This window comes from Mycobacterium sp. ZZG, from assembly GCF_054786995.1.
This window is the reverse complement of the sequence record NZ_JBTBFV010000041.1, coordinates 1-47,380: the sequence shown is the minus strand read 5'-3', so window position 1 is coordinate 47,380 and position 47,380 is coordinate 1. Positions and strand designations below refer to the sequence as shown.

Genomic DNA, 47,380 nt, shown 5'->3' with positions numbered 1-47,380 from the left:
GGCTCAATCTCGTCGAGCGCTGGTTTGCCGAGCTGACCACCAAGAAACTGCGCCGCTCCACTCACACCTCGGTGCGGCAACTCAACGCCGATATCCGTGCCTGGATCGACACCTGGAACGACAACCCCAAGCCTTACGTCTGGACTAAGACCGCCGACCAGATCCTGGCAAGCATCGCCAACTACTGCAACCGAATTAATGACTCAGGACACTAGATTCGCGGCTCGGCCGCGGCAGCTAGATTCGCGGCTCGGCCGCGGCAGCTAGATACCCGCCGGTCAGTACTGTGGTGCCCATGCGTCGTCTGGTGCCGGCTGTCGTGCTGTCGATGGCCGTCGTGCTCCCGCTGGCGGCCTGCTCCCCCGGCCTGGCCGCCAACCCCCGCTTCGCGACCGACTCCGGCGCCGGCCCCCAGGGTGAGCCGCAAACCAGCGACCAACCCGCCGGACCGCCCGCCGTCGAGGCTCCGAAGAACGACCTCTCCTGGCGGGACTGCACCTCGCGGGTGTTCGCCGCCGCGGCCGTGGAAGCGCTGCCGGGGGTGAAGCTCGACTGCGCCAGCTACGACGCGGACCTGGATCCGATCAACGGCGCCACCGGCACCGTGAGCATCGGCGTGGTGCGCGCGACGTCCGTGCAGACCCCCGCCGACGCCGGCCCGCTCGTGATGACCACAGGCTCGGACGTGCCGTCATCGGTGCAGCTGCCGGTATGGCTGTCCCGGGCGGGCGCCGACGTCCTCGCGAGCCACCCGATCGTGGCGGTGGACCGCCGCGGCATCGGCATGTCCGGGGCGCTGGACTGCCGCGACCTGTTCGACCGGCAGGAGATGTTCGAGCAGGCCCAGTTCCAGGCCGGCGACGATCCCGTCGCCAACCTGGCAGCGATCACCATGACCGCGACGACCAGCTGCACCGACACCATCGCCCCGGGTGACTCGGCCTACGACAACGCGCATGCCGCCGAGGACATCGAACGGCTGCGCACCACCTGGGACGTGCCCGCACTGGCCCTGCTCGGCATCGGCAACGGCGCCCAGGTGGCGCTGGCCTACGCGGGGTCGCATCCGAACAAGGTCGCCCGCCTGCTGCTGGACTCGCCGCTGCCGCTGGGAATCTCGGCTGAAGCCGCGACCGAACAGCGGGTCAAGGGCGAACAGGCCGCGCTCGACGCGTGGGCCACCCAGTGCCTGGCCACCAACTGTCCGGCCGGGCCCGATCCGTTGGGTGCGGTCGACGCGCTGCTCGCCGACGCGCGCGCGGGCCGCGGACCCGGCGGGGCGTCGGTGGCCGCGGTCGCCCACGCCATCTCGACCGCGCTGGGCTACCCGCGCGCCGGCCGCGTCGACGCGGGCAACGAGCTCGCACTGGCCGTCGCCGACGCCCGCAACGGCGACACCAACCGATTCAACAACCTCATCAACCAGGCCGAGACCCTGCGCCAGACCGACGGACAGTTCGTCAACACCTGCAGCGACGCACTGAACCGGCCCACCCCCGATCGGGTCCGGGAACTCGTGGTCGCGTGGGGCAAGATGTATCCGCAGTTCGGCACCGTGGGTGCGTTGGACATGGTCAAGTGCCTCAACTGGCCCAGCGGCAGCGCCCCGAAAGAGCCCAGCGGCCTGGAGATCCCGACCCTGCTGCTGGGCGTGCAGAACGACCCGATCGTCGGCAACGAAGGCGTCGCGGCCGTGGCCGCCACCGCCATCAACGCCGGCTCGGCGAACCGGCGGGTGATGTGGCAGGGCATCGGACACGGCGCGACGATCTACTCGCCCTGCGCCCTGCCCCCCGCGATCGAATACCTCAAGACCGGTCAGCTTCCGTCCACCGACACGTACTGCCCGGCCTGACGGTTCCCTGGGAACCCTGCGGTACGGTGCGGGGCGTGCGCGATCTTGTTCTGACGGTTTTCCGGCCTCGCACGACACCTCCCACCACGGCGTCGGTGCTGCGATCCATCCTGTGGCCGTTGGCCATCATGGCGGTGATCCACCGCAGCTACGTGCTCGTCTTCAACCGCTACATCACCGACGACTTCGCGCCCGTCTACCGGGCTGTCATCAACTTCAAGTTCGGCTGGGACATCTACAACGAGCACTTCGACCACGTCGACCCGCACTACCTCTATCCCCCGGGCGGCACGCTGATCATCGCGCCGTTCGGCTATTTGCCCGAGGTCGCGTCGCGCAACTGGTTCATCTTCTTCAATACCGTCGCGATCATCCTGGCCGGCTATTTCCTTCTGCGGCTGTTCAACTACACGCTGTCCTCGGTGGCGGCGCCGGCGCTGCTGCTGGCGATGTTCTGCACCGAAAGCGTCACCAACACACTGGTGTTCGGCAACATCAACGGCGTCATCCTGCTGCTGGAGGTGCTGTTCTTCCGGTGGCTGCTGGACGGCAACCGCAGCCACGAATGGTGGGCCGGGGTAGCCATCGGCCTGACCCTGGTGGTCAAACCGCTGATCGCGCCGCTGCTGCTGCTGCCGCTGCTGAACCGGCAGTGGCGGGCGCTGGTGACCGCGTTCCTGGTGCCGGTCGCGTTCAACCTCGCGGCCTGGCCGCTGATCAGCGACCCGATGAACTTCGTTACCCGCACGGTGCCGTACATCCTGTCCACCCGCGACTACTTCAACAGCTCCATCCTGGGCAACGGCATCTACTACGGCCTGCCGATGTGGCTGATCATGGCGCTGCGGGTCACGTTTGTGGTGCTCGGCGTGATCGCGCTGTGGCTGCTGTACCGCTACTACCGAACCCGCGATCCGTTCTTCTGGATGCTGACCTCGTCCGGAGTGCTGCTGGTGACCTCCTGGCTGGTGCTGTCGCTGGGGCAGGGCTACTACTCGATCGTGCTGTTCCCGTTCCTGATGACCGTGGTGCTGCCCAATTCGGTGATCCGCAACTGGGTGGCCTGGCTGGCTGCGTACGGGTTCCTGACCATGGACCGCTGGCTGCTGTGGCAGCTTCCGTCGACCGGGCGCGCACTGGAATACCTGAAGATCACCTTCGGCTGGTCGCTGATGGCGGTGGTCATCTTCTCCGTGCTGTTGTTCCGCTACCTCGACGCCAAACGGGACGGCCGCCTCGACGAGGGCATCGATCCGCCGTGGATGAAGCAGCTGGCCCCGGCGGTCAAGTCGTCCGAGTAGCCTGAAACCCATGACAGGTCCCAAGCTCGAACTCACCGACGACCAATGGCGCGAACGGCTGACGCCGCAGGAGTTCGCGGTGCTGCGGCGGGCCGGTACCGAGCGTCCGTTCACCGGTGAGTACACCGACACCAAGACCGAGGGTGTATACCAGTGCCGCGCCTGCGGCGCCGAATTGTTCCGCAGCACCGAGAAGTTCGAGTCGCACTGCGGCTGGCCGTCGTTCTTCGACCCGGCCGATTCTGACGCGGTGATCCTGCGGCGCGACGACTCGCTGGGCATGCGCCGGGTCGAGGTGCTGTGCGCCAACTGCCACAGTCACCTGGGCCACGTCTTCGAGGGTGAGGGCTACCCGACCCCGACCGATCAGCGCTACTGCATCAACTCGATCTCGCTGCGGCTGGTGCCGACGGAGTCACAGCAGTCCTGACACCTGGGCCGTCGTGACGGCGATGGCCGGCTGCCGCATCAGGGCAGCGCGGCCACCAGCTGCTCGACCGACACCCGCGGGCCGGTGAAGAACGGCGTCTCCTCGCGCACGTGACGGCGCGCGTCCGTGGCCCGCAGATCCCGCATCAGGTCGACGATGCGGTGCAGTTCCGGCGCCTCGAACGCCAGCAGCCATTCGTAGTCGCCGAGCGCGAACGCCGGCACCGTGTTTGCGCGCACGTCCTTGTAGCCGCGCGCGGCCATCCCGTGCTCGGCGAGCATGCGGCGACGCTCGTCGTCGGGAAGCAGGTACCACTCCAGGGACCGCACGAACGGGTAGACGCAGATGTAGGCGCCGGGCTCCTCGCCGGCCAGAAACGCCGGGATGTGGCTCTTGTTGAACTCGGCCGGCCGGTGCAGCGCCACGTTGCTCCACACCGGGGCGGACGCCCGGCCCAGCGCGGTGGTGCGCCGCAAATCCGAGTAGGTCTTCTGCAGAGCCTCGACGGTCGGCGCGTGGGTCCACATCATGAAATCGGCGTCCGCGCGCATCCCGGCGACGTCGTAGAGGCCGCGCACGACCACTCCCGAATCCTCCTGCCGTTTCAGGAAGGTCGCGGTCTCGTCGACGACGGCTGCCCGGGCGTCATCCGCGGTGTCGAGCACACCCGGTTTCACCGCGAACACCGAGAACATCAGGTAGCGGATCGTCGAGTTCAGTTCGTCGTAATCGAGCTTGGCCATGCGCCTATCGTGCCACGCACACGGCTGTGATCCAGCACGTCATCGGGCGGCGGGCGCTGGGCCGACCATCAGCGCGGCCACCGCCCGGGTCGCCGCCGCGACACACGCGGGCACACCGATGCCGTCCAGGTAGGCGCCGGCGACCGCGAGCCCCCTGGGCAGCCCGGCGCGCAGCTCGGCGACCAGCGCGGCGTGCCCCGGACCGTACTGCGGCATCGCGTCGATCCAGCGGACCACGCGCGCGTCGACGGGTTCCACCGTGATGCCGAACAACGTCGTCAGATCCTGCGCCGCCCAGGTCAGCAGGTCCTCGTCGCCAGTGCTGCCCGCGAGATCATCGCCGAAGCGGCCGTAGGACAGCCGCACCATCTCCACGTTGGCCCGTCGTCCCCACTTGCGCGACGACAGCGTGACCGCCTTGGTGCGCAACCGGCCGGGGCCGGCGACGAGCACCCCGGACTGGTCGGGCAGTGGGGTGCCGCCCGGCAGCGCCAGCGCCACGACCGCCGCCGACGCCACCGGGATCCGGCGGGCCGCCGCCGCGGTCTGCGGGGCGAGGTCGGCGATCAGCGCCGGCAGCCGCGGTGCGGGCACCGCGAGCACCACGGCGTCGGCCGGCCAGCGGACGCCCTCGTCGTCGACCACCTCCCAACCGCTGCCCGCCGGGCGCACGGTGTGCGCCGCGACCTGCGCCCAGTCCAGATCCGCCTGCCGCACCAGTTCGTCGACCAGCACCTGGTAGCCGCCGTCGATGGCGCCGAACACCGAGCCGGGCTGGGGCGGCGGCAGCGCCAGCGACACCGCCTCGGTCAGATTGCGCGCCCCGCCGTCGAGGGCCGCGGCGACCGTCGGTGCGCCCGCGCGGATGCCGATGGTCGCCGCGGAGCCGGCGTACACCCCGCCCAGCAGCGGGTCGACCGAGCGGATCACGACCTGCTCGCCGAACCGGTCACCGACGAGCTCCGCCACCGACGGGTCGGCGCCCTGCCGCCAGGTGAAGGGTCGCCGCGGCTCGTCGAGCATCCACCGGATGGTGGCGTCGTCGACCAAACCGGTCAACGCGGTCGGCCGCGACGGAATGCCCTGCACGGTGTCCGCGGGCAGCTGGTGCAGCCTGCCCCCGCTGTAGATCAGCGGCCGTGCACCCGAGGTGGCGATCTGTCGGCCGGCCAGCCCGAGCTCGTTGAGCAGAGCCGGCACTTCCGGTCGACGGGCGACGAACGCCTCCGCGCCGACGTCGAGGAGTTGCCCGCCGACACGTTCGGTGCGCAGCACCCCACCCAGCCGGTCGGCGGGGTCGAGCACCGTGATCGACGCATCGGGGCCTGCGGCGACGCGCAACCGGTACGCCGCGGCCAGACCCGAGATACCGCCGCCGACGACGCAGTACCGCAGCGGAGCCGCCGCGCTCACAGCTCGTGCACCAGCGCCACGGCGTCGGTGATCACGGCGGGATCGGTGGCCGGCAGCACGCCGTGCCCGAGGTTGAACACATGCCCGACCGCGCCGGCGTCGATCGCCCGCCTGCCGTCCTCCACCACCGCGCGCACCGCACGGTCGACCACGGGCCAGCCGGCCAGCAGCACCACCGGGTCCAAGTTGCCCTGCAGCGCAGTTCCGGGCCGCACCCGCGTCGCGGCGTCGTGCAGCGCCGTGCGCCAGTCGACGCCCACCACGGCGGGCACCCCATGACCGGTGACAGCCTCGGACATGGCGCCCAGCAGCTCGGCGGTGCCGACCCCGAAGTGCGTCATCGGCACCCCGTACCCGGCCAGCGACGCGAACACTCGCGCGCTGTGCGGCAGCACGTACGCCCGGTAGTCCGCCAGCGACAGCGTGCCCGCCCACGAATCGAACACCTGGATGGCATCCACCCCGGCCTCGACCTGGGTGCGCAGGAACGCGATCGTGACGTCGGTCAGCGCGGCCATCAACGCGTGCCATGTGTCGGTCTCGCCGAACATCATCGCCTTGGTGCGTTCGTGGTTGCGGCTCGGCCCGCCCTCGACCAGGTAGGACGCCAGAGTGAACGGCGCGCCGGCGAACCCGATCAACGGGACGTCGCCCAGCTCGGCGACCAGCTGGCCCACCGCGGTGGCCACCGGAGCCACCTGGCCCGGTTCCAGCGGGCGGATCCCGGCGACGTCGCCGGCCGTGCGGATCGGATGCGCGATCACCGGTCCGACGTCGGGGACGATGTCGAGGTCGATCCCGGCGGCCCGCAGCGGAACCACGATGTCGGAGAACAGAATGGCCGCATCGACGCCATGCCTGCGCACCGGCTGCAGCGTGATCTCAGTGATCAGGTCGGCGTCGAAACAGGCCTGCATCATGGTGTTCTTGGCCCGCAGTTCCCGGTACTCGGGCAGCGACCGGCCCGCCTGTCGCATCAGCCACACCGGCACCCGGAGCGGCTTGCGACCGGCGACGGCGGCCAGGTACGGGGATTCGGGCAGCTCACGGCGCGTGTTCATCGCCCACCATGCTGCCATGCCCGCTAATGCCCGAATCGGCGCGCCATGAGCACAGACCTGGCCGAATCCGCTAGCGTCAAACGACGTGACCACCGCCGAACCGGCTCCATTCCGTGAAGCGGTGGCGGCGATGAATGCCACCACCGTACGGCCGGAGATCGAGCTGGGCCCGATCCGGCCGCCGCAACGCCTGGCGCCGTTCAGTTATGCGCTGGGCGCCGAGGTCAAGCACGCCGAGACGGCGATCATCCCCGAACGTTCCGAGGGTGACGCATTCGGCCGGCTGATCCTGCTGCACGACCCCGAGGGCGCCGACGCCTGGGACGGCACGATGCGCCTCGTTGCCTACATCCAGGCCGACCTGGACTCCTCGGAAGCCGTTGATCCGCTGCTGCCCGAGGTGGCATGGAGTTGGCTCGTCGACGCGCTCGCCGCGCGCGGCGACCACGTCACCGCGCTGGGCGGCACCGTCACCGCGACCACGTCGGTGCGCTACGGGGACATCTCGGGCCCGCCGCGTGCCCACCAGTTGGAGCTGCGCGCCTCCTGGACTGCCACCGACCTCGAACTCGGTCCCCATGTGGAGGCGTTCTGCGAGGTGCTCGAACACGCCGCGGGACTGCCGCCCACCGGGGTGACCGACCTGAGTTCCCGCACCCGCGCCTGAACCATATGTCCGATTCCGACACGCCAGGCTCGTCGCTGGACGCCGACGACGCCCACCACACCGACGGCGCCGACGAGCAGGTCCCCGATGCCGAACCGCTGCTGACCCCCCGCGAGGGCGTGCCCGGGGTGTCCGTCAGCCGCTACGAGATCGCCGAGGCCGCGGATCGGCTGGCCGCCGGGCACGGACCCTTCGCGATCGACGCCGAGCGGGCCTCGGGCTTCCGGTACTCCAACCGCGCCTACCTGGTTCAGATCCGGCGGGCGGGGGCGGGCACGGTACTGATCGACCCGGTCAGCCACGGCGGCGACACCCTCGAGGTGCTCGCGCCCGTGGCGGAAGTGCTCGCCGACGCCGAATGGGTGCTGCACGCCGCCGACCAGGATCTGCCGTGCCTGTCCGAGATCGGCATGCGGCCCCCGTCGCTCTACGACACCGAACTGGCCGGACGGCTGGCCAACTACGAACGCGTGAACCTCGCGGCGATGGTGCAGCGCCTGCTGGGTCTGCAGCTGACCAAGGGCCACGGCGCGGCGGACTGGTCGAAGCGCCCGTTGCCCGACGAGTGGCTGAATTACGCGGCGCTGGATGTCGAAGTTCTCGTCGAACTGCGCCACGCGATCGACGAGGTGCTGCAGCAGCAGGGCAAGTCCGAGTGGGCGGCCCAGGAATTCGAGTTCCTGCGCACGGTCGAGCCCACTCCGACGCGCCGCGATCGCTGGCGGCGGACCTCGGGCATCCACAAGGTGCGCGATCCGCGCGCGTTGGCCGCGGTGCGGGAACTGTGGACCACCCGCGACCAGATCGCGCGGCGGCGCGACATCGCCCCCGGCCGCATCCTGCCCGACAGCGCGATCGTCAACGCCGCCACAGTGAACCCGGACAGCGTCGAAAAGCTCACGGCGCTACCGATTTTCGGTGGATCCAAGCAGCGGCGCAATGCTCAGGTGTGGCTGGACGCGTTGGCCCGGGCCCGGACCGGCGACCTGCCCGATCTCCAGGAGCCGTCCAACGGTCCCCCGCCGGCGTCCCGGTGGGCACGTCGTAAGCCCGAGGCCGCGGCCCGGCTGGAGGCCGCGCGCACCGAACTGTCCGCACTCGCGCAACAGATCTCGGTGCCGGTCGAGAACCTGCTGGCACCAGAGCTCGTGCGCCGGTTGTGTTGGGACTGGCAGCCTGTCGACGGGACCGAGGCCACCACCGCCGCGGTGGACGCTTTTCTGCGCGGATCGGCTGCGCGTCAGTGGCAGCGTGAACTGACCGTGCCCGTGCTGGCGAAGGCGCTCACGGCTGCCGGCTGACGACCGTGTCGACGTCGTCGACGAAGTGCCACCACCCCTCGTCCGGTGCTTCCAGGTGCGGTCAGCGGCCGGTCGACACCAGCTTGATCGCGGCCGCTTCCACGGTCTCCTCGGACAGCAGCACCTCCAACGCAGCGTCGCCGAGCGGAATGTAGCTGTCGTGGCTGGCCACCCGCGCCAGCGCGCCGGTGTAGCCGTGGTCGATCAATGCCGTCAGGATGCCCTCGCTGACGCCGCCGCTCTCGCGGGTCTCGTCGACCACGAGCACCCGACCGGTCAACTCGGCCTCGGCGAGCATGTCGGCCAGCGGAAGCGGTGCCAGCCAGCGCAGGTCCACCACCCGCACGTCGATGTCGCGTGCGGCGAGTCTGCGCGCGACCCGCAGGCTCATCCGCAGCCCGTTGCCGAAGGTGAGGATGGTCAGATCGCGGCCGGCGCCGTAGCCCCGCGCCCGTCCGATCGGCACCGCGCCGCCACTGTCGGGAGCAAGCCATCGATCGTCGCCGTCGTCGTGCAGGTCGCGGGTGTGGTACAGCGCGATCGGTTCGAGGAACAAGCACACCACGCCGGCCGCCCGCGCGGCCGCCACACACGTGCGCATCATCGCCGCGGCATCGTCGGGCCGGGCAGGTGACGCGACGATCACGCCGGGCAGGTCGCGGATCGCGGTGATCGAGTTGTCGTTGTGGAAGTGTCCGCCGAACCCTTTCTGGTAGCCGTAGCCGGCGATGCGCACCACCATCGGGTTGCGGTATTGCCGGTCGGAGAAGAACTGCAGCGTCGCGCCCTCACCGCGGATCTGGTCGGCCGCGTTGTGCAGGTACGCCAGGTACTGGATCTCGGGAATCGGCAGCAGCCCCGAGATGCCCGCGCCCAGCGCGAGCCCAAGAATCGACTGCTCGTCGAGCAGGGTGTCGAACACGCGGGCGGTACCGGCCCTGGCCTGCAGCCCGCGCGTCACGCCGTAGACGCCGCCTTTGCGGCCCACGTCCTCGCCGAAGATCATCGCCTCCGGGTACCGGGCCAGCACATCGGCCAGCGCCCGGTTGATGCCCTGGGCCACCGTCAGCGGCGCCGACTCCGTGCCGACGGGTTCGGCCTCCGCGGCGGCGCGCCCGGCCCGCACCGCCTCGTCGAAAGCGTCGGTCAACGGCGCCATCACCGCCCGCGGACTGTCCAGTTGCGGCAGGTCGGCGACCTCCTCGGCCACAGCGAGCACTTCGGCGCGCTTGGCCTCGTAGCGGTCCAGCACCTGCGCGGGGGTGAGCACGCCCGCCTCGACGAGGAGGCGCGCGGTGCACAACACCGGGTCGCGTTCGTAGTCGGCAGTGATTTCGTCGTTCTTGCGGTAGCCGGGCTCGTAATCCGAGCCGGCATGTCCCATCAGTCGCACGGTGCGCAGATGCAGGAATGCCGGACGGCGTTTGGCCCGAACGTATTCGGCGGCCTGCCCGGCGGCGGTCAGCACCTCGGGCAGGTTCGTCCCGTCGGCGGTGAAGTACCTCAGGTCCTCGCGGCCGCGATAGGTGCGCGCGATCCAGCCCCGCGGGGTCTTGACGCTGATGCCGATGCCGTTGTCCTCGCAGACGAACAGCAGCGGCAACGGCATGCCCTGGTAGGCGGTGTGCATCGCGGTGTTGATCGCGCCGACGGCGGTCGAGTGGTTGGCCGACGCATCACCGAAGCTGCACACCGCCAGCGCGTCGGCAGGCCATGCGCTGTCCGCCTGCAGCTTGCGCGCCCGCACGATCGCGAACGCCACGCCGACCGCTCGTGGCAGGTGCGAGGAGATGGTCGACGTCTGGGGGATCACGGCGAGGTCGTGTCGGCCGAACACCTTGTGCCGTCCGCCCGAGATCGGCTCGTCGGTGGACGCGACCATACCGAGCAGCACGTCGCGCAGCGGATCGCTGCCTGGCACCTGCTGTGCGCGGGCCAGGAAGAACCCGCCGGAACGGTAGTGCAGCAGCGCCGGGTCGGTGGGGCGCAGCGCGGCCGCGACGGCGGCGTTGCTCTCGTGACCGGAGGAACCGATCGTGTAGAAACCCTTGCCCTGGGCGCGCAACCAGCGGGCGGCCAGGTCCAGATGCCGGCTACCCAGCTGCGCGTCGAACACGTCGATGCAGTCCTGGGCGCAAACCCCCTGCAACGCATCGTATTTCCCGGCGTCCGGCGCGGTCAGCGACGAGACGACCGTGGTGAAGTACTCGTCGATCGGTTCTGCCACAGCGACTCCTGGCGATCAGCGGAACGCGGCGACGCCGGTGAGGGCCTGCCCGATCATCAGCGTATGCATCTCGCTGGTGCCCTCGTAGGTCAGCACCGACTCCAGATTGTTGGCGTGGCGCATGACCGGGTATTCGCCGGTGATGCCGCTGGCTCCCAGAATGGTGCGCGAGGTCCGGGCGATCTCGATGGCCTCGCGGACGTTGTTGAGCTTGCCCAGGCTCACCTCTTCGGGGCGCAGACCGGTGGCGTCCTTGGCCCGGCCCAGATGCAGGGCCAACAGCAACGCCTTGCCATACTCCAGCGTCATGTCGGCGAGCTTCTGCTGGGTCAGCTGGAAGCCGCCGATGGGCCGGTCGAACTGCTCACGCGACTGCGCGTAGTTCAGCGCGCTCTCCAGGCAGTCCCTGGCCGCGCCGACGGCCCCGAAGATGATGCCGAACCGGGCTTCGTTGAGGCAGCTCAGCGGCGCCCGGAGGCTGGTCGCGCCGGGCAGCCGAGCGCTGTCGGGAAGGCGGACTCCGTCGAGCACCAGCTCGCTCGTGACCGACGCACGCAGCGACATCTTCGCCTTGATGGTGCGGGCGGTGAACCCCGGGGTGTCGGTCGGGACGGCGAATCCGCGGATCCCGTCCTCGGTGCGCGCCCACACGATCGCGACGTCGGCCACCGAACCATTGGTGATCCACATCTTGGTGCCGTCGAGGATCCAGTCGTCTCCCGAGCGGGTGGCGCGGGTGCGCATGCCCGACGGGTTGGATCCGAAGTCGGGTTCGGTCAGTCCGAAGCAGCCGATCTTATGCCCGGTGGCCATCTCGGGCAGCCACTGCTGCTTCTGCTCCTCGCTGCCGAACGCGTGCAGCGCGAACATCGCCAGCGAGCCCTGCACGCTGACCAGCGACCGGATTCCGGAGTCGCCTGCCTCAAGTTCGAGGCAGGCCAGGCCGTAGGCCACCGCAGAGGTACCCGCGCAGCCGTAGCCCTGCAGATGCATGCCGAGCAGTCCGAGGTCGCCGAGTTCTACGGCCAGTTCACGCACGGGCAGTTCGCCACGCTCGTACCAGGTCGCGATGTCCGGGCTGATGCGCGCTTTCACCAGCGCGCGCACGGTGTCTCGGATCTGGCGCTCCTCGTCGTCGAGCAGGCTGTCGACGCGTAGCAGCACATCGGGGGTGGTCGGACCGGTGTGCGGCGAAAGCTGGCCGGACATGGTGTCTCCTTACATCGTGGTGGGGTGGTCAGCAGCAGCCGGAGCTATGCGCTCCGACGGGCACGGGGCGCCCGGACTCTGGTCGTGGCCGAGTGCCTCGCCAGGTCACGGAGCGGCTCGGCGGCGGGGTCTGCTCGCTGCGGGTGGCGACCAGCGGGACGCCGTCGACCAGCACCGTCGCGATACCGGGAAGGTCGCCGAGGGCGAAGGACTCCAGCGCGTCGGTGGCCATCGAACCCGTGATCGGGCCCAGCACCAGCAGATCGGCCGGTCGGCCCTCGGCGATCACCCCGGTGTCCAAGCCGTGGGCGGCCGCGGTCTGCCCGGTCGCCGCGGCGACGGCCGCCACCGGGTCGACCCCGCACACCGACGCGAGATAGCAGACCGCGCGCAACATCCCGCGCGGGATGACGCCGGTGCCGCCGGGGGTGTCGGTGCCGAGGGTGAGCCGGTCCAGCCTGCCGAGCCGCGTGAGTTCGTCGACGACGATCCCGGTGGCCCGGTAGTTGTTCGAACTGCAGACCTCGACGTGGGTGTCGGGCAGACGATCGATGATCGCCAGGATATCGGCGTCCGGTGGCGGGATGGGGCCGCCGGAGATGTGCCCGACAACGTCGGGACCCACGGCCGTCACCACGTCGGCGCCGGCGACCCGGCTCGACCCCGACCGAGACACGCCACCGGAGTGCAGCTTCACGGTCATTCCGCGCTCGTGCGCCCAGCGGACGTAGCGCTGGGCCTCGCCGTCGCCCAACCTGCTCCAGTCGTAGAAGATGAACTTGAGCTGGTCGATGCCCTCACGGTGGGCCCGGTCGAAGTGCTCTTCGGTCATCCCCGGCACCAGCAGCACCGTGCCCGCGTTCACCTTGACCCCGGACGGCCGCATCCTTCCGGTGGTGTGCTTGGACGTGATCGCGATCGACAGCACGAGTTCGGGGGTGAGGGCGTCGAACGCCAGCCCGGGGATGTGCAGTTCGCCGGCCGAGACCATCGAGGTGGTCCCGCCGTGCAGATAGTTGTGGATCCAGCCGATCGCATCCTGGGCCGGCGTCCACTCCCCGAAAGTGGGGTGGACGTGCCCGTCGACCAGACCGGGCATCACCGTCAGCCCGCCCGCCGAGAGCACCTGGTCGGGTGCTGCGGCGCTGACCCCGATCCCGGCCACCACCCCGTCCTCGACGAGCAGGGTGGTGTCGCGCACCGGGGCGACCCGCGGGTCGCCGTGCACCAGGAGGCCGATGTCCTCCACGAGCAGGGTCGTCACCTAGCGCCTCCTTGATTGGATTTTGTATACACTATCGTCCTGCCCCGTCTTCTGGGAAGTCATCGTCGTCGCCCCCGTGCGGAATGTCCTGCGCGTCAACGCCGGAACGGCGAAGACCACCACCAGCACGATCACCGCGCCGGCCAGGTTCATCGCGAGCCGCACGCCTCCCTCGTACCAGGGGAAGAGCTCCGGGTACTCGCTGATCACCAGGAGCACCGGCGGACCCGTCACCGCCCACCAGGTGTAGTTCACCGGCCGCAGGGCCATCGCCAGCGTGAACAACACCACGCTGACGACCGCGACCATCGGTATCGACGGATGCGTCCCGAGCAGCACCGCCGCGATCAGGGCCCCCACGGCATTACCCGAAAGTCGCTGCGCCAGGCGCATTCCCGTGTCCCCAGCCGCGGGCTGCACGGTGAGCACCACGCTGGTGACAAGCCAGTGTCCGCCGACCAGGTCCTCGGGCAGCAGACCGGCGACGCTCACCGCCACCGCGACGGCCACCCCCACCCGCACCGCGTGCGGCCATGACTCACGCCAGCCCCGCTCGGCCGCGGGCGCCGTGGGGGCCGCCGTCCCGCGCCGCCGGCGCAGCGCCTCGGCACACACGAACCACGCCGTCCACGCGACGGCCACCACCAGCGCGCCGGCCGCATAGGGCAACAGCCGTTCCGCGCCACCGTCGTCAGGCACGTCGACCGCGACCAGCACCACCGCCAGCGCGGCCGTCGGGCCGACCCGGGCCAGCAGGCCACCGCACACCGCGGCCGCGACGGTCACGCCCGCCAGCGCCGTCGGGTGACCGACCGTCAGCACGGCCAGCGCCGCGCCGGTCAGCACCGCCAGCGCGCGGATCGCGATGGTCGCGAACGCCGCCCGCCACGTCGGCGGCAGCGACGGCACCGCGGTCAACACGAATCCCAGCCCCATCGCCGACCCGAGCTCGGCGTGTCCGACCGCCGCGGTGGCCACGAGGATCGCGCCGAGCCCGGCCGCCAGCCAGGCCGCCATCCCCCACCGGCTCGCGCCGACCGGCCTCAGCAGCTCGGCGGGTCGTCGACGCCGCAGGGCGGGCGGCACCGCCGAGGTGGGCTCACCGTCAGGACTCGGCACTGTCCGCGCCATCGGCGGGCGCCGCCGCGGCGTCCAGTACCGCCGCCACGATGCCCTGATAGCCGGTGCATCGGCACACGTTGCCCGACAACGCTTCCCGCACCGACTCGGCGGTCAGCGGTTTCTCCGCATCCGGGTCGCGGAGCAACTCGACGGCGCTGACCAGAAATCCCGGGGTGCAGAACCCGCACTGCAGCCCGCCGCAGCGGGTGAACGCCTGCTTGAGGCGCGCGGCCTCCTCGAACTGGTCGAGTCCCTCCACGGTGTCGACCCGCAGTCCGTCGGCCTGCACCGCGAGCATCAGGCACGCCCGTCCGGAACGACCGTCGATGAACACCGTGCACGCCCCGCAGACCCCGTGTTCGCAACCCAGATGCGTTCCGGTGAGCCCGAGTTCGTCGCGGAGGAAGTCGGCGAGTGTGAGCCGCGGCGCCACGGCGCGGGAGATCTGCCTGCCGTTCACGATCAACGAGATGGCCACCTGCGCGGGTGTGTCAGCGTGCATCGTGCTCCCTTCCGGCCGTGCAGGCGCGCCGGTGCGCAGCGGTCATCGCCTCGGTCAGTGCGGACGCGCAAAGCCGCCGCGCATAGTCGGTGTCGTCGGCGACCGGTTCGGTGCCGCCGGCCCACCGCCGGCCCAGCTGCTGCCACAACCGCTCGGACGGCAGCTCGCCGACGACGTCGTCGCCGCCGAACAGCAGCGGCCGGTCGGCCACGCTCAGCACGCCGGCACGCAGCGCCGAGACCCGCCCGTCCGGTCCGAGGGTGAGCATGCAGCCCGCGCCGGCCAGGCCGTAATCACCGTGCTGGTGGGCATATTCGATAAAACCCCAGCCCTGGTCCGGTCGGATCGCGGGCACCGAGATCCAGGTGATCATCTCGTCGGGCGCCAGCGCGCTGGTGTAGAACGACACGAACATCTCGTCCGCGCCGACCGTGCGCCGCCCGGACGACGACGACTCGACATGGAAGGTCGCGTCGAGAACCAGTGTGGCCAAGGGCATTTCCGCGGCAGGGTCGGCGTGCGCGACCGAACCGCCGATGGTACCGCGGTTGCGGATGCCGACGTGCCCGATGTGCCGCGCCGCCTCGGCCAGCAACGGGGCGCGCGCCGCGATCAGTGGGTCCACCTCGACGGTGCGGTGCGTCACCAGCGCGCCCAGGATCAGGTCGTCGGTGTCGTCGAAGACCCGGTTCAGCTCGGTCAGCCGGCCGATGTCGATCACCGCCGAGGGCCGGGCCAGGCGCAGGTTCATCAGCGTCAACAGCGACTGGCCACCCGCCAGCAGTTTGGCGTCGGGATCGGCGGCCAGCAGATCCAGTGTTCCGGCGACGGTTTCGGGCCGGTGGTAGTCGAAGGGCGCCGGCTTCACGACGCCACCCTCTGCATCGCCCGGCACAGCTCACCGGTCTGGATCGGCGTGCTGGTGACGTGCAGGCCACCGCCGACGGCGTCATCGACGGCCCCGGCCACCGCCGAGTACACGGCGATGGTGCCGCTCTCCCCCGCACCGCGCACGCCGAGCGGATTGACCGGGGTGGCGACGGGCAGGTGGTTCACGATCACGTCCGGCACATCGGTGGTCAGCGGAAGGTGGTAGGCCGCGAAGGTGGTCGACGTCGGCTCCCCGGTGGGCGAATACCGCCACGCCTCGAAGAGCGCACCGCCGATCCCCTGGGCCACGCCGCCGATGATCTGGCCCTCGACGATGCGCGGGTTGATCTCCCGGCCTCCTTCATGGGAAACCGCGTAGCGCAGCACCTTCACGATCCCGGTGCGGCGGTGCACACCCACGATCACCGCGTGCACCCCCATGGTCCAGGTGACCGTCTCGACCCGGTACACCGATGTCACGTCGAGCGCCGCACCGCCCTCGCCGGCACCCCCGACACGGCTCGCCGCGGCCAGCTCGTCCCAGCCCAGCACCTCGCGGCCCGCGGTGAAGCGGCCGTCCGCATAGTCGGCGTGCCCGACGCCCATCAGGTCCGCGGCCCGCGCCGCGCCGAGCGCGACCAGCTCACGGCACGCCTGGTGTACCGCCGAGCCCGCCAGGACTGCCGACCGGCTGGCGAACGTGCCCACCCCTTCGGGGAGGCGCTCGGTGTCCGAGGCCACGTAGCGCACCCGTTCCAGCGGGACCTCAAGCGCATCCGCGGCCACCTGCGCGAAGACCGTCTCGTGTCCCTGGCCCGCCGAGGCCGCCCCCGCCGTGACCTCGAACCGGCCGTCGGGCAGCAGCCGCACCCGCCCGGTCTCGTGCGGCCCGCGCCCGGTGGCCTCCAGGTAGGACGACAGCCCGTAACCGATGCGGTGGTCCGGATTTTGGAGGGCGCACACGTCGGCCTCCGACGGCGGCAGCGCTGCCAGGACCGACTCCAGGCACGCGAGGTAGTCGCCACCGTCGTAGACGATCGGGACCCCGTCGCGGTACGGGATGGGCCGCGGATAGGGCATGTCGGCGGCGGTCAGCAGGTTGCGCCTGCGGATCTCGGCGCCCGAGATGCCCAGCGCGGCGGCGGCCGCGTCGAGGCTGCGCTCCAGCGAGAACGTCGCCTCGGGCCGGCCCGCGCCGCGGTACTGCGCCACCAGCGTCTTGTTGGTCAGCGCGGCCCGGCCGCGCACGTGCATCGCCGGGACACGGTAGGGGCCCATCAGGTGCACCGCGGTGTTGGCCACGATGCCTGCGACCCAAAGACTTCCGGCGCCGAGGTCGACGACGAAGTCGACGTCCCAGCCCAGGATCCGCCCGGTCGCGTCGACGGCCAGCCGGACGCGGTGCGTCTGGTCCCGGGCCTGCGCGCTGGAGACCAGATGTTCCTGCCGGTCCTCGACCCAGATCAGGCGGCGCCGAACATGTTCGGCGAGCACCGCGAGGACGACCTCCTCGGCGTACACGTTGGCCTTGGTGCCGAAGCCGCCGCCGACATCGGGCACGCTGACCTTCACCTGGTCGCGCGTCCAGCCCGTCACCGAGCAGATCGCGTTGCGCACCATGTGCGGGATCTGGGTGGACGTGGACACCTCCACACGCCCCGGTGTCGCGGCGTATTCAGCCAGCACACCGCGACATTCCAGCGGCACCGCACCGTGGCGCTCCATCCGGTAGGTGTCCTCGACCACGTGGGCGGCCGCCTCGAACGCCCGCCCGGGATCACCGAACCCGTACTCCAGCCGGGCCGCCTCGTTGTGGCCCAGGTGATCGAACAGCACGGGAGCGGCGGGGTCCAGCGCCGCCTCGGCGGCGACGACCGGCTCCAGACTCTGATAGGACACCACGACGTGCTCGGCGGCATCCTCGGCCAGATACCGGTCGTCGGCGACCACGACGGCGATCGGCTGGCCGACGAAGTGGACGTGGTCCGAGGCGAGGATCGCCAGCCGCTGCTGCGCGAGCACGAGGGAGGTGGCCGCGGCGAAGTCCGGATCCGGAGTGGTCAGCGACGGGATCGGCGTGTGCTCCAGGCCGAGGTCGGCGGCGGTGAAAACGCCGTGCACACCGGGCATCTGCTCGGCGACGGCGGTGTCGATGCCGGTGATCCGGGCGTGCGGTTGGGTGGACCTGATGAAAACGACATGCTTGGCGCCCGCCGCGTGATCGGCCAGGAACCGTCCGTTCCCGGCCAGCATACGGTCGTCTTCCCGGCGCCGTACCGAGCTCCCCACCGATCGGCTCAATGTAGCCGTTTCTCCCACTGCCACAAGGCGATCGAGATGCCGAACGAGATGGTGATCAGCAGCATGATGGTGGCCACCATCGACGGGTAATCACCGTGGCTGTAAGCCTGCAGCACCACCCTGCCCAGACCGCGCCGGGTGGCGAAGAACTCCGACAGCACGACGCCGACCACCGCGAGGCTGACGGCGAGCCGGATCCCGGTCAGCATCGGACGCCGGATGGCCGGGAAGATGATGTGGGTCAACATCTGCCAGGCATTCGCGCGGACCGAGCGTGCCAGTTTCCAGTAGACCTTCGGGATCTCCTGCACGCCGGTGGACACGTTGATCAGCACCGGGAACAGGGCGAACAGCACGCCCATCACGACCTTGGAACCCGACAGGCTGAAGATCGGCAGCAGCACCGGGTAGAGCACGATCTTGGGAATCCCGTTGAGCACGATGATGAGCGGTTCGAAGATCGTCCGCAGCCGGCTCGACAGGCCCAGCATCAGGCCCAACCCGCCGCCGGCGGCGGTACCGACCACGAACGCCATCAGCACTGACTGCGCGGTGACCCGCAGGTCGAACAGGTAGGCGGGGTCGGACAGATTCTCGAACAGCACCACGATCGTCTGCACCGGTGACGGGATCACGAACGTCAGACCGGACATCACCTGCCAGGCGAGCACCACCACCACCGCCAACAGGCCGGCCCCGACCGCCTGGCTGGCCAGCAGGGACCGCCACGAGAAACGGAGTGGCGCAACGGTTTCGGATGCGGTGTCCGTCGAGGTCGGTTTCGGGGCCGGCATGGTGGCGGTCACGCGTTCCTCCCTCGCAACAACACCCGCTCGACGGTGGCCAGCGCGACCGTGAGCAGGCACGAGAGCACCAGCACGACCACGATGTAGGCGAACATGCCGACGTTGTCGAAGATTTCGTAGAGATACCGGATGCGGTACCCCAATCCGGCCTGGGCCGTCGTGAACTCCATCGCGATGGTGCCGATCAGCGCGTACACCACCGCCAGCCGCAGACCGGCGACGATGAACGGCCCGGCAGCCGGGATGGCGATGGCGAACAGCGTCTGCCGCGGCGAGGCTCTCAGTGAGCGCGCCAACTTCATGTACACCGGCGGCATCTGATTCAGGCCCACGGCGGTGTTCAACGCCATCGGGATGGCCGCCATGATGGTGGCCAGGATGATCACCGACATCGAGTTGATACCGACGAGCACAATCATCACCGGATAGAACAGCACCAGCGGTACGGCATAGAACGAGACCAGGTAGGGCTCGAACACCCGGCCCAGCAACGGCACCTTCCAGAACAGCAGGCCCGCGGCGAACCCCAACAAACAGCCGAACAGGATCGACAGCGCCACCTCGATGCCGGTGCGCTGCGCATCAAGCCAAAACTGCGATTCGGTGAGCAGCACACCCAGCTCGGCGACGATCACCGACGGCGCCGGCATCACATGGTCGTTCCACCAGCCCGCGGCGGAACCGATCTCGGCGAACGCGGTGAACGCCAGCAGCAGCAGCACTGTCGACCCCGCGCTGTAGGCCAGCTTTCCGAACCGTCGCCCGCGGCGCTGCGGTCCAGCCGGCGTGCCGGGCGGCGTGGCCTCGGTGGGCAGGTCGTCGGTGGCTGCGAACGAGGTGCTCACGTGGCCGCCGTCTCCTGCTGCTGGAAGCCGCGCATCGACTCGGCCTGCAGGGATCCCCAGATCCGGTTGTGCAGCTCGTTGAACCGCGGCGTTGAGACCACCCCGGCGTCGCGCTCCCCCGGCAGGTCGATGTCGACGACGTCGATGATGGTGCCGGGACGGTAGGACATCACCCAGACCTGTTGCGAGAGCAGGATCGCCTCGGAGATGTCGTGGGTGACGAACATGATCGTCTGCTTGGTCCTGGCCCAGATCTGGCGCACCTCGGCACCCAGGAACAGCCGGGTCTGCTGGTCCAGGGCTGCGAACGGCTCGTCCATCAGCACCACCTCCGGCTGCACGGCCAGCGTGCGCGCCAGCGCGACGCGCTGCCGCATACCCCCGGAAAGCTGTGAGGGATAGGACTTCTCGAATCCGCTCAAGCCCACCAGGTCGATGGCCTCCTTGGCCCGCCTGCGCCGCGCCTCCTTCGCAACCCCGATCATCTCCATAGCGAAGCTGACGTTTTCCTCGACGGTGCGCCAGGGAAGTGTCGAGTCCTCCTGGAACACCACGCCGATCTTGGGGTCGGGGCCGGTCACCGGCTTGCCGGCGACGCTGACGGTGCCGGTGGTCGCCTTCTGCAGCCCCGCAACCACCGCGAGCAGCGTCGACTTCCCGCATCCGCTCGGTCCGACGATGGACACAAAGCTCGCATGCGGAACACTCTGGTCGATACCGGTGACCGCCGTGACCCGGCGGGCGGGAGTGTCGAATACGACTGACACTCCGGTCATCTCGATGCCTGGTGAGTTCAAGTCGCTACCTTTTCGCTCGGTCGTGGGCTGGAGTCGACGGTCGGTCAGAAGGTGGCGCGGTCGTCCTCGGGCAGGTACTGCTGGTCGAGCACGGTGGCCCAGTCCACGGGCTGGTCGATCTGACCGGCGGCCAGCATCAAGTCGGAGAGGTTGTTCAGGCCTTCGGGATCGACCTTGAGCGAGTAAGCCTTGGCCAGATCGGGGCTGTTGCGCAGGGCGGCCTGCATGACCTCCGGGGAGACCCCCACCAGCGGTCCGATCTCGGCGCCGGCCTCGTCGGGGTTGGACACGACCCACTCGTTGAGCCGGTCGGCGACCTTGAAGAACTTCTTCAGGTTCTCGGGGTTGGCCTCGGCGTAGTCGGTGTTGACTGCGACCAGGTCGGCCGGCAGGTCGCCCAGCACGTCGCGGGAGTTGATCAGGACCTCGGCGTTCTCGCTGGCCTGCTTCTCGGCGATGAACGGCTGCATCGCCCAGCCCGCGGTGATCTGATTGGCCTTGGCGGCGGTCCAGTTGTCACCCATCTGGCCGACGGCCTGGGCCCGGACGCCCTGGCCGAGTTCGCGTTCCAGGCCCTTGACCAGAAGCTCGGTCGACGAACCGGCCGAGCTGAAGCCCAGCACGGCGCCCTCGATCGAACGCCCGGGTGGGCTGATCCACGAGAAGTCATTGACCTGGAACCACGGCGCGACGACCTTGAGGTTCGAATTCGGTTGCTGCGCAGCCAGAAGTACCGAGCTGTTGCCCGCGATCGCCATGTCGGCGTCACCGCTGGTCACCACGCGCAGCGTATTGCCGCCGCCACCCCCGGAGAACAGGTCAACCTTGAGCCCCTCCTCCTCGAACCACTTCTTGTTGATTCCCGCGGTCAGGATCGCCATGAAGGGCAGGCTGTCGACGCCGGTCGCCGAGATGCTCAGCGTGTCGGTCGTGGCTCCCGCGCTGCCACCGGCGTCGGCCGGTCCGGCAGATTCGTCAGCGCACGCGGTGGCGCCGACGAGCAGTGCGGACGTTGCGACGATTGCACCGATGACCTTGGGAAACCGTGACATGTGGGACGCCTCCAGAAGGGGTTTGAATATTGGATACACTATACGAAGAAGTGTGATGTAGAGCAATATTTAGGGGCGATGTCGCCTGGGTAACATTGCCGCCAATTCCAGCCCGGCCGCGACACCCAACAGCACCGAGGCAGCACGCAGACCGGATCCGTGCGCCGATTCCGCCGTCTGCTGCTCGCGCCGCACGTCAGCATATTGGGAGACGACCGGCGGTGCAGGCCGAGAGTGCACGACGCCATCGGCCGGGGTGAGCGCGCGCTTCAAAGCCGGCGGAGCCCCGGGCACGGCACTGCCAGGCGCCGGGTACGGGCGCAGATCCGCGGCGTCGGAGCGGCTCACCCCTGGCGGCCGCTGACGATGTCGGCGAAGGCGCGGATCGTGCCCTCGCGACTTTGCCCGGGCCGCACGAACGGCACGATCGACACCTGGTCGACTCCGAGCGACTCGATCTCCTTGAGTCGCTGGGCGCACTCTGCCCGCGTGCCGGCCAGCGCGAAGAGATCGACGAGTTCGTCGGGCACCAGATCGGCGTGCGCGGCCTCGGGGTTCATGTGCTCGTAGTAGTTGTACTGTTCCCTGATCCGGTCGATGGCCTTTTCCAGCGAGGGGTCCACCTTGGCCGGCAACGGGCGGATCGCGACCCGGGAGACGTGTGCGCGCACCAGATCTCGCGCCTCGGTGCTGTCTTCGCCGATCGCCGTCGGGGTCCACAGCACGATGTGGAGGTCATCGAGCGTGCGCCCACTCTGCCGCGCGCCCCGCTCGATGGTCCGCAGCGCACCCTCGATGAACTCGGGTGCCGTGCCTACCAGCACGATGACGCCGTCGGCGATGCGGCCGGACATCTCCAGGATCTTGGGCGCGGACGCGGCGATGTAGATCGGGATGTCCACCGGGCCGCTGAGGTAGTTGAGGTGGTACTCGGCCCCGCTGGTGGGTTCGGCGACCTTCTCGCCGCGGAACAGCGCGCGCAGGTCCGTGATGGACTTCTCCAGTTCGGCGAGCTTGAGCGGCTTGAGGCCCATCGTCCGCAACGACGAATCCCCGGTGCCGATACCGAGAGCGACTCGGCCGCCGGTGAACTCGGCCAACGTGGCCCACGTGGAGGCCAGTAGCGAGGGGTGTCGGGTGACCGCGTTGGTCACCCCCGTGCCGAACACGATCCGCTCGGTGCCGACCGCGGCGGCGCCCATCACCGTCGAGGACTCCCGCCAAATGTTCTGGGAATCGCCGAACCAGACATGGTCGTACCCGAGGTCCTCACAGAGCCGGACATAGGAACACATCGCCCCCGCCGGTTCGGTCGGGAACAGTCCTGCACCCATGCTCAGCATTCGGAAAGCCTCCTCGGGGCGAGTGTGCGATTGCTGTATATCGTATCCAATCGTAGGGTTAGGTAGTCGGAATCACAACCGGAGGCAGTGAATGAAACTCATGAACGAGTTCACGGTCGACGCGCCACTGGACGACGCATGGGCGGTGCTCACCGACATACCGACCGTCGTGCGGTGCGTCCCGGGTGCCGAGCTGGACCGTCACGAGGGCGCCGACTACCACGCCCGCGTCACCGTCAAGGTCGGACCGATCGGAATGACGTTGGCGGGCAAGGCGACTCTGGTCTCACAGGACGACGCGGCCAGGGAGATGGTGGTCTCGGGCACCGCCGCCGACCGCAAGGGCAACGGGTCGACCGAGGCCACGGTGCGCCTGGTGGCCCGCGAACAGGCGGGCCGTACGGTCGTCACCGTCACCACCGACGTCGAGCTCAGCGGCCGCATCGCGCAGTTCGGCAAGAGCGCAATCGTCCCGGTGAGCAACCGCATCATCGGCCAGTTCGTCGAGCGACTCGACGCGGTGATCGCCGGCGGTCCCGCGCCCGCGCCCGGCAGGACCGGCGAACGTCCGTCGCACCCGGCCCCGGTGCCGCTTCCGGAATGGATCACCTTGGCGGTCAACGGATTCGCTGGGCTCGCGCTGGGCCTGGCGATAGGGCGCTGGCTGGAGCGCCTCAGGCCGGTGCGACGCTGACCACGAGATCGAGCTCCACGCACGCCCCACCGGGCAACGATGCGACACCGATCGCGGTCCGCGCGTGCGCACCGACGTCGGCGCCGAACACATCGATCAACACCTTCGATGCTCCGTCGATGACCGCCGGGTGAGCGTCGAACTCGCCGACCGCGCGCACATAGCCGCGCAGGTGGATCACTGTACTCACCGCGTCCAGCCCCACGGCGGCCTCGATCGCGCCGAGAAGATTCAGCGCGGCCAGCGCCGCCTGCTCCCCGGCGGTCTCGACGGTCACGTCGTCGCCCACGACCCCGCGCAACGCGGGCACGCCGGCGCGGCGGGCCGTCGCTCCGGAGACCCAGAGCTGGTCGCCGCACCGCCGGCTCGGGGAATAGGCACCCTTCGGGGGCGGCGCTGCAGGAAGTGACAAGCCCAGCTCGCGCAGCCGGTCGGCGACCGTCACGCCGGCGTGTCGGGTTCGGAATCGAAGATCCGGTGGATCGGCTCGATCGCGTGGGCGCGGTGCTCGTGGTTGAGCGCCACCATCCGTTCGACGTCGCGGGCGGCCATCGCCTCGATCATCGCCACATGCTCGTGGCAGACCTTCGGCATGTCGAGCAGCGGCGAGTACATCGGCCGGTAGGCGTCAGCGGTGTTCCACAACTGGGTGACGATGCGCTTGGTGCGGGCCATCCCACTGGCGTGGAAGGTCAGGAAATGGAACTGCCGGTTGAACACGCCCACCGAGATCAGATCGCCGTCGGCGAGCGCTTTGTCCATTTCGGCGTTACAGCTGCGCATCTCGTCGACGATCTGGTCGGTGACCCCGGGCATCGCATCCCGGATCAGCGCCTCCTCCAGGATGGCGCGTAGGGTGAACACCTCGACCAGGTCGCCCAGGCTGAGTTTGGTGACGCGGTAGCCGCTGTGCGGCACATAGGTGATGTACTCCTCGGCCTCCAGCGTCTTGAGTGCTTCGCGGATCGGGATGCGCGACATGCCGAACTGTTCGGCCACGGCCTCCTGCACGATCCAGCTGCCGGGTGCCAGCTTGCCCGTCGTGATGTCGTGCCGCAGCGCCTCCACGACAGCCTGCTGGGCGGTTTTGGGGCGGACGAAGTCCGACCGGCGTCCGCGGTCGGCACCCGCGGCCGAGGCCGTCGACGCGTCGCGCTCGTCGTTGTTCCGCGATGCAGAACGTTTGGTTGCGGTGCGCGGTGACATCGGCTCTCGCTTTCAGGTGATTGGATACACTATGCGATCACCTGGGCCGACGAGTCAAACCCCGGCCGGCATACCGCGGTTCGGCCACTGACCGGCGGCGCTCAGGCCAGCGCCCGTGCCAGGAACGGCGTCGAGTCGGGAATCGAGGCCAGCACGGTGCCGCTGTGGTCGGAATCCGGATACACCTTCAGCGTCACGCCCTGGCCGTTGTCGGTCAGCAGTTCGGAAAACCGCAGCGTCAGGTTCGGCGGGACGTCACGGTCCTGCATCCCGACGCCGAGGAACACCGGGCGGTCGTATCCCGTTGCGGGGACGCCCATGTACGCGTCGATCGCCTCAGGGGCGCCGGGGATCGACGCGATCGGCGCGGTGAAGAACTCCGGCACTTTCAGCCCTTTGAGTGCACTGGGAAGCTCTGCGGCGCAGAGAGTTTCGGCCTTGTCCGCGGCGGCCCGGCCTTCCGGGGTCAGCACCTGGTCCAGATCGAGGTCGGGACCGGCCTCTCGCAGCGCGGCGACGATGTAAGCGGTGTAGGCGCTGCCCATCGGGCCCAGTTCGGGCGGGACGGCCATGTCGGGGCCGGCCTGTTTGACGATGTTCTCGACGTTGGCCGGGGTGCCGGTCGCGACGACGCCGCGGTAGTCCAGCCCGCGACCGGCGCTGAACTCGGTGGCCCACCGGGCTGTCGCGACGGCGGCTCCCCCGCCCTGCGACTGTCCGACGACGGCCCACTTCGGCGACAGATCGAGATCCATCCGGCGGGCCGCGATCACCGAGTCCACCACGGCGCGTGCAGTGCTCCGGCTGTTCAGATAACTCATCAACCCCGGTGTGCCCAGACCGGTGTAGTCGCTGCCCACCACCGCGTAGCCCTGGTCGAGCCAGTGCGACAGATACTCCTTGTCGCGGCCGCTGCGTGGCAGCGCCGACGGGGTGCAGTCGTCACCGAGCCCGACGGTGCCGTGTGCCCACGCGATCACCGGCCACCCACCCTGCGGGGCAGCGATGCTGGGGGTGAACACCACCGCGGTGCTGACCGCGGGGCGGTCGTGCTGGTCGATGGTGGAGTACAGGATGCGGTAGGCGGCGCCGGCCCCCGGCACCGACAGCGCCGGGTCCAGCGGCACGGTGTCCAGCAGGGTGCCGGGTGACGCGGCGGGCACCTCCAGCGCCCGGGCGTCCAGGCCGGACCACATGGGTGTGGCGGCATCCGCGGTCGGAGCACAGCCCACCAGCGCAGCGATCGTCAGCACGGCGCCCGCCGTGAGGCGGGCGGAGTGGGTTTTCGCCATCGTCAGTCGACGCGCTCGCTGACCTCGCTGTCACCGGCGGCGGCGCCGAGCGCGGCCACCCAGCCGGTGATCTGGCGGGCGATGCTCTGTTCGGTCAGCCCGACCTCGGCGAGCACCTCACCCCGCGAGGCGTGGGCGAAGAACTCCTGCGGCAGCGCGGCGTCCCGGCACGGCACATCGATCTCGTTGCGACGCAACGCACTCGACACCGCCGATCCGACCCCACCGTGACCGCCGTTGTCCTCGATGGTGACGACGAGCTTGTGCCGGTCCGCCAGGGTCGCGATCTGTTCGGGCACGGGCAGCACCCACCGCGGGTCCACCACGGTCACACCGATGCCTTGGTTGCGCAGTCGTTCGGCGACCGCCAGCGCCATCGCGGCGAACGGACCGACGGCCACCACGAGCACGTCCTCGGACATCCCCTCGGCAGGAAGCGTGAGGATGTCCACCCCGTCGCGACGTTCGATCGCCGGGATGTCTTCGCCGACATCGCCTTTCGGGAACCGCACGGCGGTGGGGCCGTCGTTGACCTCGACAGCTTCGCCGAGTTCCTCCCGCAGGCGCGCACCGTCGCGTGGTGCGGCGACCCGCATGCCGGGCACGATGCCCAGGATCGACAGGTCCCACATGCCGTTGTGGCTGGCGCCGTCCGGTCCGGTGATCCCGGAGCGGTCCAGCACCATGGTCACCGGCAGCTTGTGCAGCGCGACGTCCATCAGCATCTGGTCGAACGCGCGGTTGAGGAACGTCGAGTAGATCGCCACCACCGGGTGCATGCCGCCCATGGCCAGCCCCGCGGCCGACGTCATCGCGTGCTGCTCGGCGATACCGACGTCGAAGAAGCGATCCGGGAAGCGTTCCCGGAACGCGCTCAATCCGGTGGGTCCGGGCATCGCGGCGGTGATGGCGACGATGTCTCGGCGCTTGCTCGCCAGCCGGATCAGCGCCTCGGAGAACGTCGACGTCCAGCCGGGCCCGGGCACCGAGGTGGCCAGACCGGTTTGGGGGTCGATGACACCGCACGCGTGCATCTGATCGTCGACGTCGTTCTCGGCGGGCGCGTAGCCCATGCCCTTGCGGGTCACGACATGCACCACCACCGGGGCGTTGAACGCGCGGGCGTGCCGCAGCGCGCTTTCCACGGCGTGCTCGTCGTGACCGTCGATGGGCCCCACGTACTTCAGGCCGAGATCGGTGAACATCACCTGCGGTGACAACGCATCCTTGATGCCGGCCTTGATGCTGTGCATGCACTGGTAGCAGAACTCGCCGATCATCGGCACGCCACGGACCGCCTTGCGGCCCTCCTCCAGGAAGCGCTCGTAGCCGGGCTGCAGCCGCAGGCCGGCGAGGTGTTCGGCGAAACCGCCGATGGTCGGCGCATAGCTGCGGCCGTTGTCGTTGACCACGATCACGATCGGGCGACGCGACGCGGCGATGTTGTTCATCGCCTCCCAGCACATGCCGCCGGTCAGCGCACCGTCCCCGACCACCGCCACCACGTGCCGGTTGCGGTGCCCGGACAGCTCGAACGCCTTGGCCAGACCGTCGGCGTAGGACAGCGCTGAGCTGGCGTGGCTGGACTCGACCCAGTCGTGCTCACTCTCGGCGCGCGACGGATAGCCGGACAGGCCGTCCTTCTTGCGCAGCGAATTGAAGTCCTGGCTGCGACCCGTGAGCATCTTGTGCACGTAGGCCTGGTGCCCGGTGTCGAAGAGGATCGGGTCGTGCGGGGAATCGAAGACCCGGTGCAGCGCCAGCGTGAGCTCGACAACGCCGAGGTTGGGTCCCAGATGCCCACCCGTCGCCGCGACCTTGTGGATCAGGAAGTCACGGATTTCGCGGGCCAGGTCCTCCATCTGCGCCTGCGACAGGTGCTGTAGATCTGCGGGACCGCGGATCTGTTCAAGCATCCCGTCAGTCTACGCACGGCCGAGATGGTCAGTCCTGTCGAGTCTGGTAGACATCGGGCACTCCGTCGCGGTCGGCATCGGCCGTTTCTTCCTGGTATATCCGCCGGTAGACACGGTTTCTGGTGAGCAGGATGCCGGCCGCCAACGTGGCCGCCAGCAGCGAGCCGGACAACACACCGATCTTCACAAATTCGTCACGTTCGGACCCCATGCCGTAGGCCAGGTCGCCGATCAACAGCGACACGGTGAACCCGACGCCGGCCAGCATGGACATCCCGAGCACGTCCACCCACCGCAACGACGAATCCAGGCTGGCCCGCGTCACCGCCGACAGGACACGGGTGGTGAGCAGGATCCCGATCGGCTTGCCCAAGACCAGGCCGAGCACGATTCCCAAGGTGATCGGATCGCCGAGTGCCCGGGTCAGCCCGCTGAGACCACCGATGCTCACACCGGCGGCGAAGAAGGCGAACACCGGAATCGCGACGCCGGCCGAGATCGGACGGAACCGGTGTTCGAAATACTCGGCCATACCCACCCGGTGCTCCGGCTCGACTTCACGTCCCCGCTGTGTCGCCGATCGCCGCACCGGAACCGCGAAACCGAGCAGCACGCCGGCCACCGTGGCGTGCACACCCGACTCGTGCACCAGCACCCACACCGCCACCGCCAGAGGGACGAGCACCCACCACTTCTGGACGCCGCGCTGGACGCACACTGTGAAGAGCGCCAGCGGAACCACCGCCAGGGCCAACGCCCACCCGTTGATCTCCTGGGTGTAGAACACGGCGATGACGGTGATCGCCAGCAGGTCATCGATGACGGCCAGCGTCAGCAGGAACGTCCTCAGCGCGGACGGCAGATGGGTGGCGATCACGGCGAGCACCGCCACCGCGAACGCGATGTCCGTGGCAGTCGGGATCGCCCAGCCGCGCAACGCCCCGTCCCCGGTGTTGAGGTTCACCAGGACGAAGATCAGCGCGGGCACCACCATGCCGCCGACCGCGGCAGCGATCGGCAGCGCCGCCCGACTCGGATCCCGTAGATCGCCGGCAACGAACTCCCGCTTGAGCTCAAAGCCGACCACCAGAAAGAAGATCGCCAGCAGCCCGTCGGCGGCCCAGGCCCCCAGCGTGAGGTTCAGGTGCAGCCCGAACCATTCGCCTCCCAGCTCGAGATCGCGCAGCGCGAAGTAGCTCTGCGCCCACGGGGAATTCGCCCAGATCAACGCCGCAGCGGCGGCCACCAGGAGGATGGCGCCGCCGACGGTTTCCTTGCGGAGAATTTCGGTGACCCGGCGGGTCTCCGCCCAGGAACCTCGTGAGAAGACCGGGCGGCGCATCGGCGAGAACGGGCTGGTTGCCAAATCGAGAGTCCCATCATTTGTGGTCGTCAAAGCAAGGCCGACCAGACTTCCCGGCACACCAACTACGATCAATGTAGGCCATTCGCCACTCGCGCACTCGCCGAGCCGGGTCCGACCTCTGTCGGCGTTCTGCCGGGAGACTGGCCGCACCGGTGCCTCGGTATGCCCGGATCGACGGCACATCACCGCGATCGGAGCGCCCTGATGAAGACTGCGCCGTCGGCCAGGTTCGCACACCTCCCCCGCCGCACCCGCGCCGCGTTGTTCGTCGCTGCGGGGTGCGTGACGCTGCTCATCGTCGGCCCCCGCGCTGTCGACGCCTACGTCGATTGGTTGTGGTTCGGAGAAGTCGGCTACCGATCGGTCTGGGTGACGGTGTTGCTCACCCGGCTGGGGATTTTCATCGCCGCCGCGACATTGGTCGGGGGTGCGGTGATGGCCGCTGCCCTGCTGGCCTACCGCACCCGCCCGGTGTTCGTGCCGGCTGAGATCAGGTCAGAACCGCTCGATCCGTACCGCGCGGCCGCGATGGCGAGGCCCCGGCTGACCGCGTTCGGCATCGCGGCCATTGCGGGTCTGCTCTGCGGACTGATCGCCCAGCTGCGCTGGACGACGGTGCAACTGTTCCTCCACGGCGGCGCGTTCGGCATCGCAGACCCCGAGTTCGGCCACGACATCAGCTTCTACGTGTTCGATCTGCCGTTCTACCGCATAGTGCTGAACTGGTTACTCGTGGCCTGCGTGATGGCGCTGCTGGCCAACCTGGCCGCGAACTATCTGTTCGGAGGGCTGCGCATCGGCGCCGGCAAGGGCACGCTGACCCAGCCGGCACGCGTGCAGATCGCGGTCCTCGCGGGCACGGCGATCATGCTCAAAGCGGTGGCCTACTGGTTCGACCGTTACGAACTGCTCTCCGCGGACCGCAAAGAGCCCACGTTCACCGGCGCCGGCTACACCGACATCCACGCGGCGCTGCCGGCCAAACTCGTGCTGTTGGCGATCGCCGTGCTGTGTGCCGTGTCGTTCTTCGCCGCGGTCTTCCTTCGCGACATGCGGATTCCGGCGATGGCCACCGCGCTCCTGGTGCTGTCGTCGCTGTTGGTGGGCGGCGCCTGGCCGATGTTGATGGAGCAGTTCTCCGTGCGGCCCAACGCCGCCGATCTCGAAGCGCCCTACATCGACCGCAACATCGATGCCACCCGCGCGGCCTTCCGACTCGGCCGCGACCACGTCGAATACCGCGACTACCCCGGTATCGGCACCACCTCTCCCGTCGACGTGCCGGCGGACCGGACCACCATCGCCCAGGTGCGCCTGCTGGACCCCAACATCCTGTCGCGGACTTTCACCCAGCAACAGCAGCTGAAGAATTTCTACAGCTTCCCGGAGGCCCTGGACATCGACCGTTACCGCATCGACGGTCGGGTGCAGGACTACATCGTGGGTGTGCGTGAACTGTCCCCGGATTCGCTGACCGGCAACCAGACCGACTGGATCAATCGCCACACCGTCTACACGCACGGCAACGGGTTCGTCGCCGCGCCCGCGAACCGGGTCAATGCCGCGGTGCGTGAAGCCGCCGAGGCCTCGGAGAGCAACAGCGGCTACCCGATCTACGCCGTCAGCGACATCGCCACGCAGGCGTCAGGCCACCAGGTCATCCCCGTCGAGCAGCCGCGCATCTACTTCGGTGAGGTGATCGCCCGAGCCGATCCCGATTATGCGATCGTCGGCGGCGCCCCGGGGGCGCAGCCTCGCGAGTACGACACCGACACCTCGACCTACACCTACACCGGAGCCGGCGGCGTTCCCATCGGAAACTGGTTCAACCGCAGCGTTTTCGCCGCCAAATTGACCGAGCGCAACATCCTGTTCTCGCGGGCGATCGGCGCGGAGTCGAAGTTGATCCTTCACCGGGATCCCAAGAAGAGGGTCGAGCGGGTGGCGCCGTGGCTGACCACTGACGCCAACACCTACCCCGCGGTCGTCGATGGACGCATCGTATGGGTCGTCGACGCCTACACCACGCTGGACCGGTATCCGTACGCCGCCCGCGCCTTGCTGGAACAGCCGGCGCTCACCCCGAGCGGGTCATTCCGGCAGGGCAGTGCGGTGGGGTACGCCCGCAACTCGGTCAAGGCGACCGTCGATGCGTATGACGGAACCGTCACGCTCTATCAATTCGACACCGACGACCCGGTCCTGGCGGCGTGGATGCGCGCACTGCCAGGCACCGTCACGAGCGCAGACGACATTCCCGACCAGCTGCGGGCGCACTTCCGCTATCCGGAGGACCTGTTCCGCGTGCAGCGCGAACTGCTGTCGAAGTACCACGTGGACGAGCCCCGAGAATTCTTCACCACCAACGCTTTCTGGTCGGTCCCGAGCGATCCCACCAATGAGGCCACCTCGGCGCAACCACCGTTCTATGTGCTCATCGGCGACGAGGAGACCGCAGAGCCGTCGTTCCGGCTGGCCACGGCGATGGTGGGCTACAGCCGGGAATTCCTGTCGGCCTACATTTCCGCCGGCTCCGACCCGCACGATTACGGGAAGCTCTCGGTACTGCAGCTACCGACCGACACCCTCACCCAGGGCCCGCAACAGATCCAGAACTCGATGATCTCCGACACCCGGGTGGCTTCCGAACGAACCCTGCTGGAGCGGTCGAACCAGATCCACTACGGCAACCTGCTCACCCTGCCGATCGCCGACGGCGGCGTGCTGTACGTCGAACCGCTCTACACCGAACGCATCTCGACGAATCCGAACAGTTCGACCTTCCCACAGCTGTCGCGGGTGCTGGCGAGTTTCCGCGAACCCGGAGGCGGCGGCGTGCGGGTGGGGTACGCCCCGACCCTGTCTGAGGCGCTGGACCAGATCTTCGGCTCGGGTACGGGCCGTGTCGCCACCGCGCCGGGCGGAGATGCCGCCTCGGTCCCGCCTCCCTTTGCCCAGCCGCCTTCGGCCCCGGGACCGACCGATCCGCTCCCAGCACCCGAAACCGCGCCGGACGCGCAACGCGCGGTTCCGCTTCCCCCGGGCTCCGACGGTCCGATTTCGGCGACAGAGCTTCGCGAAGCGCTCGATCAGATGCGTGAGGCCCTCGACCGGATGGAACAAGCCGTCGATGCTCTGGAGCCTGCGCAGCCCTGAACCTGTCTCACCTGCGCAGCACGGCGACGCACTCGACATGGTGGGTCAGCGGGAACGAGTCGAACACGCGCAGCTGCTCGACCGCATACCCGTGCTCCACGTAGAGACCTACATCGCGGGCGAACGACGCTGCCTCGCAACCGATATGGACGATGCGCGGCACCTCGGCACCGGCCAGCAAACCGATCACCTCGCGGCCGGCGCCGGTGCGGGGCGGATCCAGCACCGCGACGTCGGCGCGCCGGCGCTGCCCGCTCAGCGCGCGGCGCACCGAATCCGTCAGCACGGTCACGTTGCCCAGGTCCGCCAGCGCCGCGCGTGCCGACCGCGACGCGCCCCTGGAGGTGTCCACGGTCAGCACCGAGCCGGTGTCGCCGACCTCGCCGGCCAGCGCCGCGGCGAAAACGCCTGCGCCGCCGTATAAGTCCCAGGCGGTCATGCCCGGTTCGAGCGCAGCCCACTGCGCTACCAGCCCGCTGTAGAGCGCGGGTGCTTCCCGGTGCGCCTGCCAGAACGCGGTGACCGGCACCCGCCAGGACCGCCCATGTACCCGCTGCACCGCCTCATAGTCGCCTTCCACGACGGTGGTGCGGCGGCCGCGCCCGGCATGCGCGACGTGCCGGTTACCGTCGTCGTCGATGACGACGTGGACGGCGGCCCCGGCCGGCCAGCGGGTGTCTGCCAGCCCGTCGAGCATGCCTGGGGGCAGCTGTGCGCAGTCGAGCCGATGCACCAGCTCGGCGCTGTGATAGCGGTGGAAACCGACGCGGCCGTCGGGCGAGGTATCGAGGCGTACCCGGGTCCGCCATCCGGTCACGGCACCGTCGCCGACCGGCTCGGCGGAGGCCTCCGACTCGTCTAGCCAGCGGTGATTGCCAAGCCGGACAAGTTGATTGGCGACTACAGCGCCCTTGATCCGGCGCGCCGCGGCGGGGTCGGCGAACGCGAGATCGCAGCAGCCGGAACCACCTGCGCCCGCGATCGGGCAGAGGGTGTCGACGCGGTCCGGCGACGGTTCGAGCACCTCGACCGTCTCGGCGTTCCAGTACGACCCGCGCTCGTCGACGAGCCGGGCGCGGACCGTCTCCCCCGGCAGCGCGTAGCGCACAAACACCACCCGACCGTCGTGGCGCGCGACACAGCTGCCGCCGTTGGCTGCCGCGGTGGTGGTCAGCACCAGGTCGTCACTCAATCCAGGAACCCCTTGCGTGCGTCTCCGGGTGCGGACTGCGGCGCCAGCTTCTTCAATCGCTCCGACGAACTCAGCTGCCAGGGCACCGACGTCACCATCACGTTGGGTTCGAACAGCAGGCGGCCTTTCAGCCGCAGCGCACTCTGGTTGTGCAGCACCTGTTCCCACCAGTGGCCGACGACATACTCGGGGATGAACACGGTGACCACCGTGCGGGGCGAGTCCTTGCTCACCCTCTTGACGTAGTCGAGCACGGGGCGGGTGATCTCCCGGTACGGCGAGGCGATCACCTTCAGCGGCACGCTGATGTCGCTGTGCTCCCACTTGTGCACCAGCTGGCGGGTCTCGGCATCGTCGACGCTGACGGTGACCGCTTCCAGCACGTCGGGTCTGGTGGCCCGGGCATACGCAAGCGCGCGCAGCGTGGGCATGTGGAGGTTGGAGACCAGCACGATCGCGTGGTTACGGCTGGGCAGCACGATGTCCTCGGTCTCGGCGGCCTGGGCGTCCAGCTCCTGGCTGACCGCCGCGTAGTGCCGGTGGATCAGCTTCATGATCCCGAACAATGCGGCCATCGCCAGTATCGCGATCCACGCCCCGACGAGGAATTTGGTCACCACGACGATGACCAGCACGGTTCCGGTGCAGACCAGCCCCACGGTGTTGATCACCCGCGCCCGCATCATCCGTCGGCGCGCAGCCGGATCGGTCTCGTTGCGCAACAGCCGGGTCCAGTGCCGGACCATCCCGACCTGGCTGAGGGTGAACGACACGAACACCCCGACGATGTAGAGCTGGATCAGCGCGGTGACCTGGGCCTGGAACGCCACCACGAAGGCGATCGCGCCGAACGCCAGGAACAGGATCCCGTTGGAAAACGCCAGCCGGTCACCGCGGGTGTGCAGCTGACGCGGCAGGAAGCGGTCCTGAGCCAAAATCGATCCCAGCACCGGGAAGCCGTTGAACGCGGTGTTGGCGGCCAGCACCAGGATCAGTGCGGTGACGCCGGCGATCAGGTAGAGCCCCAGCGGGAAGCCATGGAACACCGCCTCGGCCAGCTGCGCGATCAGTGTTTTCTGGTGATAGTCGGGCGGCGCGCCGACGAGTTGTTCATGGGGACGTTCGGCGATCTTCACGCCGGTTGCCTTGGCCAGCATGATGATACCCATGAACAGTGTGATCGCGATCACGCCGAGCAGCAGCAGCGTGGTTGCGGCGTTGCGCGACTTCGGTTTACGGAACGCGGGCACACCGTTGCTGATGGCCTCGACACCGGTCAGCGCCGCGCTGCCGGACGAGAACGCACGGGCCACAAGGAACACCAGCGCGAAGCCGACGACGTCGCCGTGCTCGGAATGCATCTCGAAGTCGGCCGACTCCGCCCGCAGCGGGATGTCCAGCGCGTAGATCTGGACGAAGCCCCACACCAGCATCAGGTACATGCCGATCATGAACGCGTAGGTGGGAATCGCGAACGCGGTGCCGGACTCGCGGATACCCCGCATGTTCAGTGACGCGAGCAGCAGGATCGCGATGACGGCGAACAGCACCTTGTGGTCGTTGACGAACGGTATCGCGGACCCGATGTTCGACATCGCCGAGGACATCGACACCGCGACGGTCAACACGTAGTCGACCAACAGCGCGCTGGCCACCGTCAGCCCGGCGGTGGGGCCGAGATTGGTGGTCACCACCTCGTAGTCGCCGCCGCCGGACGGGTAGGCGTGCACGTTCTGCCGGTAACTGGCGATCACGACCAGCATCACCGCGGCCACGGCCAGCCCGATCCACGGCGCCATCGAGTAGGCGGCCAGGCCGGCCACCGACAGCACCAGGAAGATCTCCTCGGGCGCGTACGCCGTCGAGGACAGCGCGTCGGAGGCGAAGACCGGCAACGCTATCCGCTTGGGTAGCAGGGTGTGCGACAGCTTGTCACTGCGGAACGGCCGGCCCAGCACCAATCGCCGGGCGACGGTCGAAAGCTTGGACACGAGTGCCAAGAGTAAGCCCGACGGCCCGCAACCGTCGGAAAGCGGTAGCGTTCCGCGTGCATGGGTTTTGCAGCGACCTCGGCCGGGAAAGGACCGTCAGGTGCGTGTAGTGGTGATGGGGTGTGGCCGTGTCGGCGCATCGCTGTCGGACAGCCTGGCCAGGATCGGCCACGACGTCGCGGTGATCGACCGCGACGCCACCGCATTCCACCGGCTCTCCGCGGAGTTCCCGGGTGAGCGGGTGCTCGGCATGGGTTTCGATCGCGATGTGCTGATCCGGGCAGGTATCGAGGGCGCCTCTGCGTTCGCCGCGGTGTCTTCGGGCGACAACTCGAACATCATCTCCGCGCGGGTGGCGCGCGAGACGTTCGGCGTGCAACGGGTGGTGGCGCGCATCTACGACGCCAAGCGCGCGGCCGTCTACGAGCGGCTCGGCATCCCCACCGTGGCGACCGTGCCGTGGACCACCGATCGGCTGCTCAACGTGCTGACGCGGGAGACCGAGACCACCAAGTGGCGCGACCCTACCGGCAACGTCGGGGTCACCGAGCTGGCGCTGCACGAGGACTGGGTGGGCCGCCGCCTCACTGAGCTGGAGTCCGCGACGTCGGGCCGGGTGGCGTTCTTGATCCGCTTCGGCGCCGGGCTGCTGCCCGACGCGAAGACCGTCATCCAAGCCGGAGACCAGGTTTACATGGCCGCGGTGTCGGGGCACATCGCCGAGGCGCTGGCGATCGCCGCGTTGCCGCCCAGCGAGGACCCGGAGGGCTGATGCGGACGCGAGGAGCAGTGTGATGACGCGGACGCGAGGAGCAGGGTGATGAAGGTCGCGATCGCCGGGGCAGGCGCGGTGGGCCGGTCCATCGCGCGCGAGCTCGTCGAGTCCCACCAGGTCACGCTGCTGGAGCGCAATCCCGATCACATCGACGTCGAAACCGTTCCGGCCGCGGTCTGGCGCCTGGGCGACGCGTGCGAGCTGAGCCTGCTCGAATCAGTCAAACTGGAGGAGTTCGACGTCGTCATCGCCGCCACGGGTGACGACAAAGCCAACGTTGTGGTCAGCCTGCTGGCCAAGACGGAGTTCGCGGTTCCGCGTGTGGTGGCCCGGGTGAACGACCCGCGCAACGAGTGGCTCTTCGATGAGTCCTGGGGCGTCGACGTCGCGGTCTCCACGCCGCGCATGCTGGCGTCGCTCGTCGAGGAGGCGGTGTCGGTCGGCGACCTGGTGCGGTTGATGGAGTTCCGTAAGGGCCAGGCCAACCTGGTCGAGATCACGCTGCCCGACGACACGCCGTGGGGCGGTAAGCCGGTCAAACGTCTTGACCTGCCCAGGGACGTGACGTTGGTGACGATCCTGCGGGGTCCCCGGGTGATCGTCCCGGAGCGCGACGAGCCGCTCGAAGGCGGTGACGAGCTGTTGTTCGTCGCGGTCACCGAAGCCGAAGACCAGCTGCGTGAGTTGCTGCTCAATCCGCAGCAGCGGTGAGTTCTGTCAGTTCGGCTCGTGGGCCGCGTCGTCGCGGGGTTCGGGGGTGGCCGGCTCGTGCAAGCCGCGTTCCCGTAAGGCTCGCTGAGCGCCCCGTATCGCGATGTAGGTGACCACCGCGGCGACCGCCGTCAGCGGCCATCCCATCGCGATCCGCGCGACGCCGAGCCAGCCCGTCTGATCGGCGTCGTAGAGATGCTGCTGAACCACGAACCGCGAGGTGAACACCGCCGCCCATACCAGTGTGGCGACGTCGAACGCACGCACCGCCCGGCGCTCCTCGCGCCAGCGCCGGTCGCCGGTGTGCACCCAGCCCCAGATGTAGCCGACGACCGGGCGACGGATCACCACCGACGCCGTGAACACCACGGCCCAGAACAGCGACGTCCAGATGCCGAGCAGGAAGTACCCCTTCGACGCACCGACGAGATAGGCGATCAGCGCGCTGATCCCGACGGCGAAGAACCCGGAGATCGCCGGCTGGGCGGTCTCCCGGCGGACCAACCGCCAGATCAGGATCACGGTGGCCACCCCAAGCGCGGCAGCGATTGCGGGCATCAGCCCGAAAAGGGAAGACACCGGGACGAACACCACGACGGGCAGCGAGGAGTAGATCAGGCCGCTGACGCCGCCCATCTGTTCCAGGACGGCGGCGCCGCGTGCCGGAGGGGTCTGGTGCGTACCCGGATCGGTGCCCGGGTCGCTCACTTCTGGATCTCGTAGTGGGGGTTGTAGATCGCCTTGGATCCGTTGTCCAACTTGCCGACTCGGCCGTGCACCTTGAGGGTGCGGCCCGACTCGATACCCGGGATGCGACGCTGCCCCAACCAGACCAGCATCACCGAGTCAGTACCGTCGAACAGTTCCGCCTTCACCCCGCCGGCGCAGCTCTTGCCGTTGCACTCAACGCTGCGCAAGGTGCCGATCATCGTGACTTCCTGACCGCGCTGACAGTCGATCGCCTTCTGGGCGCCCGTACCGGCGGCTTCGTCGTTGAGTTCTTCGACGTCGAGTTGTTCAGGATCTTCGGTCAACCGGCGGGTGAGCCGGCGAAGATATCCCTCGGCCGTGGCCATGGCCTCTCCTGACCTTCTGCCAATCCAAATGGATGCTGTTAAACCAACGCCACGGTAGACCTCTTGGTTCCCAGATGCTAACTACAGCGCGAGTGGTGTTGGGGTCGCGTCGATGTGAGTTCCACGACAGGGCACGATCAAAACATGACGGTCACTCTGCGCGGCGTCACCGCGGTCCTGCTCCCCGGAACAGGGTCCGACGACGATTTCGTCTACCGGGCGTTCTCCCCCGCGCTGCACGACGCCGGTGCGGTGGTGGTGACCCCGCCCCCGCAGCCCGAGCGTCTCGTCGACGGCTACCGCGACGGGCTGCGCGATGCCGCCCGGTCCGGACCGATCGTGGTGGGCGGTGTGTCGATCGGCGCGGCGGTGGCCCTGGAATGGGCGCTGGCCCACCCGCAGGACGTAGTGGCAGTGCTGGCCGCCCTGCCCGCCTGGACCGGGGACCCCGACGCGGCGCCGGCAGCGATGGCCGCTCGCTACTCGGCCGAGACGCTGCGCCGCGACGGGCTGGCGGCGGCCACCGCGCAGATGCAGTCGAGCAGCCCGGGATGGCTGGCCCGGGAACTGACCCGATCGTGGCTCGGACAGTGGCCGGCGCTGCCGGACGCGATGGAGGAGGCCGCTCGGTATGTGGCGCCGACCAGTATCGAGCTGGAGTACCTGGGCGTCCCGCTCGGCGTGGTGTCGGCCGCCGACGACCCGGTGCACCCGCTGGAGGTCGGCGTCGAGTGGGCGACCGCCGCGCCGTGCGCGGCGCTGCGCACCGTCACCCTCGACGCGATCGGCGCCGATCCTGCTGTACTCGGCGCCGAGTGTGTGGCGGCGCTGCGGGACGCCACCGCGTGATCATCCGCCGGTGATGGTCCGCAGCTGTTGCATCGCCGAACCCTGCGTGGAGCGGCGTGCATTGGGCTGCGGCGGCTCCTGCTGTTGCGGCGTGGCCGGGGGCTGAGGCGGCTGCGGCGCGCCGCCCTGCTGCTGGGCCATCGCCTGCTGGGCCTGCTGCGCCGCCTGCTGCTGCGCGGCAGCCAGCTGCGCGGCCATCGGCTCCGGCAGCTGCACCGGAAGCGGGGTGCGCACCGGCAGCGGCGTGTCACCACGGCGAACCACCGTGTCGGCCAGAGCGTTTCGGGCTTCCTCAGCCAGCTCGCTCACCCGCTCGTAGGGTCCGTTGACCACACAGCGGACCATCCAGCGGTACCCGTCCACGCCGATGAAGCGCACGACGGCCGCGCCCTCTCCGGCCGAGCCGACAACCTCACGGCCCCACGGGCCGTCTTCGATGCTGACCCGCGGAGCGTCTTTGCGCAGCGACTCCGCCAGCTCCGAGGCCACTTCCCGCCACAAGCCGGCGGACTTGGGCGCCGCGTACGCCGCAATCGTGAAACGGCCGTTGGGAGTCACGACCCAGATGGCGCTCGGCGCCCCGGCCTCGTTGAGTTCCACCTGCACCTGGCCGTTCTGGGGCATCGGGATCAGCACCGAGCCCAGGTCCAGCCGTGCCTGCACGGCGACCGACGGATCGTCGAAGTCGTCGATGTCGAAGGGGCCTTCCAGCTCCTCGTCGTCGGTGTCCACCGACGTCACCTCCTCGGGTGTTTCAGCGCTGTCACTGTGGTGTCTTCCCACTTTGGTGTCCTCTCCCCTACAGACTGGCATGCCCGCCCGACGAGCCGTGACCTCCGTCACCGCGCGTCGTGTCGGCCAATCCGGCCTCATCGAAAGACGTCACCTCGATCAGGTCGGGCAACTCGACCCGCTGCACCAGCAGCTGGGCGATCCGGTCACCGCGGCGGATCACGATCGGAACCGCGGGATCGAGGTTGATCAGCGATACCTTGATCTCCCCCCGGTACCCGGCGTCGATCGTGCCGGGGCTGTTGACGATCGAAAGCCCAACGCGGGCAGCAAGTCCCGAGCGCGGGTGGATGAGTCCGACCATGCCGTGCGGAATGGCCACCGCCACCCCGGTCGGCACCAACGCCCGCTGGTGCGGTGCGAGTTCGACGTCCTGAGCACTGTAGAGATCGACTCCCGCGTCGCCGTCGTGCGCCCGGCTGGGCAGCGGGAGGTCGCGGTCGAGTCGCACTACCGCCAGAGAGGAGGACACGACGTCAGAGATTACTCTTGGCCACGTGTCAGACACGCGTGCCACTGCCCGAACCGTTCGCTATCGCGAGCGGCTGCGGGTCCCGCTGTGGTGGTGGGTGCCCGGGCTCGGGGTCGCCGCCCTGATCGCGCTCGAGGTGGATCAGGGCGTCAGCGCGTTGCCGAGCTGGCTGCCCTACGCGGTCCTGTTGCCCGTGGCCGCCGTCGTGCTGCTGATGCTCAGCAGGACCGAACTCAAGGTGGTGAGCAGCGGCGCTGAAACCGAGCTGTGGGTGGGCAACGCACATCTACCGGCCTCGGTCATCTCGCGCACGGCGGAGGTCCCACGCTCGGCCAAGTCGGCGGCGTTGGGACGCCAGCTCGATCCCGCTGCGTACGTCGTGCACCGAGCCTGGGTCGGCCCGATGGTGCTGCTGGTACTGGAGGATCCGGATGATCCCACCCCGTACTGGCTGGTCAGCGCCAAGCATCCGGACAAGCTCCTCGCCGCCCTGCGCGCCTGAGAACAGGCGCGTAGCTCACGCGTCAGGCAGCGCAGTCGGTGCAGATCATCTGGCCGTTCTTCTCAGTGGCCAGGCGGCTGCGGTGATGCACCAGGAAGCAGCTTGAGCAGGTGAACTCGTCGGCCTGTTTCGGGATCACCCGGACCGACAACTCCTCGCCGGACAGATCGGCACCCGGGAGTTCGAAGTTCTCCGCGGATTCCGACTCGTCGACGTCGACGACAGCCGACTGAGCTTCGTTGCGCCGCGCCTTCAGTTCCTCCAGTGAATCCTCGGAAACGTCGTCGGTCTCAGTGCGCCTTGGGGCGTCGTAATCGGTGGCCATAACGTGTCCCCTCCGTGAAGCTCGTTGCAGCGTTGCTTTGTACCAGCGTCGAACGCATCCGCCAAATAATTCGTGCCCGGATTGACACCGGTTCTCATGTGATTTATGTCACACTCCCGGCCGGGTCGTCGTCGCCGCCGGTCGGAGCCCTGCCGGTGGTGGCTCTAGAGTGCTGGACGTGGTCGCGCAAATCACCGAGGGCACGGCGTTCGACAAACACGGGCGCCCCTTCCGCCGTCGCAACATCGTGCCCGGGATCGTGCTGTTCGCGTGCCTGGCGGTCGCCTCGACACTGGTCTGGGTGATCGCGCTGTCGCGGCCGCCGGAGGTGCCGCAGGCCGCGGTGTGCAATCCTCCCCCGCCCCCGGCCGAGCCGGGCGCCCCGGCACCGAACCTCGGCGAACAGGTGTCCCGCTCGACGATGCTCGACGTGACACCGGCCAAGCTGGCCGATGCCAGGGTTCGGGTGCTCAACGCCAGCGGACAGGGCGGGCAGGCCGGTGAGATCGCAGGAGAACTGCGTGATCTGGGCTTCACCGAACCCGAGGCCGCCAACGATCCGCTGTACACGACCGCGCGACTGCAATGCCAGGGTCAGATCCGGTTCGGGCCGGCGGGCCGCGCCGCCGCAGCGGCAGTGTGGCTGGTAGCGCCCTGCACCGAACTGTTCCAGGACGGCCGCACCGACGACACGGTCGATCTGGCGATCGGCACCGACTTCGCCGAGCTGACCCACAGCGACGACATCGACGCCGTGCTGGCGAGCCTGCTTCCCGACGCCACCGCACCCGCCGACCCCGAGCTGCTCACCAAGGCCCACACCGGGACCTGCTGACACTCAGCGCGCGATCGCCCCGCAGCGGATCAGAGCCTCGTCGAAGGAGGCGCTGATGCCGGGCGCAGCGGCCACCATCAGCCCCGGCTCCGCCACCGACGCGGGTGCACGCACGTGCGCGCCCGCCTCTGCGGCGATCAGCGCTGCGGCCGCCCAGTCCCACAGATGCACGCCGTCTTCGAAGTAGGCGTCGAGTCGCCCCTCGGCGACCATGCACAGATCGAGTGCGCACGAACCCTGCCGTCTGAGGTCACGGACGTCGGGGAGCAGCCGGGCCACGATCTCGCCCTGTCGGCGACGGTGCTCGCGGTCGTAGGAGAACCCGGTGCCCACCAGCGCCATCGACAGATCTGTGGCGTCGGTGCACCGCAATTCGGTGACGACTCCGCCGCGGCGCACCGTGGCGCCGTGCCCGAGCGCCGCCGAGTACACCGCCGCGCCCGCGACGTCGGCCACGGCACCGGCCACCGACGCGCCGTCGCGCCGCACACCGACCGAGACCGCATAGGCGGGTAACCCGTACAGGAAGTTGACAGTGCCGTCGATCGGGTCGAGCACCCAGGTCAGCCGTCCGCCGGCGGCGTCGACCGCTCCGCCTTCCTCCTCGCCGATAATCGCGTCGCCGGGCCGCAACACCGCCAGCCGCTCGCGCAGCAATCGTTCGGTCTCGGTGTCGACCACGGTGACCGGATCGGTCGGGGTGCTCTTCACGCGCACTGCGGGCGGGGTGTCCTCGGTCACCGTGCCGGGTCCGAACACCTCGGGCCGACGCCTCCGGACGAACTCGGCGGCTTCGGACGCCAGCTGCTCTGCCACCGCACGCAGACCTGTGGGCTCGCTGTCGGAATTCACATGTCCATCGCAGCACACCCGCGGGATGCGCGACTGGCCCCCATCGCAATTGGCGAGCCGATAGGGTGTCAAACGCGCCCCGGCGACCCCCGCCGCGCCGAGAGCACCGGTGCCATCACCTGCGCAGAGGAGCCTGCATGACAGCCGACGCGTCACCCCCGCCGTCTGACACCCCCGCCCCGGGCTTGAGTTCACCGCGGCGCGGATTCGGCATCGACGTCGGCGGAAGCGGCGTCAAAGGCGGCATCGTCGACCTGGACACCGGCCGGCTCATCGGGGACCGGTTCAAGCTGCCCACCCCCCAGCCGGCCACGCCGGACGCGGTGGCCAAGACCATCGCCGAGGTCGTCGCCCACTTCGGCTGGGACGGCCCGCTGGGGGTGACTTACCCCGGCGTCGTCACCGACGGCATCGTGCGCACCGCCGCCAACGTCGACAAGGGCTGGATCGGACTCAACGCCAGGGAGGTCATCGGAGGGGCGCTGAACGGCCAGCCGGTGACGGTGCTCAACGACGCCGACGCCGCCGGCCTGGCCGAGGAGAAATTCGGTGCCGGCCGGGACAACACGGGGGTCATCGTGTTGCTGACCTTCGGCACCGGGATCGGCTCGGCGGTGATCCACAACGGGGTGCTGCTGCCCAACACCGAGTTCGGCCATCTGGAGGTCGGCGGCAAGGAAGCCGAACACCGAGCGGCCAGCTCCGTCAAGGAACGCAAGGACTGGAGCTACGAGCGCTGGACCAAAGAGGTCACCAAGGTGCTCGTGGCCATCGAGAACGCCATCTGGCCGGACCTGTTCATCGTCGGCGGCGGCATCAGCCGCAAGGCCGACAAGTGGGTGCCGCTGCTGGAGAACCGCACCCCCGTGGTGCCCGCCGCGCTGCAGAACACCGCGGGGATCGTCGGCGCGGCGATGGCCGCGGACTTCGACGTCACCGCCACCGGTAAGTAGCCGGCGCCCGCGGCGAGGGCGGCAGGCACCGGACGCGCGCGTGCGTCAAATTTGCCGCTGGGCACAGCGCCAATCCACACTGTCGTTACAATGGTCAACGGCGGCCGCCTACTGAACAGCAGCGGAGTATCCCACCTTGAGATGACGCTGTGAGATCGACGCCGACATTCCCCATAGCCGACACAATCGGTGGCGCATGTGTGCCCGCCGACGACCCGCACGACCGAAAGGGTGTACGTGGCAGCGACCAAGGCAAGCCCGGCAACCGACGAGCCGGTGAAGCGCACCGCCGCCAAGGCCCCCGCGAAGAAGGCGCCCGCCAAGAAGGCTGCCAAGAGCGCGCAGGCGAAGGCCACCAAACGCGCCGCGAAACCCGGTGACGCCCCGGCGACCCGAGGCCGCGCCAAGAAGGCCACGTCGGCCGAGGCCGATGACGATCTCGCCGCAGAAGACGTCGACGGCGCCGAAGATCTCGACGCCGAGCCGGGCGAGGATCTGGACGTCGAGGACACCGACATCGAGCTTGACGACATCGACGTCGATGACGACGCCTCCGGCGACGACGACGCCGACGACGCGGAGTCCGACGACGAAGCCGCCGATGCCGCCCCGAAGGCGGCCGGCAAGGCGGCCAAAGACGGCGACGACGACGCCATCGCCGAGCCGTCCGAGAAGGACAAGGCTTCCGGCGACTTCGTCTGGGACGAAGAGGAATCCGAGGCCCTGCGCCAGGCCCGCAAGGATGCCGAGCTCACCGCCTCCGCCGACTCGGTGCGCGCCTACCTCAAGCAGATCGGCAAGGTCGCGCTGCTCAACGCCGAGGAGGAGGTCGAGCTTGCCAAGCGCATCGAGGCCGGCCTGTACGCCACCCAGCTGATGAACGAGCTCGCCGAAAAGGGCGAGAAACTGCCAGCCGCACAGCGCCGCGACATGATGTGGATCTGCCGCGACGGGGACCGCGCAAAGAATCATCTGCTGGAGGCGAACCTGCGGCTGGTGGTGTCGCTGGCCAAGCGTTACACCGGCCGCGGCATGGCGTTCCTGGACCTCATCCAGGAAGGAAACCTCGGCCTGATCCGCGCCGTCGAGAAATTCGACTACACCAAGGGCTACAAGTTCTCGACCTACGCCACCTGGTGGATCCGTCAGGCCATCACCCGAGCCATGGCCGACCAGGCCCGCACCATCCGCATCCCGGTGCACATGGTCGAGGTGATCAACAAGCTGGGTCGCATCCAGCGCGAGCTGCTGCAGGACCTGGGCCGCGAGCCCACGCCCGAAGAGCTGGCCAAGGAAATGGACATCACGCCGGAGAAGGTGCTGGAGATCCAGCAGTACGCGCGTGAGCCGATCTCGCTGGACCAGACCATCGGCGACGAGGGTGACAGCCAGCTCGGCGATTTCATCGAGGACAGCGAGGCCGTGGTGGCTGTGGACGCCGTGTCGTTCACGCTGCTGCAGGACCAGCTGCAGTCGGTGCTGGAGACGCTGTCCGAACGCGAGGCCGGCGTGGTGCGCCTGCGGTTCGGTCTCACCGACGGCCAGCCCCGCACCCTCGACGAGATCGGCCAGGTCTACGGAGTGACCCGCGAGCGGATCCGCCAGATCGAGTCCAAGACGATGTCGAAGCTCCGGCATCCCAGCCGCTCTCAGGTGCTCCGCGACTACCTGGACTGAGCCCCCGCAAGTCCTGCGCAAGAATTAATTAAGGGCCCTTTCCTAGCGTCGCCGGGGTGAGAGCACCGCAGACGATGCAGGACCCACAGGGTCAGAGCAGGGCTACGACAACCAACGCGGCGGTGGCCTCGTCGCCGCCCGCGGCGGTGGCCTCGTCGCCGCCCGCGGCGGTGGCCTCGTCGCCGCCCGCGGCGGTGGCCTCGTCGCCGCCCGCCATCGTTCTCGCCGCGGTCACCCGGCTACGCGGTGCGCTGGACCGGTTGCACAAGGCGATGGTGCCGCCCCACATCGCGCTCCTCGAGCTCGGCGTGGGGTCGTGGTTCACCGCGGCGCTGTACGCCGCGGTACGACTCGGTATCGCGGATCAACTGGCCGACGGCCCAGCCGACGCCGACGCTGTCGCCGCGAAGGCCGGAACCGATCCGCGGGCCACCTACCGGTTGATGCGCGCACTGGCGAGCCGGGGGGTGCTCAAGTCACGTCGCGATGGCACGTTCGCGCTGACCCGGATGGGGCGCACCCTCACGACCGACCATCCGGAGTCGATGGCCCCGATGGTCGCTTTCGTGGGCAGCCGCCAGCACTGGCAGCACTGGAGCGAGCTGAGCCATTCGGTGCAGACCGGCCGCACCGCGGTCGAAAAGCTGCGTGGCAGCATGATTTTCGACTACCTCGACACTGATCCCGAGTTCGCCCGACTGTTCAACGACGCCATGACCGGCGGATCCCGGGCCGTCACCGACAATGCGATTCCGGCCTACGATTTCCGGGACCGCAGTTTGATCGTCGACGTCGGCGGCGGTGAGGGCGGGTTCCTCGCGGCCATTCTGCGCCGGGCGCCGCAGGCCCGGGGCATCGTGTTCGACCGTCCGTCGGTGGTGGCCGGCGCCGGCGCGGTGCTGGGCCCGGCCGGTGTGCAGAACCGGTGCCGGGCACAGGGCGGCTCGTTCTTCGACGCCGTCCCAGACGGCGGCGACACCTACGTGCTGAAGGCGATCATCCACGACTGGGACGACCGGGAAGCGTTGTCCATCTTGCGCAACGTGCGCTCGGCCATCGCCGACGGCGGCCGAGTGCTGCTGTTTGAGATGGTGCTGCCCGATCGCACGGACGCCCATCTGGGTTTCCTGGTTGACCTGGAGATGCTCGTCAGCGCGGGAGGCCGCGAACGCACCGCGTCGGAATATTCAAAGCTGTTGGCGGAAGCGGGCTTCGGCATGATCCGCGTGATACCCACCGCCAGCCCGCTCTCGATCGTGGAGGCGGTCCCGATCTGAGGGTCTGACGGCGCAACGGGCGACGGGTGATGGCCGACTGGTGACGGTCAGTCGGTGGGTTCGCCGCCGCCGGCGCCACCGTGACCACCGGCACCGCCCTGGCCGCCCTTACTGCCCGCCGGGCCGGTGCCGATGCGACCGTCCGATCCGGCGGAACCTGAAGCCCCGTCGCCTGCCGTTCCCCCGGCGCCACCGTAGCCGCCCGTACCGGTCTTCCCCTCTGGGCCGTCGGCCCCGGACGAGCCCGCCTCGCTGCCTGAGCCGCCCTTGCCGCCGACACCTCCTGCTCCGCCGGCACCGCCGGCACCGCCGTCACCGCCACGGCCGCCGGCCCCACCGGCCCCGGGGCGGACCCGCCCGCT

At 69.2% G+C, this 47,380-nt stretch carries 43 protein-coding genes and 2 pseudogenes; 16 read left to right on the top strand and 29 right to left on the bottom strand.

Features of this window, described 5'->3' with window-relative positions; translation table 11 throughout:
• From ACXMYJ_RS20550 to msrB, 4 genes and pseudogenes are all read left to right on the top strand, one after another.
• Positions 1 to 215: pseudogene (locus ACXMYJ_RS20550) on the top strand (IS630 family transposase); the annotation flags it as partial.
• 80 nt (positions 216 to 295) lie between these two features.
• On the top strand, positions 296 to 1,855 hold the full coding sequence (locus ACXMYJ_RS20545; protein ID WP_460358701.1) for an alpha/beta fold hydrolase: 1,560 nt from the start codon (positions 296 to 298) through the stop codon (positions 1,853 to 1,855).
• Between the two features lie 35 nt (positions 1,856 to 1,890).
• A complete protein-coding gene (aftC, locus tag ACXMYJ_RS20540) occupies positions 1,891 to 3,156 on the top strand; it encodes an arabinofuranan 3-O-arabinosyltransferase (protein WP_260751820.1) in 1,266 nt (421 codons plus the stop codon).
• Between the two features lie 10 nt (positions 3,157 to 3,166).
• On the top strand, positions 3,167 to 3,586 hold the full coding sequence (msrB, locus tag ACXMYJ_RS20535; RefSeq protein WP_260751814.1) for a peptide-methionine (R)-S-oxide reductase MsrB: 420 nt from the start codon (positions 3,167 to 3,169) through the stop codon (positions 3,584 to 3,586).
• 38 nt (positions 3,587 to 3,624) lie between these two features.
• Here the strand turns inward: msrB and hemQ are convergent, their stop codons facing one another.
• From hemQ to hemE, 3 genes are read right to left on the bottom strand one after another with little or no spacing between them, the layout of a single operon-like run.
• Positions 3,625 to 4,329, bottom strand: a complete 705-nt coding sequence (gene hemQ, locus ACXMYJ_RS20530; RefSeq protein ID WP_260751813.1) for a hydrogen peroxide-dependent heme synthase — start codon at positions 4,327 to 4,329, stop codon at positions 3,625 to 3,627.
• Between the two features lie 39 nt (positions 4,330 to 4,368).
• Positions 4,369 to 5,742 (bottom strand): protoporphyrinogen oxidase, encoded by a 1,374-nt coding sequence (locus ACXMYJ_RS20525; protein WP_460358700.1) that lies wholly within the window; start codon positions 5,740 to 5,742, stop codon positions 4,369 to 4,371.
• The gene (gene hemE, locus ACXMYJ_RS20520) at positions 5,739 to 6,803 is read right to left on the bottom strand and encodes a uroporphyrinogen decarboxylase (RefSeq protein WP_460358699.1); all 1,065 of its coding nucleotides are present in this window, start codon (positions 6,801 to 6,803) and stop codon (positions 5,739 to 5,741) included. The genes ACXMYJ_RS20525 and hemE overlap by 4 nt, the downstream gene beginning before the upstream one ends.
• Positions 6,804 to 6,888: 85 nt before the next feature.
• On the opposite strand from hemE, the gene ACXMYJ_RS20515 reads away from it, so the two are divergent.
• Both ACXMYJ_RS20515 and ACXMYJ_RS20510 read left to right on the top strand, forming a co-directional pair.
• On the top strand, positions 6,889 to 7,470 hold the full coding sequence (locus tag ACXMYJ_RS20515; protein WP_396884457.1) for a DUF3000 domain-containing protein: 582 nt from the start codon (positions 6,889 to 6,891) through the stop codon (positions 7,468 to 7,470).
• A gap of 5 nt (positions 7,471 to 7,475) precedes the next feature.
• Complete coding sequence (locus ACXMYJ_RS20510) at positions 7,476 to 8,771, top strand: HRDC domain-containing protein (protein WP_443188745.1); 1,296 nt, start codon at positions 7,476 to 7,478, stop codon at positions 8,769 to 8,771.
• A gap of 61 nt (positions 8,772 to 8,832) precedes the next feature.
• Here ACXMYJ_RS20510 and ACXMYJ_RS20505 read toward each other — a convergent pair whose 3' ends face one another.
• From ACXMYJ_RS20505 to ACXMYJ_RS20450, 12 genes are all read right to left on the bottom strand, one after another.
• Positions 8,833 to 10,998, bottom strand: coding sequence for a thiamine pyrophosphate-dependent enzyme (locus ACXMYJ_RS20505; protein WP_460358698.1), 2,166 nt, complete (start codon positions 10,996 to 10,998; stop codon positions 8,833 to 8,835).
• A gap of 15 nt (positions 10,999 to 11,013) precedes the next feature.
• Complete coding sequence (locus ACXMYJ_RS20500) at positions 11,014 to 12,207, bottom strand: acyl-CoA dehydrogenase family protein (protein ID WP_260751807.1); 1,194 nt, start codon at positions 12,205 to 12,207, stop codon at positions 11,014 to 11,016.
• A gap of 28 nt (positions 12,208 to 12,235) precedes the next feature.
• Positions 12,236 to 13,471: an amidohydrolase family protein gene (locus ACXMYJ_RS20495; protein WP_460358697.1), complete on the bottom strand. Its 1,236-nt coding sequence runs from the start codon at positions 13,469 to 13,471 to the stop codon at positions 12,236 to 12,238.
• On the bottom strand, positions 13,472 to 14,590 hold the full coding sequence (locus ACXMYJ_RS20490; RefSeq protein WP_260751804.1) for an FUSC family protein: 1,119 nt from the start codon (positions 14,588 to 14,590) through the stop codon (positions 13,472 to 13,474). It lies immediately after the preceding gene.
• Positions 14,577 to 15,095, bottom strand: a complete 519-nt coding sequence (locus tag ACXMYJ_RS20485) for a (2Fe-2S)-binding protein (RefSeq protein ID WP_260751803.1) — start codon at positions 15,093 to 15,095, stop codon at positions 14,577 to 14,579. Before ACXMYJ_RS20485 ends, ACXMYJ_RS20490 begins: the two co-directional genes overlap by 14 nt.
• A complete protein-coding gene (locus tag ACXMYJ_RS20480; RefSeq protein ID WP_260751802.1) occupies positions 15,085 to 15,963 on the bottom strand; it encodes an FAD binding domain-containing protein in 879 nt (292 codons plus the stop codon). Before ACXMYJ_RS20480 ends, ACXMYJ_RS20485 begins: the two co-directional genes overlap by 11 nt.
• Entirely contained in the window at positions 15,960 to 18,218 is a 2,259-nt protein-coding gene (locus ACXMYJ_RS20475) for a xanthine dehydrogenase family protein molybdopterin-binding subunit (RefSeq protein ID WP_460358696.1), read from the bottom strand. Before ACXMYJ_RS20475 ends, ACXMYJ_RS20480 begins: the two co-directional genes overlap by 4 nt.
• A 44-nt stretch (positions 18,219 to 18,262) precedes the next feature.
• Positions 18,263 to 19,072: an ABC transporter permease gene (locus ACXMYJ_RS20470; RefSeq protein WP_260751800.1), complete on the bottom strand. Its 810-nt coding sequence runs from the start codon at positions 19,070 to 19,072 to the stop codon at positions 18,263 to 18,265.
• Entirely contained in the window at positions 19,069 to 19,917 is an 849-nt protein-coding gene (locus ACXMYJ_RS20465) for an ABC transporter permease (RefSeq protein ID WP_443188749.1), read from the bottom strand. Before ACXMYJ_RS20465 ends, ACXMYJ_RS20470 begins: the two co-directional genes overlap by 4 nt.
• Entirely contained in the window at positions 19,914 to 20,693 is a 780-nt protein-coding gene (locus tag ACXMYJ_RS20460) for an ABC transporter ATP-binding protein (RefSeq protein ID WP_460358695.1), read from the bottom strand. Before ACXMYJ_RS20460 ends, ACXMYJ_RS20465 begins: the two co-directional genes overlap by 4 nt.
• Before the next feature lie 65 nt (positions 20,694 to 20,758).
• Positions 20,759 to 21,766, bottom strand: a complete 1,008-nt coding sequence (locus tag ACXMYJ_RS20455) for an ABC transporter substrate-binding protein (RefSeq protein WP_260751794.1) — start codon at positions 21,764 to 21,766, stop codon at positions 20,759 to 20,761.
• Positions 21,767 to 22,110: 344 nt separating this feature from the next.
• Positions 22,111 to 23,100 (bottom strand): LLM class flavin-dependent oxidoreductase, encoded by a 990-nt coding sequence (locus ACXMYJ_RS20450; protein WP_260751793.1) that lies wholly within the window; start codon positions 23,098 to 23,100, stop codon positions 22,111 to 22,113.
• A 109-nt stretch (positions 23,101 to 23,209) separates the two neighbouring features.
• Between ACXMYJ_RS20450 and ACXMYJ_RS20445 the strand changes: the two genes are divergently transcribed.
• Positions 23,210 to 23,803, top strand: a complete 594-nt coding sequence (locus tag ACXMYJ_RS20445; protein ID WP_460358694.1) for an SRPBCC family protein — start codon at positions 23,210 to 23,212, stop codon at positions 23,801 to 23,803.
• Here the strand turns inward: ACXMYJ_RS20445 and ACXMYJ_RS20440 are convergent.
• The 5 genes from ACXMYJ_RS20440 to nhaA form a co-directional block, all read right to left on the bottom strand.
• Positions 23,784 to 24,248, bottom strand: a complete 465-nt coding sequence (locus tag ACXMYJ_RS20440) for a RidA family protein (protein WP_460358693.1) — start codon at positions 24,246 to 24,248, stop codon at positions 23,784 to 23,786. The two genes, ACXMYJ_RS20445 and ACXMYJ_RS20440, sit on opposite strands and share 20 nt — an antisense overlap.
• A complete protein-coding gene (locus ACXMYJ_RS20435; RefSeq protein WP_260751789.1) occupies positions 24,245 to 25,009 on the bottom strand; it encodes a GntR family transcriptional regulator in 765 nt (254 codons plus the stop codon). Before ACXMYJ_RS20435 ends, ACXMYJ_RS20440 begins: the two co-directional genes overlap by 4 nt.
• Before the next feature lie 101 nt (positions 25,010 to 25,110).
• Positions 25,111 to 26,301 carry an alpha/beta hydrolase family protein gene (locus ACXMYJ_RS20430; RefSeq protein WP_460358692.1) on the bottom strand — a complete coding sequence of 397 codons (1,191 nt, stop codon included), beginning with the start codon at positions 26,299 to 26,301 and terminating at the stop codon, positions 25,111 to 25,113.
• A 2-nt stretch (positions 26,302 to 26,303) separates the two neighbouring features.
• Complete coding sequence (gene dxs, locus ACXMYJ_RS20425) at positions 26,304 to 28,217, bottom strand: 1-deoxy-D-xylulose-5-phosphate synthase (RefSeq protein ID WP_260751787.1); 1,914 nt, start codon at positions 28,215 to 28,217, stop codon at positions 26,304 to 26,306.
• Between the two features lie 28 nt (positions 28,218 to 28,245).
• Positions 28,246 to 29,559, bottom strand: coding sequence for a Na+/H+ antiporter NhaA (nhaA, locus tag ACXMYJ_RS20420; RefSeq protein WP_260758073.1), 1,314 nt, complete (start codon positions 29,557 to 29,559; stop codon positions 28,246 to 28,248).
• 228 nt (positions 29,560 to 29,787) lie between these two features.
• Here nhaA and ACXMYJ_RS20415 point away from each other — a divergent pair, with 228 nt between their 5' ends.
• On the top strand, positions 29,788 to 32,739 hold the full coding sequence (locus ACXMYJ_RS20415) for a UPF0182 family protein (protein ID WP_260751784.1): 2,952 nt from the start codon (positions 29,788 to 29,790) through the stop codon (positions 32,737 to 32,739).
• Positions 32,740 to 32,746: 7 nt separating this feature from the next.
• Here ACXMYJ_RS20415 and ACXMYJ_RS20410 read toward each other — a convergent pair whose 3' ends face one another.
• Positions 32,747 to 33,931 (bottom strand): class I SAM-dependent RNA methyltransferase, encoded by a 1,185-nt coding sequence (locus ACXMYJ_RS20410; RefSeq protein WP_460358691.1) that lies wholly within the window; start codon positions 33,929 to 33,931, stop codon positions 32,747 to 32,749.
• The gene (locus ACXMYJ_RS20405) at positions 33,928 to 35,922 is read right to left on the bottom strand and encodes an APC family permease (RefSeq protein ID WP_460358690.1); all 1,995 of its coding nucleotides are present in this window, start codon (positions 35,920 to 35,922) and stop codon (positions 33,928 to 33,930) included. The genes ACXMYJ_RS20410 and ACXMYJ_RS20405 overlap by 4 nt, the downstream gene beginning before the upstream one ends.
• A 100-nt stretch (positions 35,923 to 36,022) precedes the next feature.
• Between ACXMYJ_RS20405 and ACXMYJ_RS20400 the strand changes: the two genes are divergently transcribed.
• Together ACXMYJ_RS20400 and ACXMYJ_RS20395 are read left to right on the top strand one after the other, a co-directional pair.
• The gene (locus ACXMYJ_RS20400; protein ID WP_260751780.1) at positions 36,023 to 36,694 is read left to right on the top strand and encodes a potassium channel family protein; all 672 of its coding nucleotides are present in this window, start codon (positions 36,023 to 36,025) and stop codon (positions 36,692 to 36,694) included.
• 48 nt (positions 36,695 to 36,742) lie between these two features.
• Positions 36,743 to 37,408: a potassium channel family protein gene (locus ACXMYJ_RS20395; RefSeq protein ID WP_260751779.1), complete on the top strand. Its 666-nt coding sequence runs from the start codon at positions 36,743 to 36,745 to the stop codon at positions 37,406 to 37,408.
• Positions 37,409 to 37,414: 6 nt separating this feature from the next.
• Here ACXMYJ_RS20395 and ACXMYJ_RS20390 read toward each other — a convergent pair whose 3' ends face one another.
• Complete coding sequence (locus ACXMYJ_RS20390; RefSeq protein ID WP_260751778.1) at positions 37,415 to 38,116, bottom strand: DUF3159 domain-containing protein; 702 nt, start codon at positions 38,114 to 38,116, stop codon at positions 37,415 to 37,417.
• A complete protein-coding gene (locus ACXMYJ_RS20385; RefSeq protein ID WP_260751777.1) occupies positions 38,113 to 38,484 on the bottom strand; it encodes an OB-fold nucleic acid binding domain-containing protein in 372 nt (123 codons plus the stop codon). The genes ACXMYJ_RS20390 and ACXMYJ_RS20385 overlap by 4 nt, the downstream gene beginning before the upstream one ends.
• 144 nt (positions 38,485 to 38,628) lie before the next feature.
• Here ACXMYJ_RS20385 and ACXMYJ_RS20380 point away from each other — a divergent pair, with 144 nt between their 5' ends.
• Positions 38,629 to 39,333, top strand: a complete 705-nt coding sequence (locus ACXMYJ_RS20380; protein WP_460358689.1) for an alpha/beta fold hydrolase — start codon at positions 38,629 to 38,631, stop codon at positions 39,331 to 39,333.
• On the opposite strand, the gene ACXMYJ_RS20375 is transcribed toward ACXMYJ_RS20380, so the two are convergent.
• Together ACXMYJ_RS20375 and dut are read right to left on the bottom strand one after the other, a co-directional pair.
• Positions 39,334 to 40,146, bottom strand: coding sequence for a DUF3710 domain-containing protein (locus tag ACXMYJ_RS20375; protein WP_396884446.1), 813 nt, complete (start codon positions 40,144 to 40,146; stop codon positions 39,334 to 39,336).
• A complete protein-coding gene (gene dut, locus ACXMYJ_RS20370; protein WP_260751773.1) occupies positions 40,133 to 40,597 on the bottom strand; it encodes a dUTP diphosphatase in 465 nt (154 codons plus the stop codon). The genes ACXMYJ_RS20375 and dut overlap by 14 nt, the downstream gene beginning before the upstream one ends.
• Positions 40,598 to 40,622: 25 nt before the next feature.
• Here dut and ACXMYJ_RS20365 point away from each other — a divergent pair, with 25 nt between their 5' ends.
• Positions 40,623 to 41,099, top strand: a complete 477-nt coding sequence (locus ACXMYJ_RS20365) for a DUF3093 domain-containing protein (protein WP_260751771.1) — start codon at positions 40,623 to 40,625, stop codon at positions 41,097 to 41,099.
• 22 nt (positions 41,100 to 41,121) lie between these two features.
• Here ACXMYJ_RS20365 and ACXMYJ_RS20360 read toward each other — a convergent pair whose 3' ends face one another.
• On the bottom strand, positions 41,122 to 41,424 hold the full coding sequence (locus ACXMYJ_RS20360) for a DUF4193 domain-containing protein (RefSeq protein WP_260751769.1): 303 nt from the start codon (positions 41,422 to 41,424) through the stop codon (positions 41,122 to 41,124).
• A 178-nt stretch (positions 41,425 to 41,602) separates the two neighbouring features.
• On the opposite strand from ACXMYJ_RS20360, the gene cei reads away from it, so the two are divergent.
• Positions 41,603 to 42,259, top strand: a complete 657-nt coding sequence (gene cei / locus ACXMYJ_RS20355; RefSeq protein ID WP_260751767.1) for an envelope integrity protein Cei — start codon at positions 41,603 to 41,605, stop codon at positions 42,257 to 42,259.
• Positions 42,260 to 42,262: 3 nt separating this feature from the next.
• Here cei and ACXMYJ_RS20350 read toward each other — a convergent pair whose 3' ends face one another.
• A complete protein-coding gene (locus ACXMYJ_RS20350) occupies positions 42,263 to 43,111 on the bottom strand; it encodes an inositol monophosphatase family protein (protein ID WP_460358688.1) in 849 nt (282 codons plus the stop codon).
• Positions 43,112 to 43,248: 137 nt separating this feature from the next.
• Here ACXMYJ_RS20350 and ppgK point away from each other — a divergent pair, with 137 nt between their 5' ends.
• From ppgK to ACXMYJ_RS20335, 3 genes are all read left to right on the top strand, one after another.
• Positions 43,249 to 44,064, top strand: a complete 816-nt coding sequence (gene ppgK / locus ACXMYJ_RS20345) for a polyphosphate--glucose phosphotransferase (RefSeq protein ID WP_260751765.1) — start codon at positions 43,249 to 43,251, stop codon at positions 44,062 to 44,064.
• A 237-nt stretch (positions 44,065 to 44,301) separates the two neighbouring features.
• On the top strand, positions 44,302 to 45,741 hold the full coding sequence (locus tag ACXMYJ_RS20340; protein WP_260751764.1) for an RNA polymerase sigma factor: 1,440 nt from the start codon (positions 44,302 to 44,304) through the stop codon (positions 45,739 to 45,741).
• 56 nt (positions 45,742 to 45,797) lie between these two features.
• A complete protein-coding gene (locus tag ACXMYJ_RS20335; protein WP_460358687.1) occupies positions 45,798 to 47,018 on the top strand; it encodes a methyltransferase in 1,221 nt (406 codons plus the stop codon).
• Between the two features lie 47 nt (positions 47,019 to 47,065).
• Here the strand turns inward: ACXMYJ_RS20335 and ACXMYJ_RS20330 are convergent.
• Positions 47,066 to 47,380: pseudogene (locus ACXMYJ_RS20330) on the bottom strand (hypothetical protein); the annotation flags it as partial.

Excerpts from the sequence above, each read along its gene's own strand:
- hemQ (WP_260751813.1), bottom strand. The coding sequence starts at position 4,329 with ATGGCCAAGCTCGATTACGACGAACTGAACTCGACGATCCGCTACCTG.
- dxs (WP_260751787.1), bottom strand. The coding sequence starts at position 28,217 with ATGCTTGAACAGATCCGCGGTCCCGCAGATCTACAGCACCTGTCGCAG.
- ACXMYJ_RS20395 (WP_260751779.1), top strand. The coding sequence starts at position 36,743 with ATGAAGGTCGCGATCGCCGGGGCAGGCGCGGTGGGCCGGTCCATCGCG.
- ACXMYJ_RS20450 (WP_260751793.1), bottom strand. The coding sequence starts at position 23,100 with ATGGGTGCAGGACTGTTCCCGACCGAACCGGCGGGGGCGATGTGTTCC.
- msrB (WP_260751814.1), top strand. The coding sequence starts at position 3,167 with ATGACAGGTCCCAAGCTCGAACTCACCGACGACCAATGGCGCGAACGG.
- ACXMYJ_RS20435 (WP_260751789.1), bottom strand. The coding sequence starts at position 25,009 with ATGTCACCGCGCACCGCAACCAAACGTTCTGCATCGCGGAACAACGAC.
- ACXMYJ_RS20385 (WP_260751777.1), bottom strand. The coding sequence starts at position 38,484 with ATGGCCACGGCCGAGGGATATCTTCGCCGGCTCACCCGCCGGTTGACC.
- ACXMYJ_RS20445 (WP_460358694.1), top strand. The coding sequence starts at position 23,210 with ATGAACGAGTTCACGGTCGACGCGCCACTGGACGACGCATGGGCGGTG.
- nhaA (WP_260758073.1), bottom strand. The coding sequence starts at position 29,559 with ATGCGCCGCCCGGTCTTCTCACGAGGTTCCTGGGCGGAGACCCGCCGG.
- hemE (WP_460358699.1), bottom strand. The coding sequence starts at position 6,803 with ATGAACACGCGCCGTGAGCTGCCCGAATCCCCGTACCTGGCCGCCGTC.
- ACXMYJ_RS20380 (WP_460358689.1), top strand. The coding sequence starts at position 38,629 with ATGACGGTCACTCTGCGCGGCGTCACCGCGGTCCTGCTCCCCGGAACA.
- ACXMYJ_RS20430 (WP_460358692.1), bottom strand. The coding sequence starts at position 26,301 with ATGGCGAAAACCCACTCCGCCCGCCTCACGGCGGGCGCCGTGCTGACG.
- ACXMYJ_RS20475 (WP_460358696.1), bottom strand. The coding sequence starts at position 18,218 with ATGCTGGCCGGGAACGGACGGTTCCTGGCCGATCACGCGGCGGGCGCC.
- ACXMYJ_RS20455 (WP_260751794.1), bottom strand. The coding sequence starts at position 21,766 with ATGTCACGGTTTCCCAAGGTCATCGGTGCAATCGTCGCAACGTCCGCA.
- ACXMYJ_RS20510 (WP_443188745.1), top strand. The coding sequence starts at position 7,476 with ATGTCCGATTCCGACACGCCAGGCTCGTCGCTGGACGCCGACGACGCC.
- ACXMYJ_RS20460 (WP_460358695.1), bottom strand. The coding sequence starts at position 20,693 with ATGACCGGAGTGTCAGTCGTATTCGACACTCCCGCCCGCCGGGTCACG.
- ACXMYJ_RS20415 (WP_260751784.1), top strand. The coding sequence starts at position 29,788 with ATGAAGACTGCGCCGTCGGCCAGGTTCGCACACCTCCCCCGCCGCACC.
- ACXMYJ_RS20500 (WP_260751807.1), bottom strand. The coding sequence starts at position 12,207 with ATGTCCGGCCAGCTTTCGCCGCACACCGGTCCGACCACCCCCGATGTG.
- ACXMYJ_RS20375 (WP_396884446.1), bottom strand. The coding sequence starts at position 40,146 with ATGCCAGTCTGTAGGGGAGAGGACACCAAAGTGGGAAGACACCACAGT.
- ACXMYJ_RS20485 (WP_260751803.1), bottom strand. The coding sequence starts at position 15,095 with ATGCACGCTGACACACCCGCGCAGGTGGCCATCTCGTTGATCGTGAAC.
- ACXMYJ_RS20360 (WP_260751769.1), bottom strand. The coding sequence starts at position 41,424 with ATGGCCACCGATTACGACGCCCCAAGGCGCACTGAGACCGACGACGTT.
- ppgK (WP_260751765.1), top strand. The coding sequence starts at position 43,249 with ATGACAGCCGACGCGTCACCCCCGCCGTCTGACACCCCCGCCCCGGGC.
- ACXMYJ_RS20545 (WP_460358701.1), top strand. The coding sequence starts at position 296 with ATGCGTCGTCTGGTGCCGGCTGTCGTGCTGTCGATGGCCGTCGTGCTC.